Genomic DNA, 57,671 nt, shown 5'->3' with positions numbered 1-57,671 from the left:
CGCAACGTCGCGGCAGCGCTCGCCGTGCGCCGCCGTGTCGAGGGGCGCGCGGTCGTCATCGTCGACGACGTCGTGACCACCGGGGCGACGCTCCGCGAGGCCCGTCGCGCGCTCGCCGAGGCCGGTGCTCTCGTGCTCGGCGCGGCGACGCTCGCGGCGACGCCGCGCGTTCTCCCGCCGCGAACACGACACGCGTGATCGTTTCGAGATAGTTCGTGACACCCGTCCGCGCCGGGGATACGGTGGGGGACACCAAGGCGACCGCAGGTCCGCCGCTCACACCGGTCGGACCGGATAGGGAGGCAGAGATGGACACGAACATCGTCGGCGTGGGGGTCAGCGTCTCAGAGCGATTCCGCACCGTGGTCGAGGAGAAGAGCGAGCGGATAGCGTCGCTCGCCCCGCGTGCCCAGCGTCTCGAAGTGAAGGTCACGCACCACGCGCATCGCGGGGGCCGTCTCGAGGAGGAGTCGGTAGAGCTCACGATCTTCTGGAACGGCCCGGTCATCCGGGCGGAGGCGCACGACGCCGACAAGTTCACGGCGCTCGACATGGCGATCGAGAAGCTCAGCGAGCAGATCCGCCGTGCGAAGGACAAGAAGGTCAGCGGGCGTCTGCACCCGCGCGCCGCGCGCTTCGCGAAGGAGAAGGGGGCGCTCGAGGGGCTCGATGTGCAGCCGGCGACCGTCGAGACGCTCCAGGCCGTCGCGACCGGCACCGTGCCGGTCGTCGAGCAGACCGAGGAGGACGAGGCCTACACGCCCGTCGTGATCCGGAGCAAGACCTTCGAGCCCGAGTGGATGACCGTCGAGGAGGCCGTCGACCGCATGGAGCTCGTCGGCCACGACTTCTTCCTCTTCATCAACGCGCGCACCGACCACCCGAGCGTCGTCTACCGGCGCCGCGGCTGGGACTACGGTGTCATCGCGCTGACGACGCAGGCCCCTCCCGTGGAGGACGTGCTCGCGTCGTGACGGCCTCGTGACAGGCGGATGGCCCGGATCCCAGGATCCGGGCCATCCGCCTGTCTGCGCGGGATCAGTCGAAGACGTCGCCGATGAGGCCGCCGAGCAGCACGCCGCCGAGCACCGGCCCGAGCAGGCCGCCGCCTCCGCCGCCGAAGCCCCCGCCGCGCGGCCCGCGTCGGCCGCCGCCCCACGAGCCCCAGTCGTCGTCATCGGGGCGCGACGAGTCGATGTCGCGCTGCGCGAGCTGGAGCGCCTCGTGCGCCAGCTGCGCCGCCCGGCGGGCGAGCTGCTGGGCCTGCTCGCGCGTATCCTCGTCGGCGACGAGGGGATCGATGTCGATCCGCACGCGCTGCGCCTCGGCGTAGCGCGTGCGGGCGTCTGCGCCGATCCAGCCGCGGTGGCCGTTGATGAGGCTTCCCGCGACGGCGATCGCGCGGTCGGCGGCGTCGATGTCGTGGCGCACGTGCGCGATGGACGGCACGGGGCGCGCCGCGCGCTCGCGCGCCTTCGCGACGGCGGCGTCGAGCGCGGCGTTCGCGTCGGACAGCGAGGCGAGGTCGGAGAACGGGTCGGAGGGCGTGCCGGGGCCCGGCAGGGCCGCGAGCGCCGCCTCGAGGTCGGCGACCGCCCTAGTCACCTCGGGCGTCTGCGGAGCCTGCCGGGCCGCGACGATGTCGCCGCGGGAGTCGGCGACGACGTCGGCCAGGGTCGACTGCGCGCGCATGGCCTCGATCTCGAAGTCGTCGACGCCGTCGAGGATGCTCGTGGCACGCCGGACGGCCTCGGTGGCGGTCTCGAGGGCGAGGTTCGCCTCCTCACTGCGCCGCGCCTCGCGACGGCGCTCCGACACGTCGGCCGAGTGCAGGGCGAAGTCCAGCAGCTGCTCCGCCTCGTCGGCGTTCACCCGCACGCGCTGCAGGGCCTCGGGGCTGTAGTGACGCGCGAGGCGCTCGACGGTCGTGCGCGCCTGCGGGAGCCGGTCGCGGAGGCGCTCGACGTCGGCGCGGACCTGCTGCAGGATCTGCGGGGCCTGCCGGACGAGCGCGATGCGCGCCTGCAGCGCCGCCGTGCGCTCGTCGAGGACGTCCTCGGCCCAGTCGCAGAGCTGGATGATGCGCGCGTTGCGTGTGCGCAGCTCCTCCGGGGTGTCGGGGATCTCATCGTGGTTGAGCTGGTGCAGGTGGAAGGCCTCGGCCATGTGCTCCTTGACCGCGGCCAGGCCGGTGCGCAGATCCTCGGTCGGTCCTTCGCCGAGCTCGGCGACGGCGAACACCAGCTCGTCGCCGGTCGCCCGGATCCGCTCGTCCGCTGTCACCAGCGCGGTGCGGGCGCGCCGCGCGAGGTCGGCGTCGGCCGACTCCTGCTGCTCGCGCTCTTCCCGTCGGCGTCGACCCCACAAACCTGCCATGCTCTCGATCCTACGGCGCTTCCCGCGGCGCACGGGCGGTCGATCCGCGCGGGCGCAGGAGGGCGGTGGAGTCGAGGTGCGCGGCCGGGGCGGCGCCGTCGATGAGGTCGAACAGGCGCCGGGCGACGTGCGCGCCGAAGGCGACGACGTCGTGGCTGAGCGCCGTCAGCTGCGGGAACGTGTGCTCGCACAGGACCGAGTCGTCCCACGCGATGATCGACAGCTCGTCGGGCACCCGCACGCCGAGCTCCATCGCGACGGTGAGCCCGGCCACCGCCATGACGTCGTTGTCGAAGATGAGGGCGGTGGGGCGGTGCGGCGAGGTGAGCAGCGCGCGCGTCGCCCGTGCGCCGTCCTCGGGGGAGTAGTCGGTGTGGACGAGCGTCGGCTCGAGCCCCGCGCGCGTCATCTCGGCGACGAACGCGTCATCGCGGATGCTCGTGTGGGCGAGCGCGGCGGGGCCCGACACGCGGGCGATCCGCGTGTGGCCGTGCTCGCGCAGGTGGCCGACCGCCGACCGCATCGAGGTCGCGTCGTCGGTCCACACGGTCGTGAGTCCGCTCGAGACGGCCGGGTCTCCGACGACGACGGTGGGCAGCGCATTGCGCGCCTTCGAGAGGCCGATGCGGGGGTCGTCGAGCTCGAGGTCGGTGAGGATGATGCCGTCGACGCGGCCGCTGCTGTGCCACTTCGAGAGGGTCGCGTACGCGGCCTCGGGCGTGGGGACGACCTGCAGCAGCAGGCTGTACGAGCGCTCAGCGAGCTCGCTCTCGAGGCCCGCGAAGAACTTCATGTAGAACGCCTCGACGCCGAGGTTGCGGGGATCGCGTGCGAGCACGAGCCCGAACGTCTCGGTGCGCGCCTCGGCGAGCGAGCGGGCGCTGCTGGCCGGGGCCCATCCCATCTCGTCGGCGACCCGCAGCACGCGCGCACGGGTCTCCTCGGAGACGCCCTTGCGGCCGTTGAGGGCGAACGACACGGCCCCGATCGACACCCCGGCGCGCGCCGCGATGTCGCTGATCGTCACCCGCCCCGTGCGCCGTCGTGTCCCCGCCACACGAGAACCCTATGCCACGCCTGCGCGGGCCGGCTCAGCGTCGCACGACCGCGACCGAGGCGGCGAGCGGATGGCCGGGGCCCACGTCCGCGAGCAGGCTCGCGCCGTCGAGGCCCGAGCCGCGCGCGGTCACGATGCGCGCACGGGGAGCGCGCCCGGCGAGCGCGGCCGAGAAGGCATCGGCGATCGGAGCCGAGCCGAAGACGCCGCCGATCGGGGCCACGGGAGCGTCCGCGCCCTCGAGCCCCGCTCGGCGGAGACCGGCGACGACACTCAGCGCGAGCTGCTCGCCGGCGCGCCGCGAGATCTCGAGCGCGACCGGATCGCGGTCGGCCGCACGGCGCGCGACCGCGCGCGCGAACGATGCGACCCTGCTCACGCGGGACGGGTCGGACTGGAGCAGGATGTAGGCGGTCTCGAGGTCGCGCCACACGCTGCGCACGTCGTCGCTCAGCAGGGTCGCCGGTCCGCGGCCGTCGTGCGCGCGCATGACCGCGTCGAGCGCCTCCCTGCCGATCCAGTAGCCGCTGCCCGCGTCGCCCATGATGTGCCCCCAGCCGTCGACGCGGCACGAGCTCTCGGGGCCCACGGCGAGCGTGACGACGCCCGTCCCCGCGGCGACGACGGCTCCGTGCACATCGCCGAGGGCCCCGAGGTACGACGTGATGGAGTCGTGGGCGAGCCGCACCTCGCGCACGCCGGCATCGGCGAGGAGCGCGTGCAGAGCGGCCGCATCGGCGCCGCCGTCGACGAGGCCCGAGGCCCCGACGACGACGGCGTCGACATCGGTCTCGCCCTCGTCGATCGCTCGCCGCGCGGCCGCGGCGAGCTGCACGGGCAAGGGCTCGTGGGTGCGGAGCCCGGGGGACTCTCGCACGACGCCTCCGGCCACGCGGGCGCGGACGCCGGTCTGGCCGGCGTCGATCGACAGGACGGTCATCTCTCTCCTCCCGGCGGTCACCCGCGCTCCGCGTACGCGTCGCGCAGCCATCCGCCCGCGGGCTTGGCGTAGGGGCAGTAGTCGTCGTTGCGCGCCGCCTCGTCGGGGGCGTACAGCTGGGCGGGCCAGTCCCACAGCATGAAGCCGCGCACCCAGTCGCGCGCATCGCACGCGGCGAACATCGTCCGGTAGTAGCGCAGCTGCTCCTCACCCGAGGGCGCGCCCGCGAGGCTCCAGTCGTTCGGGAGGGCGGCCGACCCCTCGCGCGACGGGCATCCGGCCTCCAGGAACAGGAACGGCTTGCCGTGGGCGGCGACGACGGGCTCGATCCGGTCGAGCTGCGCCTCCCACGCGTCCTCGGGGTAGTAGCCGCTGGAGCTGATGACGTCGACCGCGTCCCACCAGGTGATGCGGTCCTCCTGGTACTTGTCGCAGTTGTAGGTGACGAGACCGCGGTACTCCGCGCGGACATCCGCGATGAGCGCCCGCCACTCGGCCTCGCGCGCGTCGGCGCGCACCATCTCGCAGCCGATGCAGAGCATCTCGCATCCCTCGCGCTCCGCGATGCGCGCGGCGTGCAGGATGAACGCGCGGTACGACGCGAACCACTGCGTCCAGCTCGGCTCGCCCGGCACGTCCCAGTCGAAGAAGCCGATGTGCGCGCGCCAGGTCCCGTCGGCGACGTTCACGACGGGCTTGAGGCAGACCCTGAGCCCGAGCGCCTTCGCCTCGCGGATGGCCCAGACGATCTCGTCGTCGGTCACGGTGGGCTCGTCCTGGAAGTGGATGTCGGTGCTGATCGCCGTGTCCTGCAGGGCGCCGTACGCGAGCGCCGTCCAGGTCACGGAGTGGTCGGCCATCCGCCGCATCGAGTCGGCCGCGGCGGGAGTCGCCCACGTGCCGCGCACGCCGGTCCACCCCCATGTCATGCCGCAGACGTATCCGTCGTCGAGGGTCATCGCGCGACCAGCTCGTTGGCCGTGCGGATGACCCGCTCGGAGAGGAGGGCGGGCAGATCGATCGGCTCCGGATGCCGCACGCGGAAGACGGCCGTCTCGCCGGGCAGCAGGGTGAACAGCCCGTCCTCCGTGACGGCGTCGGGATGCGCCTTGTCGACGAGCAGGGACAGGTCGCGCACGAGGTTCCGCGCGGTGATCTCCACCTCGGTGCCGCCGTCGACAGGGCGCACCTCGAAGTCGAGGACGGCCGGAGCGAGGCGCGAGTCGCGCGGCTCGGCGAAGAACCACAGGCCCCGCACGTCGCCCGTCGACGCGACGACGAGCTCGGCCGCCGCGTCATCCGGTGTCGCGAGCTCCGGGCGAAGGGGGAGCGTCGTCGTTCCGCGCGGCGGGATCGAGAAGGGCTGCGCGTCCTCCGCGATGGCCGTCCCGTCGAAGCCGCGCCGGGTCGTCGTGAGCGTGCCCTCCCACGTCTCTCCCGTGTCGTTCGAGAGGACGACAGCGAGCTCGTCGCCTCGCGGCTGGATGGTGACGATCCGCGGCGCGAAGGCCTGCTTGAGGGCGTGCCACAGCGGCTTCAGCCGCTCGGCGCCGTCGATCGCCGCCCAGCTCGTGACCGGCCAGCAGTCGTTGAGCTGCCAGACGATCGCGCCCATCGTGAGCGGGGCCCAGGACCGGAAGTGCTCGAGAGCCGTCCGGACGGCCAGCGCCTGGTTGAGCTGCATCGCCCAGTGCCAGCCCTCCATGTCGCGCGGCATGCGGAAGTGGGGGAGGAGCCCGTTCGTGAGCTTCGTGTTCCCTTCCATCGCCTTCTGGTGGACGATCATCCCCGGCGACTCCGGAGTGAGCGGATCGTCGGACACGGCGTCGCGCAGCGTGGTCCACGTCGCCGGGCCCTGCCATCCGAACTCGGCGACGAAGCGCGGCCGGTGGTCGCGGTAGGTGAGCCAGTCCTGGCGGTTCCACTGCTCCCAGAGGTGCACGGATCCGTGGGCGTCGTCGCTCGGGCCCTCGCCGTTCGGGCTGAACGGGCTGCCGGGAGCGTAGGGGATGTGCGGGGCGAGCTCGGCGACGAGCGACGGGAAGAGCTCGAAGTAGTAGTGCGCACCCCACGTCGCACCGTCGAGGGCCGTCTGCCATCCCCACTCCGCGAAGCCCATGAGGTTCTCGTTGCTGCCGCACAGGAGCACGAGCGAGGGGTGAGCGGACAGCCGCACGATCTGATCGCGCGCCTCGGCCTCGATCTCGCCGCGCAGCGGCTCCTCCTCGGGGTAGGCCGCGCACGCGAGGAGGAAGTCCTGCCAGGTGAGGAGCCCCAGCTCGTCGCACAGGCGGAAGAGGTCGTCCGACTCGTAGATGCCGCCGCCCCAGATGCGGATGAGATTGATGCCGGCGGCCTGCGCCTGACGGAGCCGACGCTCGTAGCGTGCGGCGTCGACGCGCGTGACGAGCGCGTCGTCGGGGATCCAGTTCACGCCCTTGACGAACACCGGCACGTCGTTGACGTGCAGCGCGAACGGCGTGCCGTCGGCATCGGGGGTCGTGTCCCAGCGCGCCGAGCGGAAGCCGACCCGACGGGTCGCCTCGTCGAGCGGTTCGTCCTCGGCCGACAGTGCGAGCCGCACGTCGTACAGCGGCTGCTCGCCATAGCCGGCAGGCCACCAGAGCGCGGCGCCCGGGACCGCGACCTCGATGTGCGCGGCGTCCGTCCCCGTGGCGAGCTCCGCCTCGGCCGTGCGGCCGTCGATCTCGACCGCGAGACGCAGCGCGCGATCGGCGTCCGCGCGCTCGACGCGCACATCCGCGCGCAGCACGCCGCCCTCCGGGGTCGGCGCGGCGTCCACGCGCACCTCGGCGATGCGCGCGATGGACCAGGACTCGAGCCGCACGGGCCGCCAGATGCCGCTCGTCGCGGTCGCGATGCCCCAGTCCCAGCCGAAGCTCGCGGCGGATTTCCGGATGGCCTCGTACGGCAGCGGGTACGGGCGCGGTCGGGCGCCGTACTCCATGCTGCGGGCGCCCGCGTGCTTCACCGGCGAGGAGAACGCCACGACGAGCACGTTGTCACCCTCGACGAGCGCGGCCCGCGCGTCGACGCGGTAGGTGCGGTGCTGGTTCGCGGACTCGAGCACGACGCGCCCGTTCAGGGTCACGGTCGCGACCGTGTCGAGACCGTCGAAGACGAGATCGTGCCGCTCATGGCCATCCGCCGACCACGTGAACGTCGTCTCGTACGTCCAGTCGGTCAGCCCGATCCACCGCTGGGCGGCCTCGTTGTCGTCGAGGTACGGGTCGTCGATGAGGCCGGCCGCGAGCAGATCGGTGTGGATGCACCCGGGCACCGTCGCGGGGATGGTCGCGCCCGCGACCGACTCCGGGACCGGGCCGGCCACGGCGCGCGCGCTCCAGCCTTCGTGCAGGTCGCGGCGGATGACGGAGGGGGCGAGGGCGAGGATGTCGGTCACTTGACGGCTCCTGAGGTGAGGCCCCGGTAGATCCACTTCTGCAGGAACAGGAAGGCGACCAGGGTCGGGATGATGACGAGGATCGAGCCGGCGGCGATGAGCTCCCACTGCGCGCCGAACGGCCCCTTGAACCGGAACAGCGACGTCGAGATGAGCCCCTCGGACGGCAGGTAGAGGAACGGCATGTAGAACTCGTTGTAGACCGCGATGCCCTTGATGATGACGACGGTCGCGATCGCGGGGCGCAGCAGCGGCAGGATGACGCGCCAGTAGATCGTCCACCGGCTCGCGCCGTCGATCATGGCCGCCTCGTCGAGGGAGACGGGGATCGACGACATGAACTGGATGAACAGGTAGATGGCGATGATGTCGGTGCCCATGAAGAGCAGGATCAGCGCGATCTTCGTGTCGTAGAGGCCCATGCCGTTGATGAGCTGGAAGGTCGCCACCTGCGTCGTCACGCCGGGGATGAGCGTCGCGACGAGGAAGAGCCCGAAGATGAGCTTCTTCCCGCGGAAGACGAAGCGATCGAGCGCGTACGCGCACATCGTGCCCAGGATGATGGTGCCCACAAGCGACACGCCGAGGACGATGAGGGTGTTGACGAATCCCTCGAGCATCCGGCCGCTCTCGAACGCCGTCGCGAAGTTCTCGAGATTGAGCCAGTTGGCCGGAGGGTCGAACGGACCGGTCTGCAGGTACTCCTGCTCGGTCTTGAGCGCGGCGATGAGCACGACCGACAGCGGGAGCAGCGTGAGGACCGCGCCGATGATCAGGCTGACGTACTTGGCCGTCGTGGCGCTCATGCTGCGCAGCCGCATGAGCGGGGTGCGCGCGGATGCGATCGCGGTCATGTCAGGTCAACCTTCTCGTCAGGGAACACCAGGCGCTGGATCCACGTCACCAGCAGGACGATCGCGAGCAGCACGACCGCCATGGCGGACGCGAGCCCGACGTTGCGGAAGCTGAACGCGGTCGAGAGGGTCTCGATCACGAAGGTGCTCGATCCGTTGGCGCCGCCGGTCATGACGAACGGGACCTCGAAGACGCTCAGGCTGCCGGAGATGGCGAGGATGAACGAGAGGCCGATGATGCGGCGGATGCCGGGGAAGATGATCGCCCAGAACTGCTGCCAGCGGCTCGCCCCGTCGAGCTCGGCGGCCTCGTACAGGTCGCCGGGGATCGACTGGATCGCGCCGAGGAACAGGACGAAGTTGAGACCGGTGTACCGCCACACCGACGTCGCGGCGAGCGAGTAGTTCACGACCTCCGGGTCGCCGAGCCACTGCGGAGGCTCTGCCACGCCGAACCAGGAGAGCACCGTGTCGAGCGTGCCGCCCGGCTGGAAGAGGTACAGGAAGACGAAGCCGATCGCGACGCCGTTGATGAGGTACGGGAAGAACAGGACGCCGCGGAAGAAGTTCGAGAACCTCGTCGAGAAGCTCAGGAGGGTGGCGAAGTAGAGCGCGATCGCCATCTGCGCGAAGGACGCGGCGAAGTAGTAGAGGCTCACGCCGAACACGCTGAAGATGCGCGGGTTCGTGAAGACCTCGACGTAGTTCTCGAGCCCGACGAAGTTCTTCTCGAGGTCGAGGCCGTCCCAGTCCGTGACGCTGTAGTACAGCAGGTTGAGGGCGGGCCAGTAGCTGAAGAGGAGCAGCAGGCCCACCGCTCCCGAGAGGAAGAACCAGGGGGTCAGTCGCTGCAGAGCGGTCCGGCTCGTCGGCGCCCCGCGCCCGGGGGCGCCGGGGTCGCGGCGCGAGCCGCGCCCCCGGCGCTCGGGCGAGGGCACGATGACGGCGGCGCGCGTGGCGGCGGATGCGCCGGCGGGAGCCGAGGTCGTCATGGTGTCTCCGTCTCGTGAGGCGCTTACTCGCCGACCCGGGCCTGGGCGTCGCTCCAGGTCGAGTTCAGCTCGGCGAAGGAGGTCTCCTTGTCGCCGTCGGCGGCGCCGCGGGCGATGTCGACGAGCTTCTGCCGGTACAGCGGGCCCCACAGGTCGATCTGCGCGGTGTCCGCGATCTCACGGAGGAGGTTCTCCTTGCCCTCGGGCGCGGGGTTCGTCTCGAGGAGCTCGACGCCGGCGGACTCGAGCTCGGCGAGGTAGTCGGGCGCGGGCTTGTCGATGACGGTCGAGATCATGTTCTGCGTCTCGGTGAAGCCCGAATCCTCGATGAGCCACTGGATGAAGGCCCAGGCCGCGGCCTTGTGCTCGGAGTGGCGGCTCACGCCGAGGTTGTAGTCGCCGCCGATCGTGGCGTACTGCTGGCCGTCGACGTTCGCGGGGAAGGCCATGAAGCCGACGTCCTCGGGGGAGGCGCCGTTCTCCTCGGCCGCTGCCTGCATCTGCGACACGGCCCAGGAGCCGAGCGCCATCGTGGCGATGCGGCCCGTCGCGAAGTCGACCTTCGACTTCTCCCAGTTCGTCGTGAGGGGGTCGTCCTCGGTGAGACCCGCCGCGACGGTCTCGTAGAGAAGCGAGTCGATCGCGTAGACGTCGGTGCCCTCGGTCCACGGCTCGGGGTCCTCGGCGAGCGTGATGCCCGCGTCGGGGTCGTTCGTGATCGCGCCGAGGTTGCTGAAGGCCTGCGACAGCGGCCATCCGTCCTTGTAGTTCGTGTAGTACGGGATGGCGTCGGTGTTCTCGTCGACGAGACGGAGCGCCTCGAGCCACTCGTCCTCGGTCGTCGGCAGCGTCTCGACGCCAGCCTCCTCGAACACCCGCTTGTTGTAGAGGATGCCGTTGGCGTTGCCGCCGATCGCGAGGCCGTACTGCGTGCCCTCGTAGGTGTGCGTCGTGAGGAAGCGGTACGTGTCGGCGAGCTCCTCAGTCTCGCCGAGCGGCTCGAGGAACTGCTCGTACTGGCTCGGCAGCATCGAGGGGATGCCGATGACGTCGCCGTAGTTCGTCGTGCTGAGGCGCGTCTTCATCTCGCCCTCGTAGTCGGTGATGCCCTCGAACGTCACGGTCACGTCGGGATGGAGCTTCTGGAACTCCTCCGCGTACTTCTCGAACGTGCCGTCCTCGACGAGGTCGGTGCGCCACGTGACGACCTTGATCTCGCCCGAGGGCTCGCCGTCGATGGTGTTGTCGGCGTCGTTCGCCGCGCCGCCGCCGCACGCGGTCAGCAGCAGCGCACCGCCGGCGAGCATCGCGGCGCCTGCCCATGCCTTCTTTGCCATGTTCCTTCTCCTCGTGTTCGAGGCACTCATCGGGAGCACGCGCCTTCGCGCTCTCCGGGTGCTGATGAGCGAGCGTACGGGAGAATCGGCGCAATGTAAAGCGCTTTAGTTATGGCAGGTGTTCGGGGTGCGCGGGAGGGGTCGATTCGCGGGCCGGTTCGCGGGGCCGGCTCGTGTCGCGGTTGCCGCGAAACGCGGCGGCAGCCGCGCGTCAGACGGCGGCGACGGGGCGCGCGGGGCGGCCGCGCTTCGGGCGCTCGGTCGAGAGGTCGAGCGCGAGCGCGTGGTCGGGATGCGCGGCGAGACGCTCCTCGGCGTGCGCGAGCCAGCGGGCATCCGCCTCCGCGGAGAAGAGGAGCGCGTCGGAGATGAGCGACCACGCGACCCGCTCGGGTCCCTCCTGCTCCGCGCCGGGGTACACGGCGGCGCGCAGGCCCTCGATCCGGGCGTCGACGGCCTCGCGCTCGGCGCGGAGCACGGCGCCCGCGTCGACGCCCGGGAGGGTCGCGGCGAGGGCGAGCTTGACCGCGAGCGCGTCGCGATCGGATGGATCCACGGGCGTCTCGAGCCACAGGTGCGCCGCCTCGCGGCCGGCGGGCGTGATGCTCCAGTAGACGTGCCCCTGCGCGTCGGGTTCGACGCGCTCGACGAGCCCGTCGCGCTCGAGGCGCTCGAGCGTGTTGTAGATCTGCCCGACGTTGAGGGTGCGCGTTCCCCCCGTGCGGCGCGCGAACTCGGTGCGCAGCTGGTATCCGTAGCAGGGGCCCTGATCCAGGATCGCCAGCAGTCCGTGTCGCACCGACATCCGCACCTCCGGTCCGCGCGGCGAAAAGGGATGCCGCGTATGCAGATACGAGCGTACCGATCGGATGGCGGATCGCAGAGATTCCCGGACATCGCCTTGTGTCGCGCTGAGAGTGCGAGGCGCCTCGCTACCATCGCGAACATGGCCGGACCGTCGATGACGCCACGGAGATCCGAGTACGCGCGCCCGAGTCACGTGCTCGTCCATCTGAGCGACACGCATCTGAGAGCCGAGGGCGGCGTCTTCGGGATCGACGCCGCCGAGCACGTGAGCCGCATGCTCGCGGAGATCGAGCAGTCCGGGGCGCGCCCCGACGCGCTGGTCTTCACCGGCGACCTCGCCGATCTCGGCGAGCGCGACGCCTACCGGCAGCTCCGCGACGCCGTCGCGCCCGCCGCGGAGCGCCTCGGAGCGCGCGTGATCTGGGTCATGGGCAACCACGACGCCCGCGACCCGTTCCGACGCGAGCTCCTCGGCGAGACGGGCGACGCACCGGTCGACGCGGTCCACGACCTCGACGGGCTTCGTGTCATCGTGCTCGACACGTCGGTGCCCGGAGCGCACCACGGCGAGGTGTCGGCGGAGCAGCTCGAGTGGCTGTCACTCGAGCTCGCCCTGCCCGCGCCGCGCGGGACCATCCTCGCGATGCACCACCCGCCCATCCCGTGCGTCCTGGACCTCGCGACGCTCGTCGAGCTGCGCGATCAGCAGGCGCTCGCCGAGGTGCTGCGGGGGAGCGACGTCCGGACCATCCTCGCGGGCCACGTGCATTTCTCGTCGACGGCGACGTTCGCCGGGATCCCGGTGTCGGTCGCGTCGTCGTCCTGCTACACGCAGGACCTGCGCATCGCCGACGGCGGCATGCAGCCGCGCGACGGCGCGCAGTCGTACAACCTCGTGCACGTCTACGACGAGACGATCGTCCACTCGGTGGTGCCGTTCTCGGACGCGCCGCCCGCCGAGATCACCTCGGCCGAGGAGACCGCGCGCCGGCTCGAGCGCGCGGGCGTGGTCATCCCGCCCGCGAGCCCGTCCCGCACGGTCGCATCCGCGGCGCCGGTCGCCGAGCAGGTCGCGCCGCCCACGGAGCCGCTGCCGCTCGTGGGGTGACGGTCAGTCGCTCTCCCACGGCGCCTTGACGGGGAAGTAGGCCTCGAGCGTCTCGCGGACGACCCGAGCGCGCAGCTCCTCCGGCAGCTCGGGCTCGCTGCCGTCGTTGAGGCAGAACATGTCGACGTCCCGCCCGGCCAGCAGTCGCCCCATCCGCGCTGGCGCATCGCGCTGCGTCGTCTGGATGTACGCCGTCCGCGGCTCGGTCGTCGCGAGAGCTCGGCCGGTGAACGTCGCGTAGTAGTGGTAGAGCGAGTTCGTGACCGAGATGTCGGTCGCGCTGCGGAAGCGGGCCGCCGCCGTCCGCGCGAACTCCTCGGGGAACTCGCGCTCGAGCTCGAACATCACCTCGCGGCTGTGCGGCGTGGCGCAGTGCTGCAGGTCGCGAAGGATGACCCGTCCGAAGCGCTCGCGCAGGAGGTCGCGGTTGACGCGCGCCGCGTTGTCGTGGCCGGATCGGCTCGGCCGCGAGGGGCCGACGCCGATGCGCACGCCGCATTCGACGTACTTCGTGAGCCCGCCCGCGGTGAAGAACATCTCGGGGGAGACCGGGCGACCGAAGAACATGTCGTCGTTCGAATACAGGAAGTGCTCGGCGATGCCCGGGATGCGGTGCAGCTGCGCCTCGACGGCGTGCGAGTTGTGCGTCGGGAGGACCGTCGGGTCGGCGAAGAACTCCTCGCTGCGGACGATCGTCACCCGCGGGTGCTCGGCGAGCCAGCGCGGCGCGGGGCTGTCGGTCGCGATGAAGATGCGACGGACCCACGGGGCGAACATGTGCACGCTGCGCAGGGCGTAGCGCAGCTCGTCGACGTGGCGGTAGCGCGCGGCGTGCGCGTCGCCCTCCCCGACGACGTAGGCGTTCATGCGCTTGGCGCGCTCGCGCTGGAAGTCGTTGGACGAGCCGTCGACCCACGAGAAGACCATGTCGATGTCGAAGGTCACCTCGTGCGGACCCGCGTCGAACATCCCCTCGAGCGTGCGCCACTCGCGTCCATGCCGGCGGATGGTCGTCAGAGCGAGGTCGTCCGCCGCGATCACGTGGCGGGTCAGCGCGTTCCGTCGCGGGGCGCGCACGATGGCGCCCTCGCGACGCCAGAACTCGAGGCGCACGCCGCAGTCGGCGCCGTAGCTCAGCGTGCCCGACGGCACGATGCGCGGGCGGAAGAGCACCGCGACGTCCTTCGCGAACGCGGACTCGACCCCCGAGGAGAGCGGCACGGGAACGCGTCGGGCCGAGCGCGCCGCCGCCCACGGACCCTCGTCGGCGGCCAGCGCGGCGAGCGCGGCGGGCTTGTCCTCGATGTCGAGCGCGAGGGCGGGGCGCCCACTGGTCCGGCGCAGGAGGAGCGGCTGCAGGCCCGCGCGCTCGAGGAGATCGGCGAGCGCGAGGAGATCGGCTGTCTGGGCCTCGTCCGGTGTGGACTCCTCGACGAGATGCAGGATCCCGTCATGAAGGCGCGTGGCGGCATGGTCGGGAGCGACCTCGCGCGGGGAGTGTGCGGTGCGACCGGAAGGGGTGCCCAGAAGCGTCATCAATCACCTCGTATCTACTTACGGCGGACGCCGTCAGGACGGGGAACATGGAGCCGATCCGACGGAGGCGGGGATTCCCGGACGACGTCTCGTGAACAGCTCCTGACTGAATGATAGACAGCGCGTGACGCTGCGGATGCACCCTCGACAAGCGGACAGCCATGCGGTAAGGGATCCGGTCGCCGATTCGCGGCATCCTCGCAGGTCAGCGGCGCGGCGCGACGTCCTGCAGCGCCTCGAGGAGGGCGGGGCGCGAGAAGCGGAAGCCGGCGGCGATGAGCCGCTCGGGAACGACCCATCTGCTCTTCAGCACGAGCTCGGGCTCGGTGCGGATGACCCACATCGCGGGCTCGAGCATGAAGCGCCACGCGGGCAGGCCGAAGCGCGCGCCGACGATGCGGCGCAGGGTCCGCATGAGCGTGCGATTGTCGCTCGGGTTCGGAGACGCGACGTTGACGACGCCGTCGATGTCGTCGCGCGTCTCGAGGAAGCGGATGGCCGCGATCACGTCGTCGATGTGCACCCAGCTGAACCGCTGGCGGCCGCCCGTGCGGTGCCGCGGGGCGCGTCCGTCGCCGCTCGGGGCGGAGCCGATCCCGCGGTAGCGGCGATGGGGGAACCACCATCCGTCGATCTGCGGACCGCCGATGCCGAGGCGGGCGAGGAGGAAGAGCAGCCGGGTCGCCGGCCCGTCGCCGAGGACGATGGCCATCCGCAGCGCGACGCGGCGCGTGGCCGGGAGGTCGCCCGCGAAGAGCTCGCGCTCCCACTCCCGCGCGACGTCGACCGAGAAGCCCGTGCCGAGCTCGCCCGTGCTCTCGGTCTGAGGGCGGTCCGTCGCGTGCCGGTAGATGGTCGCCGTGCTCGCGTTCATCCACACGCGCGGAGGCCGCGCTGAGGCGGCGATCGCCTCGCGGAGCGCGCGGGTCGTGTCGACGCGGGACCGCAGGATCTCGTCGCGATGAGGGTCGGTGTACCGGCAGTTGACGGATTTCCCGGCGAGGTTCACGACGAGATCCGCGCCGTCGATCGCCGCGGCGATCGACGCGGGGTCGTCCCACCGGGCGTGTCCGCCGCGGCCGATCGTGCGAACCGTGCGCCCCTCCGCCTCGAGCGCGCGGACGAGCGCGCGTCCGACGAAGCCGCTCGCTCCCGCGACGACCGCGATCCGCTCGGTGTCGGCCATCCGCATCCCCCTCCCGCGGCGCGAGCCGCTCGTGGCCATCCTCTCAAGGAGCCGCGCATCGTCTCTCGACGTCGAGACATCGGTGCGGCGCCGGCGCGAGTGTGCGCGTCGGCGCCGAAGTCGCGGTGCGCGCGCGAGTGTGCCAGTCCGCGCCGAGGACGGCGGCAGGGGCGCGGCGTTCGGCGCGGAGTCGACACCTGGCGCGGGCTGCGCGGTCTCGAGCGGGCGCCGTGCGAGCATCGCGATATGAGCAGCCGCTTCACGATCGTGACGGACACCGCCTTCCCGCCGGAGCGCCTGTTCGCGGTGTCGCTCGACGTCGATGCGCACGTCGCGTCCATGGCCGCGTCCCGCGAGCGCGCGATCGGGGGCGTCACGGCGGGCACGATCGGCCTCGGGGAGACGGTCACCTGGCGCGCCTGGCACTTCGGCGTCCCGTGGACGATGACCTCGGCGATCACCGCGCTGGAGGAGGGAGTGCGCTTCGTCGATGAGCAGATGCGCGGACCGTTCCGGCTGTTCCGCCACGTTCACGTGTTCGAGCCGCACGGCACCGGGTCGCGCATGATCGATGAGATCGAGCTCGCCGCGCCGGTGCTCGGCGCGATCGCGGAGCGGCTCGTCCTCGTTCCGTATCTGCGCCGCCTCATCCGCCGCCGCAACGCGCACCTCCTCCGACAGCTGAGCGCGTCGGGCGGATGGGGTGAGCGCGCCGACTGAGAGTCTGCTGGCCGGTCATTGTCACGGCCGGATAACATGGGCGAGTATGCCCGTCGCCGTTCGACGGCGACCTGGCCCATCCGCCCGGGATGAGGCACCCGATCGAGGAGTGATACGTGGCAAATCCGTTCGAGAAGCTGCTCCGTGCCGGCGAAGGACGCGTCCGACGGCAGCTGCAGCGGGTGGTCACCGCCGTGAACGCCCTCGAGGAGGACTACGCGAAGCTGACCGACGAGGAGCTGCGCAGCGAGACCGCTGAGCTCCGCGCGCGCCACGAGAAGGGCGAGACGCTCGACCAGCTCATGCCCGAGGCGTTCGCGGCGGTCCGCGAGGCCGCCAAGCGGACGCTCGGGATGCGCGCGTACGACGTGCAGCTCATGGGCGGGGCCGCGCTCCACCTGGGCAACATCGCCGAGATGAAGACCGGTGAGGGCAAGACGCTCGTCGCCACGTTCCCCTCGTACCTCAACGCGATCGCGGGCAAGGGCGTCCACGTCGTCACCGTCAACGACTACCTCGCGTCGTACCAGGCCGAGCTCATGGGCCGCGTGTACCGCGCCCTCGGCATGACCACGGGCATCATCGTGTCGGGCCAGACTCCCGCCGTGCGCCGGGAGCAGTACGCGGCCGACATCACCTACGGCACGAACAACGAGTTCGGCTTCGACTACCTGCGCGACAACATGGCGTGGCGCAAGGAGGACCTCGTCCAGCGCGGCCACTTCTTCGCAGTGGTCGACGAGGTCGACTCGATCCTCATCGACGAGGCCCGCACGCCGCTCATCATCTCGGGCCCCTCGTCGGGCGAGGCCAACCGCTGGTTCGCCGAGTTCGCGAAGGTCGCGCGGACCCTCGAGGAGGGTGTCGACTACGAGGTCGACATCAAGAAGCGCACGGTCGGCGTTCTCGAGGCGGGCATCGAGAAGGTCGAGGACTACCTCGGCATCGACAACCTGTACGAGTCGGCGAACACCCCGCTCATCTCGTTCCTCAACAACTCGATCAAGGCCAAGGCCCTCTTCAAGCGCGACACCGACTACGTCGTGATGAACGACGAGGTCATGATCGTCGACGAGCACACCGGCCGCATCCTCGTGGGCCGCCGCTACAACGAGGGCATGCACCAGGCGATCGAGGCGAAGGAGGGCGTCCCGGTCAAGGCCGAGAACCAGACGCTCGCCACCGTCACGCTGCAGAACTACTTCCGCCTCTACGACAAGCTCGCGGGCATGACGGGCACGGCCGAGACCGAGGCCGCCGAGTTCATGTCGACGTACCAGCTCGGGGTCATCCCGATCCCGACCAACCGGCCCATGGTCCGCAAGGACCAGACCGACCTCGTCTACAAGAACGAGCAGGGCAAGTTCGCGCAGGTCGTCGAGGACATCGCGGAGCGCCACGCGAACGGTCAGCCGGTGCTCGTCGGCACGGTCAGCGTCGAGAAGAGCGAGTACCTGTCGCGCCTGCTGTCGAAGAAGGGCATCCGCCACGAGGTCCTCAACGCGAAGAACCACGCGCGCGAGGCCGAGGTCGTCGCGCGCGCCGGTCAGCTCGGCGCCGTCACGGTCGCGACCAACATGGCGGGTCGAGGCACCGACATCATGCTCGGCGGCAACGCGGAGTTCATCGCCGTCCAGGAGATGAAGGCCAAGGGCCTCTCTCCCGAGGAGACGCCGGAGGAGTACGAGGCGGAGTGGCCCGCCGTCTTCGACGCCGTCAAGGAGCGCGTCGAGGAGGAGGCGGCCAAGGTGCGCGAGGCCGGCGGTCTCTACGTGCTCGGCACCGAGCGTCACGAGTCGCGTCGCATCGACAACCAGCTCCGAGGACGCGCCGGCCGTCAGGGCGACCCCGGTGAGAGCCGCTTCTACCTGAGCCTCACCGACGACCTCATGCGCCGCTTCCAGTCGGGCCCGGCAGACGCGCTCCTGTCGCGCACCGACTTCCCGGACGATGTCGCGATCGAGTCGAAGCTCGTCTCGCGCCTCATCAAGAACGCGCAGGCGGCCGTCGAGTCGCGCAACGCCGAGGCCCGCAAGAACGTCCTGAAGTACGACGACGTCCTCAACCGCCAGCGCGAGGCGATCTACGCCGACCGCCGGACCATCCTGCACGGCGACGACATCAAGGACCGCGTCGAGCACTTCATCGAGGACGCCATCACGGCGATCGTCGACGACCACACGTCGGGCGGCCACAACGAGAGCTGGGACTTCGACGCGCTCTGGACCGAGCTCAAGACGCTGTACCCGGTCGGCGTGACGATCGACGAGGTCGTGGCCGAGGCCGGCGCGCGCAAGGGCGGCATCACGGCCGAGGCGCTCAAGCGCGAGCTGCTCAGCGACGCGAAGATCGCGTACGCCAAGCGCGAGGAGCAGCTGGGCGAGAAGGCCGTGCGCGAACTCGAGCGCCGCGTCGTGCTCCAGGTGCTCGACCGCCGCTGGCGCGACCACCTCTACGAGATGGACTACCTCAAGGACGGCATCGGCCTCCGGGCCATGGCGCAGCGCGACCCGCTGATCGAGTACCAGCGTGAGGGTTACTCGATGTTCCAGGCGATGATGGGGCAGATCAAGGAGGAGGCCGTCGGCTACCTCTTCAACCTCGAGGTCGAGGTGCGCAAGGTCGGCGAGGACGACCAGGCCGCGCCGCAGGTGGAGGCCAAGGGCCTCGCCGAGGCGCCGGCCGAGCAGCGTCTCGAGTACTCGGCGCCCAGCGAGGACGGCGACGTCGAGGTGCGCAACGAGCGCGGCCAGGTGCAGAAGTCGCAGACCGACCGCGCCCGTCAGAAGGACGCGCCGCGCGGCGCGTTCGGCCAGCGGACCGACGACGACGGCGCCGCGGCGCCCGTGCCGCAGAACCGCGAGCAGCGCAGGGCCGCGAAGAAGAAGTAGCGCGCGACGCGACGAGGGCGGGCCACCGGATCTCCGGTGGCCCGCCCTCGTCGCACCGAGCCACGCCCGGCGCGGGCATATCCTGATGCGATGAACTCCCTCCGTCCCCTCGGCCAGTCCGCGAAGCTCCAGAACGTCCTCTACGAGATCCGCGGGGCAGCACTGGCAGAGGCGACGCGGCTCGAGGCGGACGGGCACTCGATCCTGAAGCTCAACACGGGCAACCCCGCCATCTTCGGCTTCGAGGCGCCGTACCAGATCGTGCGCGACATGATCGAGGCCGTCCCGTATGCGCACGGCTACAGCGACAGCCGCGGCATCCTGCCCGCGCGCCGGGCGATCGTCAGCCGCTACGAGGAGACCCCCGGCTTCCCGCACGTGGATCCGGACGACGTCTACCTCGGCAACGGCGTGTCCGAGCTCATCACGATGACGATGCAGGCGCTCCTCGACGAGGGCGACGAGGTGCTCATCCCCGCGCCCGACTACCCGCTGTGGACCGCGATGACGAGCCTGTCCGGCGGCACCCCCGTGCACTACCTGTGCGATGAGGAGAACGGCTGGCAGCCCGACCTCGAGGACATCCGCTCGAAGGTGACCTCGAAGACCAAGGCGATCGTCGTCATCAACCCGAACAACCCCACGGGAGCCGTGTACAGTCGCGAGCTGCTCGAGGGGATCGCGCAGATCGCGCGCGAGCACTCCCTGCTGATCCTGTCGGACGAGATCTACGACCGCATCCTCTTCGACGGTGCCGTGCACATCCCGACCGCCACGGTCGCCCCCGACCTCCTCGTCCTCACGTTCAACGGCCTCTCCAAGACCTACCGCGTCGCCGGGTACCGATCCGGATGGATGGTCATCACAGGTCCCAAGAAGCACGCGAAGGGATTCCTCGAGGGCATCCAGCTCCTCGCGTCGACGCGGCTGTGCGCGAACGTGCCGGCACAGCACGCCGTGCTCGCCGCGCTCACCGGCGTGCAGTCCATCGACGCCCTCATCGCTCCGACCGGGCGCCTCCACGAGCAGCGCGACGTCGCCTGGGAGAAGCTCTCGACCATCCCGGGCGTCTCGTGCGTCCGCCCGGACGGTGCGCTCTACGCGTTCCCGCGGCTCGACCCCGAGGTGCACGAGATCCGCGACGACAAGCAGCTCGTGTACGACCTGCTCGTGTCGGAGCACATCCTGCTCGTCGAGGGCACGGGGTTCAACTGGCCGACGCCGGATCACCTGCGTGTCGTGACTCTGCCCGAGGCGCGTGTGCTCAGCGAGGCGATCGAGCGGCTCGGGAACTTCCTGTCGTCCTACCGGCAGCGGTAGTCAGAGGATCCGGATGTCGGTGGCGCGCCACCGGCGGTCGAGACCCTCGAGGCGCATCGCGAGCGCGCGGGTGCGGTCGGGCATCGCCACGATGACGACGACCTCCACCACGCCGTCGGCCGGCGCCATCTGACGCATGGCGCGCACCGTGAAGACGGGGCGCTGCGCCGGCAGCCGACGTGCGCTGCGCGCCCGGCGCGACAGGTTCGCGCGCTGGACGAGCTTGAGGTACGTCTCCTCGGCGAGCCAGCGCGCGAGCTGATCGACCTCGCGGGTGCCGGCGAGAGCCTCGAGGATGCCGCGGGTGAGGGCCGCGACGAGCGGCGCGGGATCGGGGAGCTCGGCGGAGGACGTGCGCTGCGGGGCGAAGAGCTCCTCGACGTCCTCCTCGGTGCGGTGGGACCGTCTGCGAGAGGTCGCACCCGCGGCGTTCGGCGGCATGACAGCCTCATTCCGGTCGGGGAGAAGGGTTGCCCGAGTGAACCAGCACGCCCGCGCGGCCGGGAACCCCGCATACATGCCTGTGGAGAGCGGATGACGCGGCCGCGCGCTTTCCCCTACGCTCTCGCAAATGCGCTGGGATCGCTTCTTCGAGGACCTGGAGGACCAGCTCGCGGCCGAGTGGGAGGCCGAGCGGGCCGCGCTGGACTCCGAGGCCGAGCGGCTGCGCGTGTCCCGCCTCGCCCTCCGCGAGCGCCTCGTGGCGTTCGCGCAGTCGGCGGCCTCGCCCCTGTCGATCGAGCTGCGCGACGGATCGTCGCTGGAGGCGTCGGTCACCTCGGTCGGGGCGGACTGGATGGCCGTTCGCCCGCTCCGCGCGCACGGCGCGGCGGAGAGCGCGGTGCTCGTGCCGCTCCCGGCCATCCGCTCGATCGGCGCTGCGCAGGGCGAGCTCCTGCGCAGCGCGCGCCCGACCGAGCCCGAGAGCCGCCTCGCGCAGCGGGTCACCTTCGGGTTCGCTCTGCGCGACCTGGCGCGGCGCAGGGCCGCCGTGGCGATCGGCGTCGTGTCGGGGCGCGCGCTGTCGGGCACGATCGACCGCGTCGGCGCCGATCACCTCGACCTGGCGCTGCACGACCCCGATTCGCCCCGCCGCTCCGCCGCGGTCACGGCGTTCCGCATCGTGTCGTTCGAGGCCGTCGCCTGGGTGCGCGTGGCGGCCGCGGTCGGCGTCGTCGCGCCGTGAGCCGTCAGGGGCGCCGACGGCCCCAGAGCTCGGGGAAGCTCGCCTCGTTCGACTCCCGCCACAGGGCCATCCGCCGCGTCTCCTCGTGCTGGTCCTCGAGGTACTCGTCGACGCTGAGCTGCTCGATGCGCCAGCGCGCGGGCGAGCCGAGTCGCGCGCCGCGGAGTCGTCCGGCGTGGACGAGCTCGACGACCTCGTCCGCCTCGATGCCCAGTAGCTCGGCGACCTGAGCGGGCGCGAGGTAGCGCACGTCGGAGTTGTCGGGCATGGCCCCATTATGGGCAGGGGCGGGTCTCCGGGGACCCGGACGCGCCATCCTGTGGATAACTTTCTCAGGCGTCGCGCCGATTCGGACAGCATGGGCTCATGACCACGACGACCCCGGTCCGCGACGTCGCCGCCCTTGCCCCCGTTCCGCGTCGCCGGCGCGTGTTCTGGGGCGACGCGCGGTTCTTCATCGGCCTCGCCCTCATCGCCGCGTCGATCGCCGGGGTCTGGTGGGTCGTGTCGGCTGCCCGGCAGACCGCGCCCGTGCTCGCCGCCGAGACGACGATCGTTCCGGGGGAGGCGGTGACCGCGGGGGACCTCGCGGTCGTCGACGTCGGCCTGGGCGGCGCGGAGGACGCCTATCTCGCGCCCCACGAGCTCGCGGAGGGGTACGTCGCGACGCGCACGATCGAGGCCGGCGAGCTCGTCCCCTCGTCGGCCGTGACGCCGGCCGACGAGGCGGCGGTCACGACCGTCGTCGTCGAGAGCGCGGTCGACGTGCCGTCGTCGGTCGGGGAGGGCACGGCGGTCGAGCTCTGGGCGGCGCCCCTCCTCGAGCAGGGGGTCTACGACGAGCCGCGCATCCTCGTCGCGGACGCGACGGTCGCCGCCGTGCTCCGCGACGACGCCGTGATGGGCGCGGCAGGAGCGTCGATCGAGCTCGTGATCGACCGGGCGCGCGTCGCCGACGTGCTCGCGGCGGTGTCCTCGGGCGCCGCGCTCTCTGCCGTCCCGCAGTCCGGAGCCGGATCGTGAACGTCGTCGTGGCGCTCGACGAACCGCGGGGGTCGGCCCTCGCGGAGGCCCTCGAGGACGAGGGCCTCTCGGTCATCGCGACCTGGCCGTCCGAGACGATCGCCCGCTCGCTCGGCGATCCGACGGCCGAGGTGTGGGACGTCCTGCGCTCCGCCGAGGCGCTCGTCCTGCCGGCGTCCCGCGCGGCGCTCACGCACGGCGTGGTGGGCGCCTGCGATCGGCACGGCGTCCGGATCGTCGCACTGGGCGAACGCGCGGGCGAGGCGCGCCTCGCGCGCGCGTTCGGCCTCGCCGATCCGCTGCCCCTCGCGGTGGAGGGCTGGCGCCTGGCCGAGGCCATCCGGAGCGGATCCCTGGCGGTGCGCGCCGTCGGCGGGGAGCGCGGGCGGGTGGTGGCCGTGTGGGGCGCGCACGGCGCGCCGGGGCGGACGACGGTCGCCATCGAGCTCGCCGTCGAGACCGCGCGCACGCGCGGCCACGTCGCGCTGGTCGACGCGGACACGCACGCGCCCGCGGTCGCCATCGCCCTCGGGCTCGCCGACGAGGGGCCCGGGTTCGCGGCCGCCTGCCGTCAGGCGGAGCTCGGCGGGCTCGACGCCGCGGAGCTCACGCGCCTGAGCCTGCCCGTGGGCGGCGCCGACGGCATCGTCGACGTCCTGCCCGGGCTGAACCGGGCAGCACGGTGGCCCGAGCTGTCGGAGCGGCGCGTGGCGTCGGCTCTCGAGGCGTGCCGCGGATGGGCCGACGTCACGGTCGTCGACACGGCGGCGTCGCTCGAGGCCGACGAGGAGATCATGAGCGACCTCGACGGGCCCCGCCGCAACGCCGCGACGCTCGCGGCCCTCTCGTCGGCAGACGTCGTGGTCGCGGTCGCCGCGGCGGACCCGATCGGGATCGCGCGGTTCCTCCGCGGATACGCGGAGCTGCGCGCGATCGTCGGCGCGACCCCGGTCGTCGTCGCCGTCAACCGCCTGCGCACGGGCCCGCTCGGCATCGACGCCCGCGGCCAGGTCCGGCGCACGCTCGAGCGATTCGGCGGGGTCGACGACGTCTCGTTCCTGCCGCTCGATCCTCGCGCGGCCGACGCCGCCCTCCTCGCGGCGCGCCCCGTCGGAGAGGTCATGCCGCGCTCGGCCCTGGCTCAGGCCGTCCGCCGTCTCGTCGCGCGCGTCGACGGACGCCGCGGCGACGAGGAGGCGGCGCTCATCCCGCTCGGGCGGGAGCGGGGTCGCCGCATCGCGCGCCCGGCGCGGCGAGCGCGCGGACGCGGGGAGGACGGCGTGCGGTCGGCATAGACTCGACGCGTGTCGACCCTCAGCGATCTCGTCTCCGCCCAGGGCCGTTCGAGCGAATCGGATATCGAATGGCTGCACCGTCTCGCCGGCGACGGGCAGCTGCTCGCCGATCTGGCCTCGGCGGACATCGTCTTCTGGGTGCCCACGTCGGACGACTCCTACATCGCGGTCGCGCACACGCGCCCGGGCGGCGCCGCGACGCTCTTCTATCGCGACATCGTCGGAGGCCGCGTCCGACCGCAGTGGCAGGCGCAGGTCCGTGAGGCGTTCCAGACCGCGCAGATCGTCGACTCGTCCTCGCCCGAGTGGTTCGAGGAGACGCCCACGCGCGTGCGCGCCGTGCCGATCGCGATCCGGGAGGACGACGGCCTCCGCGCGATCGGCGTGCTCACGCGCCACACGAACCTCGGCGACGTGCGCACGCCGTCGCGCCAGCAGATCACCTTCAACGACTGCGCCGACGATCTCTTCCGGATGATCGCGACCGGCGACTTCCCCGACCTCTCGGCGCCGACCGGGCCGCGCAGGGGCGCCCCGCGCGCCGCCGACGGGCTCATCCGCCTCGACGTCGACGGCATCGTCACGTTCGCGAGCCCGAACGCCCTGTCGGCGTTCAACCGCATCGGCTTCGCGGAGGAGCTCGAGGGCGAGAACCTCGCCGACGTGACGAGCCAGATTCTGCCGGCGTCTCATGACACCGACGAGCGCCTGCCGATCCTCGTCTCGGGCCGTGCGCCATGGCGCAGCGACATCGAGGCGCGCGGCGTGACCGTGTCGCTGCGTGCGATCCCGCTCAAGGACCACGGCCACCGCACGGGCGCGATCGTCCTGTGCCGCGACGTGAGCGAGCTGCGCAGCCAGGAGCAGGAGCTCATCACGAAGGACGCGACGATCCGCGAGATCCACCACCGCGTCAAGAACAACCTGCAGACGGTCGCCTCGCTGCTGCGGATCCAGGCACGGCGCACGACCTCGGAGGAGGCGCGCGAGTCGCTGCTTCAGGCCATGCAGCGGGTCGCCGCGATCGCCGTCGTGCACGACACGCTGTCGGAGGGGCTCGCGCAGAACGTCGACTTCGACGAGGTGTTCGCGCGCGTGCTGCGCCTCGTCGCGGAGGTGGCGGCCGCGCAGAACACGGTCGCGCACACGCGCACGAAGGGCCGGTTCGGAACGCTCCCCAGCGAGTACGCGACGCCGCTCGCGCTCGCGCTCACCGAGGTCGTCACGAACGCGGTGGAGCACGGGCTCGCGGGGCGCGAGGGCGAGGTCGAGATCGTCGCCGACCGCGACGACACCCGCCTCGAGGTGCGCGTGCGCGACACCGGCAGCGGTCTGCCCGATGGCCAGGTCGGCCGCGGCCTCGGCACGCAGATCGTCCGCACGCTCATCCAGGGAGAGCTCTCCGGGACGATCGACTGGTCGACGATCGACGCGCCGGACACCGCCTTCCACGGCGGGACCGAGGTCACAATCGCGGTTCCCCTGAGGTGGATCCGCAGCTGATCCGGACATGAAGAAGCCCCGCCGAGGCGGGGCTTCTTCAGACGACGGCGCTTGCGGTCAGCTGGCGCGACGGTGCTTCTCGGTCAGCTCGCGCGACGGGCGCGAGCGGCGCGGCGCTTGAGCGCGCGGCGCTCGTCCTCGCTGAGGCCGCCCCAGACGCCCGAGTCCTGGCCGGTCTCGAGGGCGTACTGCAGGCAGATCTCGGTGACCGTGCAGCGAGCGCAGACGGACTTCGCCTTCTCGATCTGGTCGATCGCGGGGCCGGTGTTCCCGACGGGGAAGAACAGCTCGGGGTCGACGGTGAGGCAGGCGGCCTTGTCGCGCCAGTCCATAGGAATGCTCCTTGCGGGGTGGGGTTTCTCAGGGAAAGCACAGCGTGGCAAAACGGGTGGATTACGCTGGATGTGCGACGGACCTGTGCAGGTTCCGCCCCACCACGCTGTGGGAAACACACCGTTAACAATTGTCATACACGCGAGGTTCTCGGGCAAGGGTTTTTTCTGTCCGTTCCCTGATCATGCGTGCGGTGTGAGGCACGGGGAGCGAGGAGAGCCATGGCCACCAGCGCGACCGCACGGACGGCCGCCGTGCTCGTCGGACTCGAGGCGGTGGGCGTGCTCGCCCTCGCCGGCTGGCAGGTGCTCGCGCTCGGCTCGGCGGATGTCGCCTCGATGCCCAGCGCGATCGCCCTCCTCCTGCTCACGCTCGTCGGCGCCCTCGCCGTGGGCGCCTTCGCGCGCGGCATCGCACGGGGCCTGTCCTGGGGACGATCCGGCGCGATCGTCGTGCAGCTGCTCATCATCGCGGTCGCGATCGGCGCCGCGACGGGGGAGTACGCGCATGTCGCCGTCGCCGTCGGCCTCGCGGTCCCGGCCGCGATCGTGCTCGCCGTGCTGCTCTTCGCCGCCCGCGATGCCGGGCGGGCTCAGCCCCGCGCGCTCGACGACTGAGCGGAGCGCCGCTCGAGGAGCGTGTGCGCGAGGAGCGTGCTGCCGGCGACGGCGGCCGGCATCGCGACGATCGCGCCCAGGGGCACGAGCAGGCACACGTGCGTCGCCATCCCGAATCCCGCGACCCGTGCGCGGGACTCGCGCCGCAGTGCCCGTCGCTCCTGCGCCCCGATGCCCCGCGCAGACAGCGCACGCGCCGTGAGCTCGTCGGAGAGCACCCAGCCGGAGAGCGCGGCTCCGACGACGGCGGCGAGCGGTGCGCCGACCACGGGGACGAACCCGAGCGCGACGCTCGCGACGGCGATCGCGAGCCCGCGGGCGATGAGCGACGCGCTGTCTGCGACCGATCGCCAGAGGCCGTACGCGCTCTCGGGAACGGACCCCGTGCGCGCGGCCTCGACCGAGCGCCAGACCCGGTCGTAGAAGGGCTCGCCCACGAGCAGGGTGAGGGCGGTGAACGTCGTCACCGCCACCACGAGTCCGCCCGCGAGCACGGCGGCGCCGATGAGCACGCGCACGAGGATGGTCCAGATCGCGGCCCAGTCCTCCGCCCAGGGAGTGAGGTCCTCGGCGATCGCGGGAAGGAGTGCTCCGAGGGTGATGAGCGCGGCCGCCATCGCCGCGCCGACGATCGCGGCGGTGATGAGCGCGGCCGCCATCACACGCGGATCTCGCCGCCACCAGCCGAACCCCTCCAGCAGCGTGCGCACGCCCGCCCAGAACTCGCTCATGCGTCCATGAAAGCAAACGCCGTGCGCCGCGGGCTCACTCCTCGGGCTCCCAGCGGAGCAGATCGCCCGGCTGGCACTCGAGGGCCTCGCACAGCGCGTCGAGCGTGGCGAAGCGGACGGCCTTGGCGCGTCCGTTCTTGAGCACGGCGAGGTTGGTGGGAGTGATGCCGATCCGCTCGGCGAGCGCGCCGACCGACATCTTCCGGCGGGCGAGCATGACGTCGATGTCCACGATGATCGGCACTCAGATCACCTCGCCGAGCTCGTGCCGCAGGGCCTGCGCTTCGTGCTCGCGCGCGATCGCCTGCCGCAGCAGCGCCTTCATGACGACGACGAGCAGCGCCATCCCCCCGAGGGCGAGCGACGCACCGCAGACGAGGCCGACGAGACCCGGGGCCGCGCTGCCCGGGGCGAGGAGGATCGCGAGCGCGAAGGCGAGCAGGGCGGCCGCCGCGATCGCCCCGATGATGACGTCGACGTAGCGGAAGGACGACTCCGAGAAGATCGAGCCGCGCCGGACCCTGGTGAGGAGCTGCCACACGCACACCCCGAAGACCTGCATCGTCGCGACGCCGAGCCCGAGGATGACGACGAAGGCGACCCGCGATGCGGTCTCCACACCCTCGAGGTCGACCCAGATCAGCGGGAGGAGGAACGCCTGCACGACGACCGAGCCGGCAAGGGCGAGGGCGATGACGACGCGCAGGATGAGGATCGTCGCTCTGCTCACGGTCGCTCCGTTCGTTGAATCACAGCGGAAATCTATCGATAGTCGTTCGATTGTGCAAGTTGCTCGACAGATTCTCGCGGGCGGGAATAGCGAGCACGGGATCGCGTTGATCTTGATAGACTCCGACTCAAGTTCCATACTTGATAGGGAACGACGCAACTTTCAAGGAGATGCCGGGACATGCCCGAGAACAACTTCCCCCAGGATGGGCCGAGCTCGTTCGACGAGTTCCTCGCGCGCTATCTGCAGGGCGAGCGTGCTCGCGCGAGCCGCTCGATCGATCTCAGCCGCTTCCTCAGCTCGCGCACGCAGGAGCTCCTGCAGCGGGCGGGGCGCTACGCCCTCGGTCGCGGGCAGCTCGAGCTCGACGCGCTGCACGTCCTCCACGTGCTCGTCGGCGACGCGACGGTCGCCGACGCGATCTCGCGCGTCGGCGGAGACCCCGAGGCGATCGCACGGGAGGCCGAGGAGCGGCTTCCGCGCGAGGGTGCCTCGGCCCACGTCGACGCCGCCGCGGTGACGGCGGCCGTGCAGCGGGCGCTGTTCCACGCGTTCCAGGTGGCGCGCTCGTCTGGCTCGACCTATGTGGACCCCGAGCACCTCTTCTTCGCCCTCGTGCTCGCACAGGACACGCCCGCCGGGCAGATCCTCGCACGCTCGGGCGTGACCGCGGAGGCCCTCACCCAGGGCGCGCGCGAGAGCGTGGACCCGCAGGCCGCGCCCGAGCAGGGCGCAGGGCGGACCGCGGGCGGATCGATGCTCGAGAAGTACGGCACCGACCTCACGGCGCTCGCGCGGGACGGCGAGCTCGACCCGGTCATCGGTCGCGCCGACGAGATCGAGCAGACGATCGAGATCCTCTCGCGCCGGACGAAGAACAACCCCGTGCTCGTGGGCGAGGCCGGCGTCGGCAAGACCGCCGTCGTCGAGGGCCTCGCGTCCGCGATCGTCGCGGGAGCCGTTCCGGAGCAGCTGCGGAACCGCCGGGTCGTCGCACTCGACCTCCCCGCGATGCTCGCGGGCACACGCTACCGTGGCGACTTCGAGGAGCGCCTGACGAAGACGATGGAGGAGGTCGCCGCGCAGAAGGGCGAGCTCATCCTCTTCATCGACGAGATCCACACCCTCGTGGGCGCCGGCGGCGGGGGAGAGGGAGCCATGGACGCGGGCAACATCCTCAAGCCGCGTCTCGCTCGCGGAGACCTGCACCTCGTCGGCGCGACGACGCTCTCCGAGTACCGCAAGATCGAGAAGGATGCCGCGCTCGAGCGCCGCTTCCAGCCCGTGCGGGTCGGCGAGCCGTCGCCCGCGGACGCGATCGCGATCCTCGAGGGGCTCCGCCCGGCGTACGAGGAGCACCACCGTGTCACCTACACCGACGACGCGCTGCGGGCGGCCGTCGAGCTGAGCGACCGCTATCTGTCCGACCGCGTGCTGCCGGACAAGGCAATCGACCTCATCGACCAGGCCGGCGCCCGGGTGCGGCTGCGTCTGGGCGCTCCCGTCGACACGCAGGAGCTCGTCGCGCGTCTCGCCGAGCTCGAGGCGGAGAAGAACGCCGCGGTGTCGGCCGAGCACTACGAGGAGGCCTCCCGCATCCGCGACGAGATCGCGACCGTGCAGGCGCGCCTCGCCGACGCCACCTCGGCCGACGGAGCCGGGCGCGCGATCGTCGACGAGCCCGAGATCGCGGCCGTCATCAGCCGCGCCACCGGGATCCCCGTGAACCGCCTCACCGAGAGCGAGCGCGAGCGTCTCGCCGGCCTCGAGGAGGAGCTGCACGCCCGCGTGATCGGCCAGGACGATGCGGTGACGGCGGTCGCCAAGGCCGTCCGCCGCAATCGCACGGGCATGGGCGACGCCCGCCGCCCGGTCGGGTCGTTCCTCTTCCTCGGGCCGACCGGCGTCGGGAAGACCGAGCTGGCGAAGGCGCTCGCGGCGAGCCTGTTCGACGACGAGAGCGCCGTGGTGCGCTTCGACATGAGCGAGTTCGGCGAGCGGCACACCGTCTCGCGCCTCGTCGGGGCCCCTCCGGGATACGTCGGATACGACGAGGCCGGTCAGCTCACGGAGCGCGTGCGGCGCAACCCGTACTCGATCGTGCTCTTCGACGAGATCGAGAAGGCGCACCCCGACGTGTTCAACCTGCTCCTGCAGGTGCTCGACGACGGGCGGCTCACCGACGGGCAGGGGCGCACCGTCGACTTCCGCAACACGGTCGTCGTGATGACCTCGAACCTCGGCTCGGAGTTCCTGACCTCGCGCTCGGGCGCGATCGGCTTCTCGGCCGCGGGGCGCGAGTTCGACGAGAAGGATCTGCGCGATCGCGTGATGGGGCGGCTGCGCGAGTCGATGCGCCCCGAGTTCCTCAACCGCATCGACGAGATCGTGCTCTTCCGCAAGCTCGACGAGCAGCAGCTCGCGCAGATCGTGCACCTGCTGCTGGGGGCGACCCGCGCGCGGCTGGCCGCGCGCGATATCGCGCTCGAGGCGACCGATGCCGCGGTGGCGTGGCTCGCCCGCAACGGGTACGAGCCCGAGTTCGGCGCTCGGCCGCTGCGCCGTCTCATCCAGCGCGAGGTGGACGACCGCATCGCGGATCTGCTCGTGACCGGGGAGCTCGCGGCCGGCGGCTCGGTCACGGTCGATGCGATCGACGACGGCCTCGTCGTCCGTGCGGAGCGGATGGCTCCGGCAGCCGCGTGAGAGATCGGAGGGTGGACGGGGCGACCCGCCCGCCCTCCGTGCACTAGAGTGGCGGCATGACAACCCGTTGGTATGCGTATGACGAGTCGGCTCCGGAGGGGCCGTCGCGGATGTAGCGTGCCGACACCTCCAGAGCCGACAGGGCAGAGCGATCGCTCTGCCCTTCGCCGTTTCGGCGGGCTCTGCGCAAGAGGGTCCGCCCCGACCAGGGACAGGACCTGCCATGGACACCATCGAGGCCGCATCCGACATCCACGTCGCCTCGTTCACGACCCTCCCGAGCCCCGCTGAGATCGCCGCAGAGCTGCCCGGCGCCGACAGCGCCTCCTTCGTCAGCGCCGCGCGCGAGGCCGTCCGCTCGGTGATGACCGGAGACGATCCCCGCCTGCTCGTCGTCGTCGGCCCGTGCTCGATCCACGACCCGGCCGCGGGGCTCGACTACGCCGCGCGGCTCGCGGAGGAGGCCCGGCGCCACGACGAGGATCTCCTCGTCGTCATGCGGACCTACTTCGAGAAGCCCCGCACGACGGTCGGCTGGAAGGGCCTCATCAACGATCCGCACCTCGACGGAAGCCATGACATCGCGACCGGACTGCGTCTCGCCCGCCGCTTCCTCCGCGACGTCACGGCGCTCGGTCTGCCCTGCGCGACCGAGTTCCTCGAGCCGATCAGCCCGCAGTACATCGCCGACCTCGTCACGTGGGGAGCGATCGGCGCGCGCACGACCGAGAGTCAGATCCACCGACAGCTCGCCTCCGGCCTGTCCATGCCGATCGGGTTCAAGAACGGGATGGACGGCGGCATCCAGGTCGCGATCGACGCGGCCAGGGCGGCGGCCGCGCCGCAGGCATTCCTCGGAATCGGCGCTGACGGCCGCGCGAGTCTCGTCGCGACGACCGGCAACCCCGACACCTCGGTGATCCTGCGCGGAGGGGCGGACGGCCCGAACCACGGCCCCGAGCACGTGCAGGCCGCGGCCTCGCGCCTCGCAGCTGCCGGCCTCGCGCCGCGTCTCGTCGTCGACGCGAGCCACGGGAACAGCGGGAAGGACCACGTGCGGCAGTTCGCGGTGGCCGGCGAGATCGCCGAGCAGGTCGCCGCGGGCGGCGCGATCGCGGGTGTCATGCTCGAGAGCAATCTCGTCGCGGGCGCGCAGCCGCTGGATGTCGCCCGCGGACCCGCCGGGCTCGTCTACGGTCAGAGCGTCACGGATGCATGCCTGTCCTGGGAGACCACGGTCGACGCGCTCGGCCTGCTGGCGGCAGCCGCGCGCGCGAGGCGGGGCGGACGCGCCGGGTAGGCTCGAGCGGTGACGACCAAGATCGTGCTCGACGTCGACACCGGCATCGACGACGCCCTGGCCATCCTCACGGCGTGCCGGGCGCCCGAGATCGAGCTGCTCGCGTGCACGGCGACCTGGGGCAACATCGATGTCGCGCAGGCCGCGCGGAACACCGCATACGTGCTCGACATCGCGGGGCGCTCCGACGTCCCGGTCGCCGCGGGGGCCGCCGGTCCGTATGACGGGACGGCGCCGGAGTTCTCGACGACGGTCCACGGTGCCGATGGGCAGGGCGGCAGGGCGGACCTCGATTTCGCGCCGGTCCTCGCGCGCGAGAGCGCGGTCGATCTGCTGCTGCGGCTCAGCCGCGAGCACGCGCACGAGCTCGAGATCGTCGCGGTCGGGCCGCTCACGAACCTCGCGCTCGCCCTGGACGCGGATCCCGATCTTCCGTCCCGCGTGCGCGCCGTGACGATCATGGGCGGCGCGTCGTTCGTCCCCGGCAACGTCACCCCGGGGGCTGAGGCGAACATCTGGCACGATCCCGAGGCGGCCCAGCGCGTGTTCGACGCCGCGTGGCCCGTCACGATGGTGGGCCTCGACGTCACGATGCGCACGCTCCTCACCGAGGAGCATCGCGCGCGCCTCGCCGCGGGCGGCCGCGCGGGGCGCTACGCGGCAGACATCCTCGACCACTACTTCGGGTACTACGCGCAGGTGACCGGCGAGCGCACCTCGGCGAACCACGACGCGCTCGCGGTCGCGGTCGGGTGCGGGCTCGTGTCGACCGTCGTCGCACCCGTCGTGCACGTCGAGGTCGACACGACGCACGGTCCGAGCCGCGGTCGCACGGTGGCCGATCTGCGCGGCATGTGGCGCGGATGGCCCGAGGTCGACGGCGCGCGCCATCGGGTCGTGCTCGAGGTCGAGCCGGGCTTCGAGGACCGGATGGTGGATCTCATCGCGAGCGCCTGACCGCGCTCCGCAGCCCGCCGCGACCCGCCTCGGACGGGCTTCGCGGAGCGCTTCGACAACTGACGGTCGATCGAGCCAGGGCTGCGATGTCGCCTCGCGCCGTGAATCCCGCGTGATTCCGGGCTTGATCGCGCCTATCGTGTGCGCTCGCCACATTTCCCCTTGACGCCCGCGACGTCTCTGCGTAGCTTTATCGAAGCGATTCGACTGATCCTCGGAAGAGGGCACGTCGCGGGTCACACGAAGGAGTGAGATGAGCCGATGCAGAGGAGGCGCGCGATGAGCGTGCTCACGGAGGTCGGAAGCGCGGCTCCGGAGACCGCGTCTCTCGCCGCAGGTGCCGGCGCGCCGCGCGGGCGGTCGCGGGCGCGGCGGCGCGGTCGGCGCACGTCGTTCGGGATGTTCCTGTGCATCGTGCCGTTCATGGTGCTGATCTTCCTGTTCTCGTACTTCCCGCTGTACGGGTGGATCTACTCCCTGTACGACTACCGGCCGGCGCTCGGGCTCGCCGGGAGCGAGTTCGTCGGCCTGCAGTGGTTCGAGCTCATGTTCAACTCGCCCGCGCAGATCGCGCAGATCGGGCAGGTGCTCACCAACACGCTCGCGATGAGCTTCCTCGGGATCGCGACCTCGGTCCTCCCCGTCGCGTTCGCGATCTTCCTCAACGAGATCAAGGCGCCGTGGTTCCGCAACTCCGTGCAGACGCTCACGACCATGCCGAACTTCATCTCGTGGGTGCTCGTGTACATGATCGCGTTCTCCCTGTTCTCGAGCACGGGGCTCGTGAACGACGTCCTCGTCGACTCCGGCCTCATCACGGCGCCCATGAAGTTCCTCGACTCGGGCGGCGAGGGCGTCTGGATCACGATGACGCTCTGGAGTCTCTGGAAGGGACTCGGATGGGGCGCGATCATCTACCTCGCGGCCATCGCGGGCATCGACCCCTCCCTCTACGAGTCCGCCAAGCTCGACGGCGCCGGCCGCTTCCAGACGATGTGGCACATCACGGTGCCGCAGCTCATGCCGACCTACATCGTCCTGCTCATGCTCTCGATCGCGAACCTGCTCAACAACGGCATGGAGCAGTACTTCGTGTTCCAGAACGCCTTCAACAAGGAGCACATCGAGGTGCTCGACCTGTACGTCTACAACATCGGCCTGACCGGCAACAACCTGTCGATGGCGACCGCCGTCGGCATGCTCAAGAGCCTGATCTCCGTGGTCCTGCTCTTCACCGTCAACGCCATCGCCAAGCGCACGCGCGGCTCGTCGATCATCTGAGGCAGCGAACATGACCGTCACCGAGACATCCGCACTCGTCGCGCCCGGCCTCGCGCCCGATCGACGCGCGCCCCGCACCGGCAGCAGGTCGGCCGGCGACCTCGCGTTCCACATCCTGAACTACGCGATGTTCACGGTGCTCGCGATCCTCTGCGCGTACCCCTTCTACTACCTCATCATCAACTCGGTCAGTGCGAACGACGCCTCGGCTCTGGGCGATGTGCGGCTCTTCCCCGTCGGGTTCCACCTGGAGAACTACGCCGAGATCTTCCAGCTCAAGGGACTCGCGACCTCCGCGGCGGTCACCGTCGCGCGCACGGTCCTCGGCACGGCGGCGACCGTGCTCGCGTCGGCCTTCCTCGGCTTCATGTTCACGCAGGAGCGGATGTGGGGCCGCAGCTTCTGGTACCGGTTCACGGTCGTGACGATGTACTTCAGCGCGGGACTCATCCCGGTCTTCATCATCGTCAAGGCGCTGGGGCTCACGAACAACTTCTGGGTCTACGTCCTGCCGTTCGTCGTCCAGCCGTTCAACATCATCCTCGTCAAGACCTACGTCGAGTCGATGCCGCGCTCGCTGCAGGAGGCGGCGGAGGTCGACGGCGCGAACATCCTGCAGGTGTTCTTCCGGGTCTACCTCCAGAACATGACCCCGATCCTCGCGACCGTCGCCATCTTCTCCGCCGTCGCCCAGTGGAACATGTTCCAGGACACCCTGATCTACATCACCGACCAGAGCCTGTACACGCTGCAGTACCAGCTGTACATGTTCCTCAATCAGGCGTCGTCGCTCGCCCAGGCGGCGCAGAACGCGGGCGGCGACCTCAGCGCGATCGCGGGTGCCGCGACGACGCAGACGGCGACTTCGATCCGCATGACCATCTCGGTGATCGTCGTGCTCCCGATCATCTTCATCTACCCGCTCTTCCAGCGGTTCTTCGTCAAGGGCATCATGCTCGGCGCCGTCAAGGGCTGACGGCCGGGCTCAGAGGAAAGGACAGGCAATGAAGCTCACCAGACTGGCCGCGGGAGTCGCGGTCGGATCCCTCGCGGTCGCGTCGCTCGCGGGCTGCTCCCTCATCACGGGCGAGCAGCCGTCCGATGCGCAGGACTCGGGCAGCGGGAGCTTCCCCGAGGCCTGGGAGGAGACGATCACGATCGACGTCTTCGACGGCCTCGCGAACTACATGGGCGTGCAGAGCGGATGGTTCGCGAAGATCGTCAAGGACAAGTTCAACATGGAGCTCAACATCATCGCCCCCAACGTCGCGGGCGGAGGCGACACGCTCTACAACACCCGCGTCTCGGCGGGCGATCTCGGCGACCTCATCATCACGGACAAGGGGGAGAAGCTCGACGAGCTCATCGAGGGCGGGCTCGTGCTCGACGCGGGCGGGTACTACGACCGGATGGAGCACGCGCCCCGGTTCGACGCCGCGGTCGACAAGCTCAACGAGGGCAAGGACGGCGTCTACGCCTTCCCGACGAGCGTCTCCTCGATCCCTCCGACGGAGTCGTCGGAGGGGCTCGAGCCGACCTTCGGCCCCTACGTCCGGTGGGACTACTACGCGGAGCTCGGCTACCCCGAGGTCGGCACGCTCGAGGACCTCCTCCCGATCCTCGCCGACATGCAGGCCGCGCATCCGACCGCCGAGAACGGGCAGCCCGTCTACGGGCTGTCCCTCTTCAAGGACTGGGACGGCAACTTCATGAACAACGCCAAGCAGCCGGCGACGTTCTACGGGTACGACGAGATGGGCTTCGCGCTGGCGAAGGCCGACGGGTCCGACTACCAGAGCATCATCGACGACGACTCCGCGTACGTGCGCTCGCTGCGCTTCTTCCACGAGGCCAACGAGCTCGGCCTGGTCGACCCCGAATCGACCACGCAGAACTACGACACGATGTTCACGAAGTACCAGAACGGGCAGGTGCTGTTCTCGTTCTGGCCGTGGCTCGGCCAGTCGGCCTTCAACACGCCGGAGAACACCGCCGAGGGCAGGGGCTTCGGCATGGTGAACATGCAGGACCAGCAGATCTTCTCGTACGGCGCCGAGATCTACGGCGGCAAGCAGGTGCTCGCGATCGGCGCGGACGCCGAGGATCCGGAGCGCATCGCGGCCTTCATCGACTGGCTCTACTCGACAGAGGGCGCGTACGTGAACGGCAGCCAGACGGGCGCCGCCGCCGGACCGCAGGGCCTGACCTGGGAGGTCGGGGCGGACGGCGAGCCCGAGCTCACCGAGTTCGGCATGGAGGCGCTCCTGACCGGGGAGGCCGCTGTTCCGGAGGAATGGGGCGGCGGCACCTACCGAGACGGCGTGTCGGCGCTCAACGTCACGGTCGTGCTGCCCGCGGACGTCGACCCGGACACCGGCTTCCCGTACAGCTACACGTTCTGGCCGAGCTTCCAGGAGACCCAGTCGAACCCGTTCACCGAGGACTGGTCGGCGCACATGGACGGCGCGACCTCCACGATGGACTTCCTCGAGACGCACGACCAGATCCTCGTCGCCCCCGGCGGCGGGTACACGTCGCCCCCCGACACGTCGGAGATCGAGACGCTCCGCAACCAGATCAAGGCGCAGATCGTGCAGTACTCATGGCAGATGGTCTTCGCCCGCGACGACGCGGAGTTCGACGCCCTGCTCGACGACCTGCAGACCACGGTCGAGGGGCTCGGCTACGACAAGGTGCTCGCCTTCGACATGGAGAAGGCCGAGGCGCAGAACGACGCGCGCGTCGCGGTGGCCGAGCAGTTCGGCTGACCGTCTCGCACCGGAGGGGCCGGTCCCGCGCATGGCGCGGGACCGGCCCCTCCGGCGCTGCGCGAGGGCGCTCAGTCGTGCCGTGCGAAGGCGCTGCGGAACGCGAAGGCCGCTGCGTAGGCGCCCACGGAGAACCCGATGGTGAGCAGGATGATCCAGAACGGCGGGAGCACGAAGGCCAGGCTCGCGCAGCCCGCGGGGAGGGCGAGGAGGAGAAGGGTGCGCGCCGGATCCGCCGCCGGGAGGAGGAGTGCGCTGCGCAGGGTCTGGCGCAGGGGCTGCGCATAGCGCGCCACGAGCGCGCAGCCGTAGAGGAAGGCCGCGAAGAGCCACACGGCGCCGAGGAACGAGAGCATGCCCGCGACCGAGCCGAGCACGCTGCCGAGGGCCATCCAGAACACGCCGCTGAAGACCAGCGCAGCGGCCGGGACGCCGAAGACGAGGAGCACGACCGTGCCGCGGGCGGCGTCGCGTGGGAGCGCCGGGAAGAAGTCCGCGAGAGGGCGGCCCTGCTCGTCGTCCGAGTACCGCATCGCGACCTCGAAGAGAGCGGAGGTCGCGGCGCCGATCGTCACGACCGGAAGGCAGGCCACGAGGTACGCGACGTTGAGCCCGACGAACGTGAGGAACGTCGAGAGGCCGCTCAGGGCCCTGCCTTCGGGGTCGAGCTTCATCGCGGATCGGCCTCTCCTCGGGGGCGGCGGCCCCGGCGAACTCCTCGTCGGATTCTAGCCCGAATCAGCGAAGCGCTTCGATTCGCCGCGGCGGCCTCAGACGAGCAGGTACACCGCGCCCGCGATCGTCAGGGCGATGACGAGCCGATCGAACACGCGCTGGTCCATCCGCGACGCGACGCGGCGGCCGACGAGAGCTCCGACGATGACGGCCGGCACGAGGACGAGGTCGAGCAGGAGCGAGCCGGGCGTGATGATGCCGAGCCCGACGGAGAACGGCAGCTTCGCGATGTTCACGATCGCGAAGAACCAGGCGGATGTGCCGAGGAACGCCTTCACGGGGAACTTCGCCGCGAGGAAGTACATCGACATCACGGGGCCCGCCGCGTTCGCCACCATGGTCGTGAATCCGCCGAGCGCGCCGTACGTCGCCGCGGCGACCGCGCCCGACCGCGCTCCCGGCTCGGCCTCAGACCGGGCCTGGAGCCATCGGCGCCACAGCGTCACGGCGACGACGAGCAGCAGGAGGACGCCGATGACGCGCCGCACCCAGGCGTCGTCGGCGAGGGCGAGGAATGCCCAGCCTGCGACGAGGCCGAGCACGACCGCGGGCGCCATCCGGACGATGACCTTCCAGTCCGCGTGCCGCCGGTACGACAGCAGCGCGAACATGTCGCCCACGATGAGGAGGATGAGCAGGGCTCCGGTCGACTCCTTGGCGGGCAGGACCGCGGCGAACAGGGCGACCGAGAGCGTCGCGCCGCCCGGCACGGCGGTCTTGGACAGGCCGACGACGAGCGCGCCGATCGCGAGCGCCGCCCAGACGATCGGGGAGAGGTCGGCGATCACGCCTTGAGCCGCACGAGGCGCTCGTGGCCCGTCTCCTCGAGCTCCGCGAGGTCCTCGCGCGACTTGAGGAAGTCGGAGAACGAGCGGTATCCGAGGGCCTTCTCGCTGAACGAGGGGTCCATGCGGCGGATGTGCTGCTTCACGGCCGAGCTGTGCAGCCATCCCGCGTCATCGCCCTTGCCCTGGCCGACGCGCAGCGCCCGCTCCAGCAGGCGCGACGCGGCCGCGTGCAGGTCCTCCGGCGGCGTCTCGTCGAAGGCGAGGAACGTCTCCGGCTCCTCGGCGGGCTTGGACTTCGACGCCCGGCGCGTGCGCGGCTTCGCCTTCGGCTCTGCATCGTCCTTCGCCTCGGCCCCGGCGGCCTTCGTCGCGTCCTTCGCGCCCTCCGCCTTGTCGGCGCTCTCGCCCCTGTCATCGGTCTTCGCCTTGGCGGCGGGCTTCGCGGGCAGCTGCACGCCGGGGAGCGAGTCGTAGGGCTCGAACTCGTCGCACGCCGCGGCGAGGGACTTCGCGGTCGAGCCCGCGACGCCCACGCCGACGACGTAGCGGCCGAGGCGCCGGCAGCGCTGCGCGAGCGGCACGTAGTCGGAGTCGCCCGCGACGATCACGACGTGCGTGAGGTCGGGGAGGCGGAACATGTCCTCGACGGCGTCGACCGCGAGGCGGATGTCCGCGCCGTTCTTCGCGTACGCGGCGGCGGGGAAGAGCTGCACGAGGTCGACCGCGCGCGCGACGAGCTGCTGGCGGTAGATGGCGTTCACGGGCGACGACCAGTCGGCGTAGGCGCGCGTGAGCACGAGCGTTCCGTACGACGCCGAGTAGTCGATGACCGCGCCCACGTCGACCATCGCGCGGGACAGCCGGTCGGCGATCTCGGGATCCTGCGGGTTCTCGGCGATCCGTGCGCGGTCTCGGCTGTAGGAGTTGCGCCCGTGGACCCGGTCGTACCACGACATCACGATGTTGTCGAAGTCGAGGTAGACGGCGACCCGGCCGTCATCGTGGGTCTCGGGCACGGCGGCTCCTCAGATGGGGCGGATGGGACTCCTCCGAGCGTAGCCGCGTCGGCTGTGCGTCGCGCCGGGTGCCCATCACCCGGGTGGTGAGGGGTTGTCGGATGGCGCGCACGCCGCTACGGTCTGATGTGCGGAAAGCGTTTTCTCTCAATCTGAAACGTTTCACATCCATCGACGACGATGAGGAGTCCGACATGACCCGACCATCCGCCCGCTGGGCCGCGCGCGCCGGCGTCGGCGCGCTGGCCGCAGCACTGGTCGCAGCACTGGTCGCCGCGATGCCCGGCATCGCGGCGCACGCCGACGATCGAGAGCCGCCCGTGCCGCAGCTCGAGCGGCTCGACCGCGGCCTCGTCGCCGCGCGCACCGACGACGGCGTCTTCCTCAGCTGGCGCCTCCTCGCCGAGGAGACCTCGGGCGCAGGAGAGGCGGGGATGACCGGACCGGACTTCGCCGTCTACCGCGACGGCGAGCGGATCGCGACGGTGACGGACAGCACGAACCTCCTCGATCCCGAGGGCACGGCGTCCTCCGCCTACCGCGTGGCTCCCATCGTGAACGGCGTCGAGCTCGAGGCGAGCGGCAGCACCGCACCGTGGAACGGCGCCTCCGCGACGCTGCCGCTGCAGAAGCCGGCTGACGGCGTGACGCCCGCGGGCGAGGCGTACACCTACTCGGCGAACGACATGTCGGTGGGGGACATGGACGGCGACGGCGATTACGAGTACGTCGTGAAGTGGTATCCGTCGAACGCCAAGGACGTCTCGCAGGTCGGCTACACGGGGAACACGTACATCGACACCTACGAGGCCGATGGCACCCTGCTGCACCGCATCGACCTCGGCGTGAACATCCGCTCGGGTGCGCACTACACGCAGTTCATGGTCTACGACTTCGACGGCGACGGCCGCTCCGAGATCATGATGAAGACCGCGCCGGGCACGAGCGTGACCGCGCAGGGGCAGACGGCCTACGTCACGATCCCGGCCGATGACGCGGCCGCCGGCGTGACGGACGCGGACGACTACCGGATGTCGGCGGCGGACTACCGGGCGCACCTCGTGGAGGTGTTCCGCGGATGGAGCGAGCGCGACGAGGTCGTGTCCGGTCAGTGGCCCGCGACGCTCGAGGAGGCCTTCGGGATCGAACCGCGCTACGACTACCCCCTCTCGGAGGCCGACGCGACCGCGCTCGTCGACCACTTCATCGACGTCTATGCGCCGTCGCGGTCCGCGCGGAACCAGCTGCGGAAGTTCGAGGGCTTCGTGCTGACGGGCCCCGAGTACCTCACGGTGTTCGACGGGCTGACCGGCGCCGAGCTCGAGACGGTGGACTACAAGCCGGGCCGCGGCGACGACGGCCTGCTCTGGGGCGACTATGCCATGGCGCGGATCGAGCCGGGCAACCGCAACGACCGCTTCCTCGCGGGTGTCGCGTACCTCGACGGCGCGCACCCCTCCGCGATCTTCGCCCGCGGCTACTACACGCGCTCCACGCTCGTCGCCTACGACTGGGACGGCGAGAGCCTCTCGGAGCGCTGGTACGTCGACAGCGGGCACGCGCCCATGGCCAACCCGTTCAACGCCTCGCCGCACGGCGTGGACGGCACGGACCCCGAGTTCGGCACGCTCACGACCCAGGGATTCCACTCGCTCTCGGCGGCCGACGTCGACGGCGACGGCGGGCAGGAGATCGTGTACGGGTCGGCGACGATCGACGACGACGGGTCGCTGCTCTACAGCTCGTTCGCCGAGATGCCCGAGGGAAGCGCCGCGCCAGGGACGACGGCGCGGCTCGGGCACGGCGACGCGATGCACGTGACCGACATCCTCCCCGAGCGCAGCGGCCTCGAGATCTTCACGGTGCACGAGGGCGGCGTCTGGGCGCCCTACGGATGGGCGCTCCGCGACGCCGCGACCGGCGAGGTGCTCGAGGGCGAGTACTCCGGTCGCGACACGGGACGCGGCATGGTCGGCGACGTCGATCCCGACCAGCCGGGGCTCGAGTTCTGGGCGTCGATGCCGCCCGGTTCCGGCACGCCGGTCGAGGGGCTGGGCACCAACCAGTCCATCCGCTGGGCGGCCGACATGACGACGCAGATCGTCGAGGGCTATGGCGACGAGGACGTGCGGATCGTCGACGGCTCGGGAGAGGTGCTTCTCGAGGCCGAGGGGACGCGCTCGAACAACGGCACGAAGGGCAACCCCGCCCTCGTCGCCGACGTCTTCGGCGACTGGCGCGAGGAGCTCCTCGTGCGCTCGGCGGACAGCTCCGAGATCCGGATCCACCTCTCCACCGAGGTGACGGACCGCAAGCTCACCACCCTCATGCACGAGCCACAGTACCGTGCGGAGGTGGCGCGGCAGAACACGGCGTACAACCAGCCGAGCTACACGGGCTACCGCCTCGCCTCCGACATCGACTGGGGCGACGTGCCCGTCTACACGAGCGAGGTCGTCGCGCCGGCGCCGATCTTCGTCGACGAGGCGGGCCGCGGCCGCGACGGCTACGAGATCCCCGATGCGCACGGCGTCGCGTACTACGTCGACGGCGCCGAGGTCGCGCCCGGCTTCCATCGCGCGAAGGGCTCCGTCGAGATCGTCGCGGTGCCCGACGCGTGGTTCGCCCTCGCTCCCGAGGTCGAGTCGACGTGGGAGTTCGCGTTCCGCGCCGGTCGCTGATCCCGAAAGAGGAGGGCCGCCGCCGGCGACTGCCGGCGGCGGCCCTCCTCTGCGTCCGGGTCAGCGGCGCGCGGCGTACTGCTCGCGGATGACCGGTCGCGTGTCGACGGGGAGGGTCGCGGCGATCTGCAGCGGCCACTCCGGGCGCGTGCCGGTGAGCGCCCACGCGGCCTGGGCCGCCGCGCCGAGTGCGACGTACTCTCCCGGCTCGGGCACGACGACGGGAGCATCGAAGACCTGCGCCGCGATCGCCTGGACGGCCGCGCTCTGCGCCGCTCCGCCCACGAGGAGCACGCGCTCGGCGGCGACGCCGTGGGCGCGGATCGCGTCGAGGCCCTCCGCGAGCCCGCACAGCACGCCCTCGATCGCGGCCCTGGCGAGGTTCTCGCGGGTCGTCGAGGCGAGGGTCATTCCGAAGAGCGTCGCTGTCGCATCGGGCAGGTTGGGAGTGCGCTCGCCCTCGAACCAGGGCTGCAGCACGAGCCCGCCCGCTCCCGGCTCGGCGGCGAGGGCGAGCCGCGCGAGCTCAGCGTGGTCTGCGCCGAGAAGAGCCGCGGTCGCGTCGAGGACGCGCGCGGCGTTCAGGGTGGTGACGATCGGCAGGAAGCCGCCTGCGGCATCCGCGAACCCGGCGACCGTTCCCGTCCGGTCCTGCACCGCGACATCCGTCACGGCGAACACGGTGCCGCTCGTGCCGATCGAGATCCCGATGTCGCCCGCACGGGCATCGAGGCCGAGCGCCGCGCCCGCGTTGTCGCCGGCACCGGGTGCCACGACGAAGCCGGGGCCGTCGACGTGCTCGGCGGGGGCGAGGACGCGGGGGAGCACGATCGCGTCGGCGTCGCGGCGCAGAGCGCGTGCGAGCAGGTCGCGGTCGTAGACGTCGCGCGACGGGTCGAAGTAGGCCGTCCCGCTCGCGTCGGAGCGATCGGTCACGAGCTCCTCGAGCACGGGGCCGCGCTCGCCGTCGGGTCCGAAGCCGCGCAGGCGCCAGGTGAGCCAGTCGTGCGGAAGCGCGACGGCCGCGACGCGCGCGGCGTTCTCCGGCTCATGGTCCGCCAGCCACCGCAGCTTCGTCGCGGTGAAGGAGGCCACGGGGACCAGCCCCGCGCGCTCCGCGAAGGCCTCGGCGCCGACCTCCGCGGTGAGCGCGGCCGCGGCATCGGCCGAGCGCGTGTCGTTCCAGAGGAGGGCGGGGCGGATGACCTCGCCGCGCGCGTCGAGAGCGACCATGCCGTGCTGCTGCCCCGCGATCGACACCGCGTCGACGTCGGAGAGCCCGCCGGCGTCGGCGATCGCCGACTGCAGCGCGTCCCACCAGTGCCAGGGGTCGACCTCGGAGCCGTCGGGGTGCGATGCGCGGCCCGTGCGCGCGATCTCGCCGGTGGCGAGATCGCGCACGACGACCTTGCAGCTCTGCGTGGACGAGTCGATGCCCGCGACGAGAGTCATCCGCGCCGTCCTCAGCGGGCGCCGAGCAGGTGCTCGGTCGCGAGCTGCTGCAGCCGCACGAAGCCGAAGCCGTGGCCGCCCAGGTACGCGTCGGCGTCGAAGTCCTCGTACGCCGAGCGGTCGGCGAGGAGGTCGTCGTACGACTCGCCCTCGTTCAGGGTCGGCTGGCCGAGCTCGAGCACCTTCGCGCTCGCGAGCGCCTCCTGCACCTCGGGGTCGGCGCGGAAGGCGGCCGCCCGCTCCTTGAGGAGGAGGTAGGTGCGCATGTTCGCGGAGACCGAGTCCCACACGCCCGTCTCGTCCTCGGTGCGGCTGGGCTTGTAGTCGAAGTGGCGGGGGCCGTCGTAGGCGGGGACGCCGCCGGGGCCGCCGTTCTCGAGGAGGTCGACGAGCGCGAACGCGTTGTGCAGGTCGCCGTGACCGAAGACGAGGTCCTGGTCGTACTTGATGCCGCGCTGGCCGTTGAGATCGATGTGGAAGAGCTTGCCGTGGTACAGCGCCTGCGCGATGCCCGCCGCGAAGTTCAGTCCCGCCATCTGCTCGTGGCCGACCTCGGGGTTGAGGCCCACGAGCTCGGGGCGCTCGAGCGAGTCGATGAACGCGATCGCGTGGCCGAGCGTCGGGAGGAGGATGTCGCCGCGCGGCTCGTTCGGCTTCGGCTCGATCGCGAACCGGATGTCGTAGCCCTTGTCGGTGACGTAGTCGCCGAGGAGGTTGACCGCCTCGCGGTAGCGCTCGAGAGCCGCGCGGATGTCCTTCGCGGAGTCGTACTCCGCTCCCTCGCGACCGCCCCACATGACGAAGGTCTTGGCGCCGAGCTCGGCGGCGAGGTCGACGTTCCGCAGCACCTTGCGCAGCGCGAAGCGGCGCACCTGGCGGTCGTTGGAGGTGAAGCCGCCGTCCTTGAAGACGGGGGCGCTGAACAGGTTCGTCGTGACCATCGGGACGACGACGCCGGTGTCGGCGAGCGCGCCCTTGAGCCGGTCGATCTGCTTCTGCCGCTCGTCGTCGGTCGAGCCGAACGCGAACAGATCGTCGTCGTGGAATGTGAGGCCGTAGGCGCCGAGCTCGGCGAGCTTCTCGACCGCGTGCACGACGTCGAGCGCCGGTCGGGTCGGGCCGCCGAACGGGTCGGTGCCGTTGTAGCCGATGGTCCAGAGACCGAACGAGAACTTGTCGTCCTTGGTGGGTGTGAGCGACATGAGGATCCGCCTTCAGCGTCGTCGGTGAAATGTTGTGGAAATGAACATATCACCAACCCTGCTCGCGGATCCAGTCCACCGCGAGGCGTGTCCATCCCTCGAGCGGTCCGAGGCCGGTTGCGAGTCCCTTTCCGTGCGCGCCCTCCGCGAAGACGTGCAGGTCGGCGGGCACGCCGTGACGGACGAGCGCGCGGGTGTAGGCGAGCGCGTGCGTCACCGGGACCGCCTCATCGGCGGCCGTGTGCCACAGGAACGTCGGCGGCGTGCGCTCGTCGACGAGAGCGTCGGCGTCGAGCGCCGCACGGGCGGCGACGGGCGCGTCGGGGCCGAGGAGCGCGTCGACGGAGCCCCGGTGCACGAGATCGGTCATCGAGATGACCGGATAGCAGAGGATGGCCAGGTCGGGCCGCGCGTCGACGTCGTGCGCCGCGCGCTCCGCCGCCGTGGGCGCGCTGCTGAGCGTGGCCGCGAGGTGGCCGCCCGCCGAGAAGCCGAGGACGCCGATCCGCGACACGTCGAAGGCCCCGTGCTCGCCGCGGCGGAGGGCGGCCAGGAGCGACCGGGTCGCGACGATGGGCTCGGGATGGCGCTGCGGCGCGACCGGGTAGCGGAAGACCACGGCGTTCAGTCCCGCGTCGTTCAGCCACGCCGCGACGGGCTCGGCCTCGTGCGGGGCGTGATGCGCGTAGCCGCCTCCCGGCAGCACGAGCATGAGCGGCCGGCTCTCGGGAGCCTCGGCGCGGGCGGGCAGGAAGACGATCTCGTCGGCGTGGGTCATGCTCGTTTCCTACCATCCGCGCGCACCGTATCGTGGTCCGCGTGTGCCCTGATGCGATGACGCCCGACCGCACGACCGACCCCGACGAGACCTCCCGACGCGCGCGCCGGCGCGGTGGCCGGCGGCTCGTCTTCGAGGGGGAGGCGCGCGAGTGGCTCGAGGCCCTTCCTCTCGGCAACGGCCGCATCGGCGCGATGTGCGGAGGCGGCGCGCGGGCCGTGCTGCACCTCAACGAGGAGAGCGTCTGGTCGGGAGCGCCGTGGCGAGACGAGCGGCAGCGTCCGCTCGCGCCCGAGGAATCGCAGCGCCTGCTCGCCGAAGCGCGCCGCGCCGTGCTCGAGGGCCGGCCGCGCGAGGCGGAGGAGCTGCTCCAGCGCCGTCAGTCGGGCTACAGCCAGGCGTTCCTGCCGGTCGGGTCGCTCGTCGTCGGCCCGCGCGCGGGGGCGGATCGCACTCCCGTCGTCCGCGCCCTCGACCTCGGCGCGGCCGTCCACGAGCTGCGCGCGGGCGACCAGACCGCGGAGACCTTCGTGTCGGCGGCCGACGACGTGCTCGTCCACGCGGTGTCCGGCGCCGCCGCGCCGATCGAGCTGTCGTTCTCGACGCCCCTGCGCGAGACGGCGCGCGAGGAGCTCGCCGACGGCTTCGCGGCCCTCCTCGCGGCGCCCCTCGACGTCGCGCCCGGACACGAGCCCGACCTCCCCGCCGCGACGTGGCCCGACGACGGCGAGCGCACCGTCGAGGTCGCCGTCGTCCTCCGCCGCCGAGAGGAGGGGGAGCGGACCGTGTTCGCTCTCGCGATCGAGACCACGTATGCGGGGCCCACGGCCGAGCTCTCGTCGCCCGATGACGCGCTCCGCCGGGCGCACGAGCGGGCCGAGGCCGCCCTCGCGAGCGGATACGAGCGCCTGCGGGCAGCGCACGTCCGCGCGCACGCCGAGCTCTTCGACCGCGTGCGGATCGACCTCGGGCGCGCTCCCGACGCGTCCACCTCCGAGCGTCTCGAGCGCGCGCGCAGCGCAGGCGACGTCGCCGCGGCGGATCCCGATCTCGTCGCGACGCTGTTCGACTACGGCCGGTACCTGCTGATCTCGTCCTCGCGGCCGGGTCGGCTCCCCGCGAACCTGCAGGGTCTGTGGAACGCCGAGATGCGTCCGCCGTGGAGCTCGAACTACACGCTCAACATCAACACCGAGATGAACTGCTGGGCCGCCGAGGTGACCGCTCTTCCGGAGACCGCACAGCCGCTCATCCGCTTCGTGGGCGCCCTCGCCGAGCGCGGCGCGCGGACGGCGGCGATCGACTACGGCGCGCCCGGCTGGGTGGCGCACCACAACAGCGACGCGTGGGCCTTCACCGCCACGGTGGGCGCGGGGCACGGCTCTCCCTGCTGGGCGTTCTGGCCGTTCGCAGGACCGTGGCTCATTCGCCACCTGTCCGAGCACGTCGCGTTCGGCTCGGCGCCGGACGGCTTCGTCGACGGCACGCTCCGCCCGCTCGCCCGCGGCGCGGCGGAGTTCCTCCTCGCCTGGCTCGTCCGCCTGCCCGACGGCTCCCTCGGGACCGCGCCGTCGACATCCCCCGAGAACACCTTCCGGGTGGGCGGCCACGAGGTCGGCGTCGGCGTCACGAGCACGATGGACCTCGCGCTCGCGCGCGAGCTGCTCGGCACCGTCGTGACGCTCGGTCCCGAAGACGACCCGCTCGTGGGCGCCGCCCGCGACGCGCTCGACGCGCTGCCCGAGGTCTCGTCGCGTGCGACCGACGAGGGCGTCCTCGAATGGGACGCCGTCGTCGATGAGGTCGACCCGCAGCATCGCCACGTCAGCCATCTCTACCCGCTCTATCCCGGCGATGCGGCCGACGAGGCCTTCGAGCGCGCGGCGGCCGTGACGCTCGACCGCCGCGGGCTCGACTCGACCGGCTGGTCGCTCGCGTGGAAGACGGCGCTCTGGGCGCGCCTCGGGCGCGCGGACCGCGTCGCGGATCTCCTGCGGCTCTTCTTCCGCGACGCGCGCGGGATCGGCTTCGGCGAGGCGGGCGGACTCTACGCGAACCTCTTCGCGGCGCACCCGCCCTTCCAGATCGACGGGAACCTCGGGTTCACGGGCGGGTTCGCGGAGTGCCTCCTGCAGAGCCATCGCGGGCGGATCGACCTCCTGCCCGCCGTGCCGACGGCGCTCGCGTCCGGCCGGGTCGCGGGGCTCATCGCGCGGCCGGGCGTCGTCGTCGACATCGCCTGGGCGGACGGCCGTCTCGTGTCCGCGCGCCTGCGCGCGCGATCCGGGCGGGATGGCCGGATGCGGCTGCGCTGGGGCGGCCGCGAGATCGAGGTCGAGGTGTCGTCGGGGGCCGACACGGTCGTGTCGGCCGCCGACTTCGACGACTGAGCGCGCGTGTCGGCGCCCGTGCGGTCGGCCTGGGGTTGAAAGGGCGGAAGGGGCGCGCTAGGGTCAAGCGAAGCGCTTCGACAATGGGGTGCGAGAACGTCCGCCGCGACGAGGCCGCGTCTGCGCGCCATCGGCCGAAGGGACCCGTGCCGCAGAGGACCGGGACGCATCGCCTCGTCGCGGCGGCGCGGCCCGCCGACGACGGCGAGGAGGGATCGAGGATGACCGACGGCACGCGCGGCCCGTATGCGCCCGGCATGCTCCTGTTCGGCGGCGACTACAACCCCGAGCAGTGGCCGCGCGAGATCTGGCGGGAGGACATCGCCCTCATGCGGCGCGCGCGGGTGAACACCGTGACGCTCGGCGTGTTCTCCTGGGCGCTGCTCGAGCCGCGCGAGGGCCGGTTCGAGACCGGCTGGCTCGACGAGGTCATCTCCCTGCTCGACGAGGCCGGCATCGGGTTCTTCCTCGCCACGCCGACCGCGTCGCCGCCACCGTGGTTCACGCTCGCGCACCCTGACGCGATGCCCGTCGGGCCCGACGGGGTCGTGCTCTCGCACGGCTCCCGCGACACGTACGCGGTGAGCGCGCCCGCGTACCGCGAGGCGTCCCGGCGGATCGCGCGGATGCTCGGCGAGCGATACGGACGCCACCGCGGTCTGCGGGGATGGCACATCCACAACGAGTACGGGACGCTCGACTACGGGCCGCATGCGGCGCGCGCCTTCCGCGCCTGGCTGCGGAGCCGCTACGGCGATCTCGACGCGCTGAACGCCGCGTGGGGCACCGCGTTCTGGTCGCAGCGCTACGGGACGTGGGAGGAGATCCTCCCTCCGCGCGCCACGCAGTACCTGCACAGCCCCGCGCTCCTCATCGACTTCCGGCGGTTCTCCTCCGACGAGATGCTCGCGGCGTTCGAGGAGCAGAAGGCGGAGATCCGCGCGGCCGGCTCGTCCGCTCCGGTCACGACGAACTTCATGCTGCCCACCTGGAACCACCTCGAGCAGTGGTCGTGGTCCGCCGCGCAGGACATCGTGTCGATCGACCACTACCTGGACACGACCGGCCCGGACGGCGAGGCGCACGTGGCCTACGGCGCGGACCTCACCCGGTCATGGGCGGGCGGGCCCTGGGTGCTCATGGAGCAGAACGCGCGCGGCATCCGCGTGGGCGATCGCACGCACGCCAAGACAGCTGATCGGATGATCCGCAACTCCCTCGGCTACATCGCGCGCGGCTCGCAGAGCTCGCTCTTCTTCCAGTGGCGGCAGAGCGCGGCGGGAGCCGAGCAGTGGCACGGCGCGCTCGTGCCGCACGGGGGCGGCGACTCGCCGCTGTTCGAGCCCGTGGTCGAGCTCGGCCGGATCCTCGAGGCCATCGGCGAGGTCGCCGAGCCGCCGGCCGATGGCCCGGTCGTTCCGGCCGAGGTGGGGATCGTCTGGCACGCCGACGGCTGGTGGGCGCTCGAGACGCCGCACCTGCCCAACGACGCGCTGTCGTACTCCGACGAGGTGCGGGCGACGCACCGCGCGCTCTGGCGGAAGGGCATCGCGACGGAGTTCGTGCGGCCGGGCGGGGAGGTCTCGCACCTGCGCCTGCTCGTGGTGCCCGCGCTGTACGCCATGGCGCGGGAGACCGTCGGATGGCTCGAGGGGTTCGTGCGGGCGGGCGGGCGCCTCGTCGTCACGACGCCGTCCGGGTTCGCGGACGAGAGCCTCCGGATCGGCGCCGGCCGCTACCCTGCGCTGCTGAGCGACCTCCTGGGCGCAGGCGCGGACGAGATCGTGCCGCTCGACCCGGGCGCTGGCGTCGCGATCGAGGGCGGCCTGCGTGCGGAGGAGTGGACCGAGCGCCTGTATGCGTCGGATGCGCGCGTCCTCGCGCGCTACGTCGACGGCCCGCTCGCGGGGCACGCCGCCATCACCGAGGCCGAGCGGGGCGCGGGGACGGCGGTCTACGTGTCGGCCCGACTCGCTCAGGAATCCCGCGACATCCTGCTCGCCGAGCTCGCGCAGCGCGCGGGGGCGCGCGAGACGGTCGCGGGCGCCGCAGCGCTCGGCGTCGAAGCCGTGAGGCGGCGCGGGGCGCGGGCGGACTTCCTCTTCCTCCTCCACCACGGCGCCGAGCCGGTGCGGGTGCGCGGCGAGGCGCGCGAGCTCATCCGAGCGAGCGACCTCTCGCGCGGGCTCACGCTCGATCCGGGAGCGAGCGCCGTCCTGCGCGTCGCGCGCGGCGCGGAGGTGGAGATCGAGCGGATGGTCGGGCCATGATATGAGTTGCCGGGGGCCTATGCTCGCGGATAGGATCGCGGGATCAGTCGAAGCGCTTAGACGACGGAGTGAAGATGGCGACGATCAACGAGGTGGCGAAGCTCGCCGGCGTGTCGATCAGCACGGTCTCGTACGCCCTCTCCGGCAAGCGCACGATCTCGCGCTCGACGCGCGAGCGGATCGACCAGGCCATCGCAGAGCTCGACTACCAGCCGCACGCCGCCGCGCGCATCCTCGCCGGGGCCCGGACGCAGATCCTCGCCCTCAGTGCACCGCTGCGCGCCGACGGGCACCTGCCGACGCACATGCGGTTCACCTCCGCGGTCGTCGAGGCCGCGCGCGGGCGCGACTACGACGTGCTGCTGCTCGCCCGCGACGACGAGGTGAACGGCATCCGGAGGGTGAGCGCGAGCTCCCTCGTCGACGGCGTCGTGATGATGGGCGTCGCCGAGGATGACGAGCGGCTTCCGATCGTCCGCGCGGGGCGCATCCCCGCTGCGCTCATCGGCATCTCCGAGCACGCGCAGGGGGTCGCCTGCGTCGACTTCGACTTCGAGACGGCGGCGCGCGACGCCATCGCGCGACTCGCCGATGCGGGCCATCGCGTCGTGGGCATGATCGGCCACCCGCACAGCTTCGTGGATCGGCGCGCGGGATTCATCGGCCGCTTCGATCACGCTCTCGAGCAGGCCGCTCAGGAGCGGGGCGTCCGTCTCGTTCGTCAGTGGGCGGGCATCGAGCGGGGGACGGGTGCGGAGGCGGTCAACCTCATCCTCGGGGCGGCCCCCGACGTCACGGCGATCGTGTTCCACTGCAACGAGCCGGTCGTGGAGGAGGCGCTGCGGCGCCTGGACGAGCGCGGGCTGCGCGTCCCGCACGACATCTCCCTCCTCGCAGCCGCGGCGAGCTACGACCCGGGGCGGCTCGAGCACCGGCTGAGCGGAACGACGCTTCCCATCGAGGAGATGGGGAGGATCGCCGTCGAGGGCATGCTCGCGGCGGTCGAGGGCGTCGTGCCGGGCCCGCCTCGCCTGCTGCCGCCCGCGTTCATCGACCGCAGCTCGATCGCGCCGCCCGCCTGAGGCGCGCCGCACCGACGCGCGTCTGCGCGTCGGTCATCGAAGCGCTTCGAGAATTTCTCATCCACTCCGCCCGCCGATGGGCGTCACGACAGGAGCATCCCGGCCATGAAGTTCACCGACGGGTTCTGGCAGCTGCGGCAGGGCGTCGACGCCCTCTACGGGCGCGAGGCGTACGACGTCTGGTCCGACGGGCGCACGCTGAACGCGACCGTGCCGACGAAGGTCATCGAGCGCCGCGGCGACACCCTGAACCGCGCGACCCTCACGGTCTCGCTGCACTCGCCGCTGCCCGGGGTGATCGGCGTGCGCATCGAGCACCACCAGGGCGGCCGAGGCGAGGTCTCGTTCGACCTCGTCGGCGCCGAGGACGGGCACGGCGACGTCGTCGTGGACGAGGCGGCCGGCAGCATCACGAGCGGCCGCATCCGCGCGACCATCACCCGTGGAGCTCCGTGGAGCCTCGTCTTCCACGATGTCGAGACCGGGCGGGTGCTCACGTCGAGCGGCGAGAAGTCGCTCGGCTACATCCGCCTCGCCCCGGACGCCGCGGTCGAACGGGGGCCGCTCGGCGCGACGGGAGCCGGCGCCTACGTCCATGAGCAGCTGGCCCTCGACGTCGGCGAGCTCATCTACGGGCTGGGCGAGCGATTCGGGCCCCTCGTGAAGAACGGCCAGACGGTCGACATCTGGAATGCCGACGGCGGCACCTCGAGCGAGCAGGCGTACAAGAACGTCCCGTTCCATCTCTCGAGCCGGGGATACGGCGTGCTCGTGGATCATCCGGGCCACGTCTCCTACGAGGTCGGGTCGGAGGCCGTCGAGCGCGTGCAGTTCTCGGTCGCGGGCGAGTCCCTCAGCTACTACGTCTTCGCCGGCGGCGACCCCGCCGGCGTGATCGAGCGCTACACGGCGCTGACCGGGCGCCCGGCTCGCCTGCCCGCGTGGTCGTACGGCCTGTGGCTCACCACGAGCTTCACGACCGACTACGACGAGGCGACCGTGACGCGCTTCATCGAGGGGATGGCCGAGCGCGACATCCCGCTCGGCACGTTCCACTTCGACTGCTTCTGGATGCGCGAGTTCAACTGGTGCGACTTCGAGTGGGACCCGCGCGTGTTCCCGGATCCCGAAGGGCTGCTCGGCCGTCTGCACGAGCGCGGGCTGCGCGTGTGCGTCTGGATCAATCCGTACATCGGCCAGCGCTCGCCGCTCTTCGCGGAGGGCAAGGAGAAGGGCTACTTCGTCACGCGGCGCGACGGCTCAGTCTGGCAGTGGGATCTGTGGCAGGCGGGCATGGCGCTCGTCGACTTCACGAACCCCGATGCGACGGCGTGGTACCAGGACCACCTCCGGCGGCTCATCCGCCAGGGCGTCGACTGCTTCAAGACCGACTTCGGCGAGCGCATCCCGCTCGAGATCGACTACTTCGACGGCTCGAGCCCCGAGCGGATGCACAACCTCTACACCCAGCGCTACAACGAGGCCGTGTTCGAGGTGCTCGAGGCCGAGCGCGGCGAGGGCGAGGCCGTGCTGTTCGCGCGGTCGGCGACCGCCGGCGGCCAGCGGATGCCCGTGCACTGGGGCGGCGACAACACGTCGTCGTTCGCGTCGATGGCCGAGAGCCTCCGCGGCGGCCTCTCGCTCTCGCTCAGCGGCTTCGGCTTCTGGAGCCACGACATCGGCGGATTCGAGGGCATGCCTGACCCCGCGGTCTTCAAGCGCTGGCTCGCGTTCGGGCTCCTCTCGAGCCACAGCCGCCTGCACGGATCCACGAGCTACCGGGTGCCGTGGCTGTTCGACGAGGCGGAGGGGCGCGATGAGGCCGATGCCGAGAGCGCGGTCTCGGTCGCCCGCCGGTTCACCCGCCTCAAGCTCGCGCTCATGCCGTACCTGCACGCGGCCGGACTCGAGGCGCACCGCACCGGCACGCCGGTCATGCGGCCCATGCCGCTCGCGTTCCCCGGCGATCCCGCCACCGCGTACCTCGACCGGCAGTACATGCTCGGGCCGGACCTGCTCGTCGCGCCCGTGTTCTCGGCGGACGGCGCGGTGGATCTCTACCTGCCCGCGGGGGAGTGGACAAGCCTTCTCACGGGTGAGACAGTGAGCGGCGGATGGCGCCGCGAGACCCATGCGTTCGACAGCGTTCCGCTGTACGTCCGCCCCGGCGCCGTCGTGCCGGTCGGCGCGCGCGACGACACGACCGACTACGACTACCTCGACGACCTCACGCTGCGGGTCGCGCCGGGCGGAGCGGACGGCGAGAGCGCCCTCACGGTGACCGCGGCGGATGGCCGGACGGCGCGCTTCCGCGTCGAGCGCGCGCAGGGATCCGTCCGCATCTCCTCCGAGGAGGTCGTCGCCTTCTCGATCGGCGCGATCGGCGGCGAGACCGTCCGCGCGTCCGACGGGGTCGCCGAGCTCGCCCTCTGACCCGGCGGCTGCGCGGTCCTGTCGCACGAGGAGCGCCTCTCCGCAGGCGGGTGAGGGCATCGATATCGATAACGATTTCGCAACGCTAAGTTTGGGATCGCAACTTTTCCTTGCGCGGAGCGCACGGCGTCCACCAGCCTGGGTGCCGACCATCCGTCCCGCGCAAAGGAGCGTGCATGATGCCCTCACCCCTTCGCAGACGCCGCCGCGGCGTGCTCGCCGCGCTTGCCGCGTCGCTGCTCGCCGCCTCGGCCCTTGCGGCTGTTCCGGCCGCCGCCGAGGAGGCGCCGCCCGCGATCGCGACCGACTTCGAGAGCGGGCTCGACGGCTGGGCGCCGCGCGACAGCGGATCCGGCGCGCCGACCGTCACCGTGACCGACGCCGATGCCCACGCGGGGGTCGGGGCCGCGCTCATCGCGGACCGCACCTCGCAGGGCAGCGGGATCATCCGCGATGTGACGGGCGTGCTCATCCCCGGCGAGACGTACGACCTCACCGCCTGGGTGCGCTTCGCGCCCGGACAGCCCGCCGACGCCGTGTGGGCGAGCATGGCGCGGACGACCGCGGGCGCGACGAGCTACGACACGATCGCGCAGCACGCCGCAGCGACCGACACGGGCTGGACGCAGCTCAGTGCGCGGTTCACGATGGGCGCCGCCGAGAGTGCGCAGCTGTACTTCGAGACGGCGTACGGCGGCACGAACACCTCCGACCTCCTCGTCGACGACATCGTCGTCACGCCGGTCGGTGACCCGCAGGTCGAGGATGCGGTCCCGCTGAAGGACACGGTCGACTTCCCCGTCGGCGTCGCGATCGACAGCCGCGAGACGACGGGCGCGGCAGCGGAGCTCCTCACGCGGCACTTCGACCAGATCACGCCCGAGAACCACATGAAGCCCGAGGCCTGGTACGACGCGGACCGCGTGTTCACGCCGCATCCTGAGGCGATCGCTCTCATGGACTTCGCGCGAGATGAGGGCCTGCGGCTCTACGGCCACGTGCTCGTCTGGCACGGCCAGACGCCGGCCTGGTTCTTCGAGCACGACGACGGCACGCCGCTCACGAACTCGGAAGCCGATCAGGCCATCCTCGCCGAGCGCATGCGCACGCACATCTTCGCGGTCGCCGAGTACCTCTCGTCCGGATGGGGCGCGTTCGGAGCGGAGAACCCGCTCGTCGCGCTCGACGTCGTCAACGAGGTCATCGACGACGGCGCGCAGTACGCCGACGGCATGCGCCGCAGCCGCTGGTACGACGTGCTCGGCGAGGAGTTCGTCGACCTCGCGTTCCAGTACGCCGACGAGGCGTTCAACCACGTGTACGCCGCGGACGGCGCCGACCGCCCGGTCACGCTCTTCATCAACGACTACAACACCGAGCAGGCGGGCAAGCAGGACCGATACGCGGCGCTCGTCGACCGCCTTCTCGCGCGCGGCGTGCCCGTGGACGGCGTGGGGCATCAGTTCCACGTGTCGCTGTCGACGCCCGTCTCCGCGCTCGCCGGCGCGCTCGACCGGTTCGCCGACGTGGGGGTGACGCAGGCCGTCACCGAGCTCGACGTGACGACCGGCACGCCGGTCACGGACGCGCTGCTCGTCGACCAGGGCTACTACTACCGCGCCGTCTTCGACGCGTTCCGCGAGCGTGCGGGCGAGCTGTTCTCCGTGTCGGTCTGGGGTCTCACCGACGGACGCTCGTGGCGCGTGGACTCGGGGGCGCCCCTTCTGTTCGACGACGCCCTGCAGGCGAAGCCCGCGTTCCACGGGGCCGCCGGGGGAGAGCTGCCGCCGCCGGCGCGCAGCGCGTCGGTCTTCCAGGGTGCGGTGCCGCTCGACGCGGATGCCGCCTCGGATGTCGCCTGGCGCCAGCTCCCTCTGCACGAGGCGGGTGATGCCGCGCGCTTCCAGCTGCGCTGGGACGCCGACCGGCTGACCGTGTATGTCGAGGTCGACGACACCACGCCGGGCGACGATCGCGTGGTGCTCTCCTGGAACGACGAGACAGCGGATGTCCCGCGCGGGGGAGGCGCCGAGGTCGAAGCGGTGGTCTCGGAGACGGCGACGGGGTACGCCGTGGTCGCGGCGCTGCCGCTCGCGGCCGCCGAGGGCGACAGTGTCCTGTTCGACGTGCGCGTCGTGGATGACGGATCGCCGCGCGGCGGCTGGAGCGCCGAGGGCACGCAGGGCTCGCTCGCGCTCGTCGGCCCTCTCGCGTACGCCGAGGTCCCTGAGGCCGCATCAGCGCCCGTGATCGACGGTGCGCCGGACGACGTGTGGGCGGACGCCGCGACGGTCGCGGCGGACATCCAGGTCGACGGCGAGGCGGGTGCGACCGCCCAGGCGCGGCTCCTCTGGCGGGACGACGTGCTGTACGTCCGCGCCGAGGTCGCCGACCCGGTGGTCGACGTCAGCGGCGTGGACCCCTGGATCCAGGACTCGGTCGAGATCTACGTCGACGCCGGCAACGCCAAGAACGGCGCCTACCGTGCGCAGGACATGCAGCTGCGCGTGAACGCCGACGGCGTCGTCTCCTTCGGCGCCGGCGACGAGGCCGCGCAGGATGCGCGCACGGACACCGCAGCCGCGCGGACCGAGACGGGCTACGTCGTCGAGGCGGCGATCCGCCTCGATGGCGCGGGTGGGCCGGGCACCTTCCAGGGCCTCGACGTCCAGGTGAACGACGCGGCCGCCGGTGCCCGCACGGGCATCCGCAACTGGGCCGACCCGACGGGGCTGGGCTACCAGTCGACCGCGCGCTGGGGTGTCGTCCAGCTCGTCGCCGCGCCGCAGGAGCCGTCGATCACGGTGCCCGCCGGTGCCCAGGCGGGGGCGGAGGCCGTCGTCACGGTCACCGGCGCTGCGCCGGGTGAGACGGTCGAGGTGCGTGCCGCGCGCGGCGAGGGACGCACGGGCGAGGTGATCGGCACGGCGGCGGCCGACGCGCGCGGCGTCGCGGAGGTGACGGTCACCCTCCCGGACCGCCCCGGCGTGTGGCAGCTGACTGCGAGCGCGGACGGCGACATCCTCGCCCAGACGCGGGTGAAGCTGAGTCGCTGAGCGGCGGCGGCTGACTCGCGGAGTGCGGGTGGCCGACCCGTTGAGTGGCGGCGAGAGCGGGCGGGGCGTCGACGGCGTCCCGCCCGCTTCCGTGTCTCACACGCGGTCGGAATCCGCCCGGGTTTCCCGCCCGGCGTGAGACACGCTGAGGGAGTGATCCCGGCGACGGTGTTCGCATGTCTCACGCGCGGTGGGTATGGGCGCCTCTTTCCCACACCGAGCGAGACATGCCGGTCGGGTGGAGCGCGCATGTCTCACGCTCGGTGGGTATGGGCGCCTCTTTCCCACGTCGAGCGAGACATGCCGGCCGGGTGGCGCCCGCGTGTCTCATGTTCCGCGGGATACGGCGCCCGGTTCCCACGCCAAGTGAGACATGCAACCGGGGTGGCGCCCGCGTGTCTCAGGCGTGGCGGGAAACGGCCCCCGGTTCCCACGACGAGCGAGACATGCAACCGGGGCGCCGGTGACGGCCACGCATGCAGGGGCGGGCAGGAGCTAGCGGGCGGGCGCGGTGGATGCCCGGATGACGAGCTGGGCGGGCATCCGGACATGGGCGTCGCTCGCGTCATCGCCGCCGTCGAGCTTGCCGAGCAGGATCCGCACGGCGGCGGCGCCCATCTCGCGCAGAGGCTGCCGGATGGTCGTCAGCGGCGGCTCATGCGAGGCGGCGGCGGGGATGTCGTCGAAGCCGACGACCGACAGGTCGTCGGGGACGGAGATCCCGTGCGCGCGTGCGATCTCGATCGTGCGGATGGCCGAGAGATCGTTCGCCGCGAACACGGCCGTCGGCGGGTCGGCGAGCGACAGGAG

General features: G+C 71.6%; 47 protein-coding genes (2 of these 47 running past the window's edge). 23 read left to right on the top strand and 24 right to left on the bottom strand.

Features of this window, described 5'->3' with window-relative positions; all coding sequences use genetic code 11:
• Both PKE79_RS06255 and hpf read left to right on the top strand, forming a co-directional pair.
• Positions 1-198: the final stretch of a ComF family protein gene (locus PKE79_RS06255; RefSeq protein WP_271172811.1), read on the top strand. It extends 474 nt beyond the left edge of the window; 198 of the gene's 672 nt are visible here — the last part of the coding sequence; the start codon falls outside the window, past its left edge; its stop codon occupies positions 196-198.
• Positions 199-308: 110 nt separating this feature from the next.
• Positions 309-974, top strand: a complete 666-nt coding sequence (gene hpf, locus PKE79_RS06250) for a ribosome hibernation-promoting factor, HPF/YfiA family (RefSeq protein ID WP_271172810.1) — start codon at positions 309-311, stop codon at positions 972-974.
• 64 nt (positions 975-1,038) lie between these two features.
• Here hpf and PKE79_RS06245 read toward each other — a convergent pair whose 3' ends face one another.
• The 9 genes from PKE79_RS06245 to PKE79_RS06205 all read right to left on the bottom strand — a co-directional run bounded on the left by PKE79_RS06245 (position 1,039) and on the right by PKE79_RS06205 (position 11,785).
• Positions 1,039-2,376 carry a hypothetical protein gene (locus PKE79_RS06245; protein WP_271172809.1) on the bottom strand — a complete coding sequence of 446 codons (1,338 nt, stop codon included), beginning with the start codon at positions 2,374-2,376 and terminating at the stop codon, positions 1,039-1,041.
• 10 nt (positions 2,377-2,386) lie between these two features.
• Entirely contained in the window at positions 2,387-3,433 is a 1,047-nt protein-coding gene (locus PKE79_RS06240; protein WP_271172808.1) for a LacI family DNA-binding transcriptional regulator, read from the bottom strand.
• A 34-nt stretch (positions 3,434-3,467) separates the two neighbouring features.
• Positions 3,468-4,373: an N-acetylglucosamine kinase gene (locus PKE79_RS06235; RefSeq protein ID WP_271172807.1), complete on the bottom strand. Its 906-nt coding sequence runs from the start codon at positions 4,371-4,373 to the stop codon at positions 3,468-3,470.
• Between the two features lie 17 nt (positions 4,374-4,390).
• A complete protein-coding gene (locus PKE79_RS06230) occupies positions 4,391-5,332 on the bottom strand; it encodes a glycoside hydrolase family 113 (protein ID WP_271172806.1) in 942 nt (313 codons plus the stop codon).
• The gene (locus tag PKE79_RS06225; protein ID WP_271172805.1) at positions 5,329-7,797 is read right to left on the bottom strand and encodes a glycoside hydrolase family 2 protein; all 2,469 of its coding nucleotides are present in this window, start codon (positions 7,795-7,797) and stop codon (positions 5,329-5,331) included. The genes PKE79_RS06230 and PKE79_RS06225 overlap by 4 nt, the downstream gene beginning before the upstream one ends.
• Positions 7,794-8,651 (bottom strand): carbohydrate ABC transporter permease, encoded by an 858-nt coding sequence (locus tag PKE79_RS06220; RefSeq protein ID WP_271172804.1) that lies wholly within the window; start codon positions 8,649-8,651, stop codon positions 7,794-7,796. Before PKE79_RS06220 ends, PKE79_RS06225 begins: the two co-directional genes overlap by 4 nt.
• On the bottom strand, positions 8,648-9,643 hold the full coding sequence (locus PKE79_RS06215) for a carbohydrate ABC transporter permease (protein WP_271172803.1): 996 nt from the start codon (positions 9,641-9,643) through the stop codon (positions 8,648-8,650). The genes PKE79_RS06220 and PKE79_RS06215 overlap by 4 nt, the downstream gene beginning before the upstream one ends.
• A 23-nt stretch (positions 9,644-9,666) precedes the next feature.
• Positions 9,667-10,980 (bottom strand): ABC transporter substrate-binding protein, encoded by a 1,314-nt coding sequence (locus tag PKE79_RS06210; RefSeq protein WP_271172802.1) that lies wholly within the window; start codon positions 10,978-10,980, stop codon positions 9,667-9,669.
• 211 nt (positions 10,981-11,191) lie between these two features.
• The gene (locus PKE79_RS06205) at positions 11,192-11,785 is read right to left on the bottom strand and encodes a PadR family transcriptional regulator (RefSeq protein WP_271172801.1); all 594 of its coding nucleotides are present in this window, start codon (positions 11,783-11,785) and stop codon (positions 11,192-11,194) included.
• A 141-nt stretch (positions 11,786-11,926) separates the two neighbouring features.
• Here PKE79_RS06205 and PKE79_RS06200 point away from each other — a divergent pair, with 141 nt between their 5' ends.
• Positions 11,927-12,895 (top strand): phosphodiesterase, encoded by a 969-nt coding sequence (locus PKE79_RS06200; protein WP_271172800.1) that lies wholly within the window; start codon positions 11,927-11,929, stop codon positions 12,893-12,895.
• A gap of 3 nt (positions 12,896-12,898) precedes the next feature.
• Here the strand turns inward: PKE79_RS06200 and PKE79_RS06195 are convergent, their stop codons facing one another.
• Both PKE79_RS06195 and PKE79_RS06190 read right to left on the bottom strand, forming a co-directional pair.
• Positions 12,899-14,431, bottom strand: coding sequence for a stealth family protein (locus PKE79_RS06195; RefSeq protein WP_271172799.1), 1,533 nt, complete (start codon positions 14,429-14,431; stop codon positions 12,899-12,901).
• A 205-nt stretch (positions 14,432-14,636) separates the two neighbouring features.
• On the bottom strand, positions 14,637-15,617 hold the full coding sequence (locus PKE79_RS06190; RefSeq protein ID WP_271172798.1) for an epimerase: 981 nt from the start codon (positions 15,615-15,617) through the stop codon (positions 14,637-14,639).
• 246 nt (positions 15,618-15,863) lie between these two features.
• Here PKE79_RS06190 and PKE79_RS06185 point away from each other — a divergent pair, with 246 nt between their 5' ends.
• The 3 genes from PKE79_RS06185 (at position 15,864) to PKE79_RS06175 (ending at position 20,548) form a co-directional block, all read left to right on the top strand.
• The gene (locus tag PKE79_RS06185) at positions 15,864-16,337 is read left to right on the top strand and encodes an SRPBCC family protein (protein ID WP_271172797.1); all 474 of its coding nucleotides are present in this window, start codon (positions 15,864-15,866) and stop codon (positions 16,335-16,337) included.
• A 116-nt stretch (positions 16,338-16,453) separates the two neighbouring features.
• Positions 16,454-19,228, top strand: coding sequence for a preprotein translocase subunit SecA (gene secA, locus PKE79_RS06180; RefSeq protein WP_271172796.1), 2,775 nt, complete (start codon positions 16,454-16,456; stop codon positions 19,226-19,228).
• A gap of 90 nt (positions 19,229-19,318) precedes the next feature.
• A complete protein-coding gene (locus PKE79_RS06175; RefSeq protein ID WP_271172795.1) occupies positions 19,319-20,548 on the top strand; it encodes a pyridoxal phosphate-dependent aminotransferase in 1,230 nt (409 codons plus the stop codon).
• Here the strand turns inward: PKE79_RS06175 and PKE79_RS06170 are convergent, their stop codons facing one another.
• On the bottom strand, positions 20,549-20,989 hold the full coding sequence (locus PKE79_RS06170) for an Rv3235 family protein (protein WP_271172794.1): 441 nt from the start codon (positions 20,987-20,989) through the stop codon (positions 20,549-20,551).
• A gap of 130 nt (positions 20,990-21,119) precedes the next feature.
• Between PKE79_RS06170 and PKE79_RS06165 the strand changes: the two genes are divergently transcribed.
• Positions 21,120-21,734 (top strand): hypothetical protein, encoded by a 615-nt coding sequence (locus PKE79_RS06165; RefSeq protein ID WP_271172793.1) that lies wholly within the window; start codon positions 21,120-21,122, stop codon positions 21,732-21,734.
• A 4-nt stretch (positions 21,735-21,738) separates the two neighbouring features.
• On the opposite strand, the gene PKE79_RS06160 is transcribed toward PKE79_RS06165, so the two are convergent.
• Complete coding sequence (locus PKE79_RS06160) at positions 21,739-22,002, bottom strand: helix-turn-helix domain-containing protein (protein ID WP_271172792.1); 264 nt, start codon at positions 22,000-22,002, stop codon at positions 21,739-21,741.
• 98 nt (positions 22,003-22,100) lie between these two features.
• On the opposite strand from PKE79_RS06160, the gene PKE79_RS06155 reads away from it, so the two are divergent.
• Genes PKE79_RS06155 through PKE79_RS06145 form a run of 3 tightly spaced genes read left to right on the top strand, consistent with a single transcriptional unit; the run spans position 22,101 to position 25,555 of the window.
• Positions 22,101-22,757 (top strand): SAF domain-containing protein, encoded by a 657-nt coding sequence (locus PKE79_RS06155; RefSeq protein WP_271172791.1) that lies wholly within the window; start codon positions 22,101-22,103, stop codon positions 22,755-22,757.
• The gene (locus PKE79_RS06150; RefSeq protein ID WP_271172790.1) at positions 22,754-24,052 is read left to right on the top strand and encodes a CpaE/TadZ family protein; all 1,299 of its coding nucleotides are present in this window, start codon (positions 22,754-22,756) and stop codon (positions 24,050-24,052) included. The genes PKE79_RS06155 and PKE79_RS06150 overlap by 4 nt, the downstream gene beginning before the upstream one ends.
• A 9-nt stretch (positions 24,053-24,061) precedes the next feature.
• The gene (locus tag PKE79_RS06145; protein ID WP_271172789.1) at positions 24,062-25,555 is read left to right on the top strand and encodes a sensor histidine kinase; all 1,494 of its coding nucleotides are present in this window, start codon (positions 24,062-24,064) and stop codon (positions 25,553-25,555) included.
• 83 nt (positions 25,556-25,638) lie between these two features.
• Here the strand turns inward: PKE79_RS06145 and PKE79_RS06140 are convergent, their stop codons facing one another.
• The gene (locus tag PKE79_RS06140) at positions 25,639-25,887 is read right to left on the bottom strand and encodes a WhiB family transcriptional regulator (protein WP_271172788.1); all 249 of its coding nucleotides are present in this window, start codon (positions 25,885-25,887) and stop codon (positions 25,639-25,641) included.
• A 222-nt stretch (positions 25,888-26,109) separates the two neighbouring features.
• Between PKE79_RS06140 and PKE79_RS06135 the strand changes: the two genes are divergently transcribed.
• Positions 26,110-26,505 (top strand): histidine kinase, encoded by a 396-nt coding sequence (locus PKE79_RS06135; RefSeq protein ID WP_271172787.1) that lies wholly within the window; start codon positions 26,110-26,112, stop codon positions 26,503-26,505.
• Here the strand turns inward: PKE79_RS06135 and PKE79_RS06130 are convergent.
• From PKE79_RS06130 to PKE79_RS06120, 3 genes are read right to left on the bottom strand one after another with little or no spacing between them, the layout of a single operon-like run.
• Positions 26,481-27,236 (bottom strand): EI24 domain-containing protein, encoded by a 756-nt coding sequence (locus PKE79_RS06130; RefSeq protein ID WP_271172786.1) that lies wholly within the window; start codon positions 27,234-27,236, stop codon positions 26,481-26,483. The genes PKE79_RS06135 and PKE79_RS06130 overlap by 25 nt on opposite strands.
• A gap of 34 nt (positions 27,237-27,270) precedes the next feature.
• Positions 27,271-27,480 carry a helix-turn-helix domain-containing protein gene (locus PKE79_RS06125; protein ID WP_271172785.1) on the bottom strand — a complete coding sequence of 70 codons (210 nt, stop codon included), beginning with the start codon at positions 27,478-27,480 and terminating at the stop codon, positions 27,271-27,273.
• Entirely contained in the window at positions 27,481-27,966 is a 486-nt protein-coding gene (locus PKE79_RS06120; RefSeq protein WP_271172784.1) for a DUF2975 domain-containing protein, read from the bottom strand.
• A gap of 180 nt (positions 27,967-28,146) precedes the next feature.
• On the opposite strand from PKE79_RS06120, the gene PKE79_RS06115 reads away from it, so the two are divergent.
• From PKE79_RS06115 to PKE79_RS06090, 6 genes are all read left to right on the top strand, one after another.
• Positions 28,147-30,672: an ATP-dependent Clp protease ATP-binding subunit gene (locus PKE79_RS06115; protein ID WP_271172783.1), complete on the top strand. Its 2,526-nt coding sequence runs from the start codon at positions 28,147-28,149 to the stop codon at positions 30,670-30,672.
• Positions 30,673-30,895: 223 nt separating this feature from the next.
• The gene (locus PKE79_RS06110) at positions 30,896-31,972 is read left to right on the top strand and encodes a 3-deoxy-7-phosphoheptulonate synthase (protein WP_271172782.1); all 1,077 of its coding nucleotides are present in this window, start codon (positions 30,896-30,898) and stop codon (positions 31,970-31,972) included.
• Between the two features lie 9 nt (positions 31,973-31,981).
• A complete protein-coding gene (locus PKE79_RS06105) occupies positions 31,982-32,929 on the top strand; it encodes a nucleoside hydrolase (protein ID WP_271172781.1) in 948 nt (315 codons plus the stop codon).
• Between the two features lie 279 nt (positions 32,930-33,208).
• Positions 33,209-34,210, top strand: a complete 1,002-nt coding sequence (locus tag PKE79_RS06100; RefSeq protein WP_271172780.1) for an ABC transporter permease — start codon at positions 33,209-33,211, stop codon at positions 34,208-34,210.
• Between the two features lie 10 nt (positions 34,211-34,220).
• A complete protein-coding gene (locus tag PKE79_RS06095) occupies positions 34,221-35,186 on the top strand; it encodes a carbohydrate ABC transporter permease (RefSeq protein WP_271172779.1) in 966 nt (321 codons plus the stop codon).
• 28 nt (positions 35,187-35,214) lie between these two features.
• On the top strand, positions 35,215-36,978 hold the full coding sequence (locus PKE79_RS06090; protein WP_271172778.1) for a type 2 periplasmic-binding domain-containing protein: 1,764 nt from the start codon (positions 35,215-35,217) through the stop codon (positions 36,976-36,978).
• 71 nt (positions 36,979-37,049) lie between these two features.
• Here the strand turns inward: PKE79_RS06090 and PKE79_RS06085 are convergent, their stop codons facing one another.
• The 3 genes from PKE79_RS06085 to PKE79_RS06075 form a co-directional block, all read right to left on the bottom strand.
• Positions 37,050-37,652: a DUF624 domain-containing protein gene (locus tag PKE79_RS06085; protein WP_271172777.1), complete on the bottom strand. Its 603-nt coding sequence runs from the start codon at positions 37,650-37,652 to the stop codon at positions 37,050-37,052.
• Positions 37,653-37,748: 96 nt separating this feature from the next.
• Positions 37,749-38,498, bottom strand: a complete 750-nt coding sequence (locus tag PKE79_RS06080; RefSeq protein WP_374727774.1) for a sulfite exporter TauE/SafE family protein — start codon at positions 38,496-38,498, stop codon at positions 37,749-37,751.
• Entirely contained in the window at positions 38,498-39,517 is a 1,020-nt protein-coding gene (locus PKE79_RS06075; RefSeq protein ID WP_271172775.1) for an NYN domain-containing protein, read from the bottom strand. The genes PKE79_RS06080 and PKE79_RS06075 overlap by 1 nt, the downstream gene beginning before the upstream one ends.
• A gap of 194 nt (positions 39,518-39,711) precedes the next feature.
• On the opposite strand from PKE79_RS06075, the gene PKE79_RS06070 reads away from it, so the two are divergent.
• Positions 39,712-42,198, top strand: coding sequence for a rhamnogalacturonan lyase (locus PKE79_RS06070; RefSeq protein WP_374727738.1), 2,487 nt, complete (start codon positions 39,712-39,714; stop codon positions 42,196-42,198).
• Positions 42,199-42,258: 60 nt separating this feature from the next.
• On the opposite strand, the gene xylB is transcribed toward PKE79_RS06070, so the two are convergent.
• Genes xylB through PKE79_RS06055 form a run of 3 tightly spaced genes read right to left on the bottom strand, consistent with a single transcriptional unit; the run spans position 42,259 to position 45,630 of the window.
• Complete coding sequence (gene xylB, locus PKE79_RS06065) at positions 42,259-43,650, bottom strand: xylulokinase (RefSeq protein WP_271172774.1); 1,392 nt, start codon at positions 43,648-43,650, stop codon at positions 42,259-42,261.
• A gap of 11 nt (positions 43,651-43,661) precedes the next feature.
• Complete coding sequence (gene xylA, locus PKE79_RS06060) at positions 43,662-44,852, bottom strand: xylose isomerase (RefSeq protein WP_271172773.1); 1,191 nt, start codon at positions 44,850-44,852, stop codon at positions 43,662-43,664.
• Positions 44,853-44,901: 49 nt separating this feature from the next.
• A complete protein-coding gene (locus PKE79_RS06055; protein ID WP_271172772.1) occupies positions 44,902-45,630 on the bottom strand; it encodes an alpha/beta hydrolase in 729 nt (242 codons plus the stop codon).
• 56 nt (positions 45,631-45,686) lie between these two features.
• Between PKE79_RS06055 and PKE79_RS06050 the strand changes: the two genes are divergently transcribed.
• From PKE79_RS06050 to PKE79_RS06030, 5 genes are all read left to right on the top strand, one after another.
• Positions 45,687-48,020, top strand: a complete 2,334-nt coding sequence (locus PKE79_RS06050) for a glycosyl hydrolase family 95 catalytic domain-containing protein (protein ID WP_271172771.1) — start codon at positions 45,687-45,689, stop codon at positions 48,018-48,020.
• A 146-nt stretch (positions 48,021-48,166) separates the two neighbouring features.
• Positions 48,167-50,290, top strand: a complete 2,124-nt coding sequence (locus PKE79_RS06045; RefSeq protein ID WP_271172770.1) for a beta-galactosidase — start codon at positions 48,167-48,169, stop codon at positions 50,288-50,290.
• 74 nt (positions 50,291-50,364) lie between these two features.
• Positions 50,365-51,372, top strand: coding sequence for a LacI family DNA-binding transcriptional regulator (locus tag PKE79_RS06040; RefSeq protein ID WP_271172769.1), 1,008 nt, complete (start codon positions 50,365-50,367; stop codon positions 51,370-51,372).
• A 105-nt stretch (positions 51,373-51,477) separates the two neighbouring features.
• Positions 51,478-53,805, top strand: a complete 2,328-nt coding sequence (gene yicI / locus PKE79_RS06035) for an alpha-xylosidase (protein WP_271172768.1) — start codon at positions 51,478-51,480, stop codon at positions 53,803-53,805.
• Between the two features lie 176 nt (positions 53,806-53,981).
• Positions 53,982-56,861, top strand: a complete 2,880-nt coding sequence (locus PKE79_RS06030) for an endo-1,4-beta-xylanase (protein WP_271172767.1) — start codon at positions 53,982-53,984, stop codon at positions 56,859-56,861.
• A 495-nt stretch (positions 56,862-57,356) separates the two neighbouring features.
• On the opposite strand, the gene PKE79_RS06025 is transcribed toward PKE79_RS06030, so the two are convergent.
• Positions 57,357-57,671: the 3' end of a LacI family DNA-binding transcriptional regulator gene (locus tag PKE79_RS06025; RefSeq protein ID WP_271172766.1), read on the bottom strand. Its footprint extends 729 nt past the window's final position; only the last 315 of its 1,044 coding nucleotides appear in the window; its start codon lies off the right edge, out of view — the gene reads right to left on this strand; its stop codon occupies positions 57,357-57,359.

Source organism: Microbacterium barkeri (assembly GCF_027921765.1).
Taxonomy (GTDB): Bacteria; Actinomycetota; Actinomycetes; order Actinomycetales; family Microbacteriaceae; genus Microbacterium; species Microbacterium barkeri.
Note: the sequence above shows the minus strand (reverse complement) of the source record. Positions and strands in the feature narration are given on the sequence as shown.

Excerpts from the sequence above, each read along its gene's own strand:
- hpf (WP_271172810.1), top strand. The coding sequence starts at position 309 with ATGGACACGAACATCGTCGGCGTGGGGGTCAGCGTCTCAGAGCGATTC.
- PKE79_RS06245 (WP_271172809.1), bottom strand. The coding sequence starts at position 2,376 with ATGGCAGGTTTGTGGGGTCGACGCCGACGGGAAGAGCGCGAGCAGCAG.
- PKE79_RS06235 (WP_271172807.1), bottom strand. The coding sequence starts at position 4,373 with ATGACCGTCCTGTCGATCGACGCCGGCCAGACCGGCGTCCGCGCCCGC.
- PKE79_RS06230 (WP_271172806.1), bottom strand. The coding sequence starts at position 5,332 with ATGACCCTCGACGACGGATACGTCTGCGGCATGACATGGGGGTGGACC.
- PKE79_RS06220 (WP_271172804.1), bottom strand. The coding sequence starts at position 8,651 with ATGACCGCGATCGCATCCGCGCGCACCCCGCTCATGCGGCTGCGCAGC.
- PKE79_RS06215 (WP_271172803.1), bottom strand. The coding sequence starts at position 9,643 with ATGACGACCTCGGCTCCCGCCGGCGCATCCGCCGCCACGCGCGCCGCC.
- PKE79_RS06210 (WP_271172802.1), bottom strand. The coding sequence starts at position 10,980 with ATGGCAAAGAAGGCATGGGCAGGCGCCGCGATGCTCGCCGGCGGTGCG.
- PKE79_RS06205 (WP_271172801.1), bottom strand. The coding sequence starts at position 11,785 with ATGTCGGTGCGACACGGACTGCTGGCGATCCTGGATCAGGGCCCCTGC.
- PKE79_RS06200 (WP_271172800.1), top strand. The coding sequence starts at position 11,927 with ATGGCCGGACCGTCGATGACGCCACGGAGATCCGAGTACGCGCGCCCG.
- PKE79_RS06195 (WP_271172799.1), bottom strand. The coding sequence starts at position 14,431 with ATGACGCTTCTGGGCACCCCTTCCGGTCGCACCGCACACTCCCCGCGC.
- PKE79_RS06190 (WP_271172798.1), bottom strand. The coding sequence starts at position 15,617 with ATGGCCGACACCGAGCGGATCGCGGTCGTCGCGGGAGCGAGCGGCTTC.
- PKE79_RS06185 (WP_271172797.1), top strand. The coding sequence starts at position 15,864 with ATGAGCAGCCGCTTCACGATCGTGACGGACACCGCCTTCCCGCCGGAG.
- PKE79_RS06175 (WP_271172795.1), top strand. The coding sequence starts at position 19,319 with ATGAACTCCCTCCGTCCCCTCGGCCAGTCCGCGAAGCTCCAGAACGTC.
- PKE79_RS06170 (WP_271172794.1), bottom strand. The coding sequence starts at position 20,989 with ATGCCGCCGAACGCCGCGGGTGCGACCTCTCGCAGACGGTCCCACCGC.
- PKE79_RS06165 (WP_271172793.1), top strand. The coding sequence starts at position 21,120 with ATGCGCTGGGATCGCTTCTTCGAGGACCTGGAGGACCAGCTCGCGGCC.
- PKE79_RS06160 (WP_271172792.1), bottom strand. The coding sequence starts at position 22,002 with ATGCCCGACAACTCCGACGTGCGCTACCTCGCGCCCGCTCAGGTCGCC.
- PKE79_RS06155 (WP_271172791.1), top strand. The coding sequence starts at position 22,101 with ATGACCACGACGACCCCGGTCCGCGACGTCGCCGCCCTTGCCCCCGTT.
- PKE79_RS06140 (WP_271172788.1), bottom strand. The coding sequence starts at position 25,887 with ATGGACTGGCGCGACAAGGCCGCCTGCCTCACCGTCGACCCCGAGCTG.
- PKE79_RS06135 (WP_271172787.1), top strand. The coding sequence starts at position 26,110 with ATGGCCACCAGCGCGACCGCACGGACGGCCGCCGTGCTCGTCGGACTC.
- PKE79_RS06130 (WP_271172786.1), bottom strand. The coding sequence starts at position 27,236 with ATGAGCGAGTTCTGGGCGGGCGTGCGCACGCTGCTGGAGGGGTTCGGC.
- PKE79_RS06115 (WP_271172783.1), top strand. The coding sequence starts at position 28,147 with ATGCCCGAGAACAACTTCCCCCAGGATGGGCCGAGCTCGTTCGACGAG.
- PKE79_RS06110 (WP_271172782.1), top strand. The coding sequence starts at position 30,896 with ATGGACACCATCGAGGCCGCATCCGACATCCACGTCGCCTCGTTCACG.
- PKE79_RS06100 (WP_271172780.1), top strand. The coding sequence starts at position 33,209 with ATGAGCGTGCTCACGGAGGTCGGAAGCGCGGCTCCGGAGACCGCGTCT.
- PKE79_RS06095 (WP_271172779.1), top strand. The coding sequence starts at position 34,221 with ATGACCGTCACCGAGACATCCGCACTCGTCGCGCCCGGCCTCGCGCCC.
- PKE79_RS06090 (WP_271172778.1), top strand. The coding sequence starts at position 35,215 with ATGAAGCTCACCAGACTGGCCGCGGGAGTCGCGGTCGGATCCCTCGCG.
- PKE79_RS06085 (WP_271172777.1), bottom strand. The coding sequence starts at position 37,652 with ATGAAGCTCGACCCCGAAGGCAGGGCCCTGAGCGGCCTCTCGACGTTC.
- PKE79_RS06070 (WP_374727738.1), top strand. The coding sequence starts at position 39,712 with ATGACCCGACCATCCGCCCGCTGGGCCGCGCGCGCCGGCGTCGGCGCG.
- xylB (WP_271172774.1), bottom strand. The coding sequence starts at position 43,650 with ATGACTCTCGTCGCGGGCATCGACTCGTCCACGCAGAGCTGCAAGGTC.
- xylA (WP_271172773.1), bottom strand. The coding sequence starts at position 44,852 with ATGTCGCTCACACCCACCAAGGACGACAAGTTCTCGTTCGGTCTCTGG.
- PKE79_RS06055 (WP_271172772.1), bottom strand. The coding sequence starts at position 45,630 with ATGACCCACGCCGACGAGATCGTCTTCCTGCCCGCCCGCGCCGAGGCT.
- PKE79_RS06050 (WP_271172771.1), top strand. The coding sequence starts at position 45,687 with ATGACGCCCGACCGCACGACCGACCCCGACGAGACCTCCCGACGCGCG.
- PKE79_RS06040 (WP_271172769.1), top strand. The coding sequence starts at position 50,365 with ATGGCGACGATCAACGAGGTGGCGAAGCTCGCCGGCGTGTCGATCAGC.
- yicI (WP_271172768.1), top strand. The coding sequence starts at position 51,478 with ATGAAGTTCACCGACGGGTTCTGGCAGCTGCGGCAGGGCGTCGACGCC.
- PKE79_RS06030 (WP_271172767.1), top strand. The coding sequence starts at position 53,982 with ATGATGCCCTCACCCCTTCGCAGACGCCGCCGCGGCGTGCTCGCCGCG.